Origin of the sequence: Vibrio nitrifigilis, assembly GCF_015686695.1 — a bacterium.
Taxonomy (GTDB): domain Bacteria; phylum Pseudomonadota; class Gammaproteobacteria; order Enterobacterales; family Vibrionaceae; genus Vibrio; species Vibrio nitrifigilis.
Genome location: NZ_JADPMR010000001.1, coordinates 2,364,532 through 2,422,202 on the forward strand (window position 1 = coordinate 2,364,532; position 57,671 = coordinate 2,422,202).

The following is a 57,671-nucleotide window of genomic DNA, read 5'->3' on the forward strand; positions in this document are numbered from 1 at the left end:
TTGTTACGCCAAAAGATGTTTTTTATATTGGGCAATTCCGATTCTAATAACAGATCATCTTTGTCCATGGTGCTTAAGGCGTTTTTTAACGCATACGGCAACTGAACTTGCCCTTCCGGTGTGATTTCAATATTGGCCCCATAGCTTTTCATCTCCACCGACATCTTATCGCCAATGGTAATGGAGATAGCGAGCAGCGCTGAAATCAGACCGGCGGCTAAAAAAATGGTCGTGGTTGCCAATACTTTACGACCACTATCATGCCGCCAAGACTGACGGAGCATTGTCCATAACATTATTCATTCCCTCCTAACGCAGAACTATTTTCTACGTATTGCCAAGGGTTATCGCGGAACGCTTCGTAAGAAGCCTCTTCAGTAAAGAAGTAGGTTTTACCGCCAAAGGCATAACTGTATGGCGCATCTAAATTGGTTAACGATTTCCCATTAACGGGATCTTTCACGGTGATTTTTACCACGTCGCTGAAATACTGCAGCCCAGATTCAAGCTGTTTCTTACTGATCACAATTTCGTTATTTTTCAGTGCCCATTGCTTAATTGGAATCGGGTTACAACCGCCGGGATTGCCAATAGATGGAATGAAGATATGCACGCCACAGGCCAAACAAATCACTTGGTCGCCATCTTGAATGTAACCGGCATCGCCACACAGCATGCAAGCATCAAAGACCACACCAAATTTCATTTCACCGGGATAGCGGTCAATAATAAAGAAGCGCACTACCTTGCCATCACTTGCAATCCATTGATAACGATGCAGTTTTCCATCTTTGATTTCATCAGTGATAGGCACATGTACCGCACCATCATCCGCTAATTGAATGCTCTTAGCGGGCGAACGAGTCGGTGGCTGAGAGGCAACCGCATCCCAATACAACAAGCTGGCAAACACTAAGACCAAACTGACCATAAAGCTACGTAATCTGCGTTGCTTAATATTTAATAACGCTTGCGTTTTACGCCGTTCAATCGGCTGAGACTGTGCCTTCACTGACGCTTTTAGCGGTTTAATCTCTTTAATGAACATCATCACTAACGGAATCAAACACATTAGCAACACGCCATAAGCATATAACCAATAAAAGTTAGTGACTTTCGATACGTAACTGAGCAATCCTTGATATAAATCGAGAATTTGTAGTTTCATTGCGGCGAGGAGCACCTCACCGGATAACGGTAAAATAGCCAGTAGGATTAAGACGAAAAAGAACAAACGCTTGGTGGTACGGCTGTGTAACTCAAACACTTTTGAGCAGAACAGATGGACAGCCCCAACCAAGATAAATCCACCGATCAAAGCAGAGATATTTAAAATCAGTTCCGTATTAATCACACTGGTTGCGCTTATCATGTCTAACTTCGCCACTTTTGCCCACATAAATGCAGCCAAAACCACCAACGCGCCTTGCCATAATAATAACCATTGGCGTGGCGTCGTCACGAACAGACCGTAAATCAAGAGCAGGACACACACCGCAATATAGATAATACCAATGGTTAAAATATACACTTGGCTATAAGGAAGAAAGGCGTATGTGAGGCTACCAATGATGGTGGGGAGTAAAAACCACCAAAAACGTTGTTTATAGAAAGGCTGTGTTGCGCCGGACCAAAGCACACCGAAAAGGACCGCTGGCAACAAGAAGTAAGACAGGACTTGGGAAAGATAAAAGCTCATATTGCCCACATTCTAATTGTTATGATGAGGCGGCTTGGCCAAGCCGCCTCTATTGGGTTACGTATTCAACGCACCCTAATTTCATCCATAGCGCTGGCTTATTTCAGACCAACGTATTTGAACTTGTAAGTCACATCAAAAGGTTTGTACCAACGGCCAACACCTGTTGCTTTGTCAGTATGACGTAGCAGGCCGCCTTTAGAAGGTGGATCGATGTGGAAAGAAAGTTCGTAGTTACCCACACCTAGCATTTTAACGTTTGAACCGTAGTGAGGACCATCAGACGCGATCATCGGCATGAAAGTGCCTTGTTGAGTTTTGCCTGTGTCTAGGTTTTTCATTTTGTAGCTAATGGTTAGGTAAGGGATCCATTCACCAGCAGCAAAACCGTTTTTGTTGCCTTTTAGCGCGTGGATGTCGGCTTCTAGGTGAACGTCTGCTTTAGACGCAGCCATCATCATACCTTGAGGTTCCATTGTTACCGGCTCTAGGTAAACCGCTGCCAATTCCATACCGTTCATTTCAACGGTGTCACCTGCTGGATGTTCACCAGCCACTGCTGTCGTACCAAACATCATGGCTGCGATCGCTGCAGGGATGAGTAGTTTGTTAGTCATTATCGTTATTTCCTTGAATAGTAAGCCAAATGAAAATTAATGTATTACGCTGATTGCTGTACCGACGTTGCATGTTTTCCCTGACGTCGAATCACCATTAAGGCGAATAATGCTGCGATGATCAGCACCACTTGCGGAATTAATGTTTCGACGTAAGGGTAAATCCCCAACAATCCGATTTGCGGTACAGAATCCATCAGTGTTGGGTTAAAGAGTTTGGCTTCAATCAGTTCTAATACCCCTTTGCCAGCAAAGACAAAGGCCATCAGATACATGAATCCACCGGTAAACATAAAGAAAGGTTTGAGTGGTAATTTCACCACGCTGTAACGCATCACAAAGAAGATGATGGTCAGAATAACTATCCCTACAGCTAGGCCGCCAAAGATGCCACTTAACGAACTCGCAGAACCATCGGCACCCAATGCGTAGTAGAATAAAACCGTCTCAGCCCCCTCACGGTATACCGCCAAGAAACTCGCAAACCATAGCCCTGCAATAGAACCAGCTGTCAATGAACGAGACAGTTTGCTCTCAAGATATTTTTTCCACTGCGTGGCTTCAACTTTGGAAAGCAGCCAATAGCTCATCATAAAGAGCACCACCACTGCCACCAGCATGGTGATACCTTCAAGCATTTCTCGACTTGCCCCCGCATTGGTGAACAACCATTGGAATAAGGCAGCAGTAATCACACTGCAAATTAAGCCCACAATGACGGAGTTTTTAATGATGTGCAGCTTATCGCTATGGTCATTTTTAACCAGATACGCAGTAATCGCAGCAACGATAAGGAGTGCTTCAAGCCCTTCACGCAAAATGATGGTTAAACTTGCAATGAAGATCGCCCAGAAACCTTGGCTACCTTCGCCTAGCATATCAGCACCTTTATCTAGTGCTTTGCTTAGAGCTTGTTGTTGACCTTGGATATCACCCAGAGATGATCCCGCTTTCATCATACTGACGATACGGGTGAAGTAACCTTCTAGCTCAGATTTAAATGCGGTATCTCGCGCACCAATGGCATTTTCCATCCCCGTGGCTTCAAAGCGATCGAAGTAAGCATCCTGCACCGCCATCATCGCGTCAGTCACCTTGCCATCTTGGTAAGTGTTAATCGCCTGTGTAATCGCCGCATCAATACCCGTAATCACTGCTTGCCAATCTTGTTTTGGCACACTGTCACTGGCTTGCTCTGCTTGTTTTTGCGAATCACGTGTTGCTGGCAATCCTGGTAGATCGTCTTTTAAATCTTGAGTTAAGTTAGCCACGTCGTAACCAAACGCCACTAAATTTTGCATGTTAAATGGCTGTTTAGTCAGCTCAATCATATGCTTGAATCGTTCGTTATAGTCTGCCGCTTTACTGCCTGAGCGGTTCAAACGAATCGCCGTTTCTAAATCGGAATTCTTGTAAGCATCAAATTGCGCTTGGCGAACCAGCTCAGCAGCTTTATCACGTTTTGCTTGTTGCTCTTGTTCTGTGCCTTGGGTTGAGGTGCGATAACTCGCTAACCCCTGGTTGACCATGCGTTCAATAGTAAGAACTTGTTCACGCCAATAAGGCAAAATGCTTGCTTGATGAACATCTTGAGTTTCAGCCACTAATTGAGTGCCGGACTCTAAAATATCGGGAACGGAAGCGACTTGCGTTTTTAACCAGTCAATTTCTCGAGTCACTTGTTGTTTAGGTGCATGCGCAGCAATTAATTTGCGGATTTCACCAAATTTAGCTTCGAGTTGATAAGCGTATTTCTGTGAATAGTTAATCCGGATTGGGCCTTCCATGCCTTCAAAAATTTCGAAATAAGCCATCTGCACGGTGGTTTTGGCTTTATCGGCATCACCAGCTTGGTAAAGCTGTAGGGTTTTATCAAGACGAGTATTAATTTCATCGGCAGCCGCTTGATAATCGATCACAGCTGCGGACGCAGAAAACGTGATTATTAATGTCGTCAAAAGAGTAAAAAGCCGAGCCAGCTTTAACATGATGCGAAGTCCTTAGATACCATAAACATGCAAATGCTATCGCAAATTATTATCATTCACAATCGAAAAGATTTGTTACAAATCAAAAAAATGAGTAATTCATTTCAATTCACCCCATCACTTTGTTAATTGATAAATATATAAATTTATTGTTATTTAATGGTTTTTTTAAGATTAACGTCACAATTTATCGGATGATTTTACCAAACGTTATTTGTATAAATTTGTGATGGGTAAACGGATATTTTGCCTAAAAAGAACGCCCCATCACATCTCACAATGTGTATGGGGCGTGCGCTTAACAATTCGTGTAATCAGCGATGTTATCGCATCACTACTTTTGTTCACCAAATTTTAGGTTAGTTGGTTTTACTGCATATGGGCCATCACCAATTAATGCAAGAGCGATCAAACCAACGATCCAGAATGCAGGATATTCCCAACCGCCATTCGCATCAGTAAAGAAGAAACCAGCTGGGCCGTGAACCGTTACAATCGCGCCTAATAGAACCGGAATCATTACCACTGCACTAATGCGAGTGTAGAAACCAGTGATCAATGCGATAGCACCTAGTAGTTCCCAAAGCATAGTCACGTAGGCTAACCAGCCTGGAAGTGACAAAGATTGGAAAAATTGTGCAGTACCAGCAGGTGTGAAGACAAAATATTTCAAGCCAAGATGTGCCAAAAATAAAATGCCAAGAGTGATGCGTAAAAGTAGTGCGGCATAAGGTGTTGTTTTGTTGTCAGTCATGATTCGTATCTCCCGTAAGTTGATGGAAAATACTTTACCTTACTTCCCGTTTAATGATTATCCGGATAAATCGGGTAACATTACTTCTGAAATGGAAGAAATAGTACCCGTAATAAATGCAATGGATTTATAAAACCAATCATTCTTGCCATAACAATAAGCTATGTTATTGAATTTTTGATTATTTATCACTTAAAGATCACGGTTGAATTAGACGGATTATTGCCTCTTGCAACCATGTCCCATTCAATCGAACAATCTCCCTTCATATGAATTTAGTTTTATATTTGAACCGAAATAACACAATGAATAAAGTGGACGACCCAACTTCAGTCATTCACGGCCTTAAACACTTGGGTTAGCCAATCGATGAATTCACTCAATCGCCTTGGCTGCTGATGTCTTGATTCATACAAGACCGACATCGACATCGATTCACAACGATACTCAGGAAGCACCTCAATCAGATCGCCATTACGTAACTGTTGTTCAACACCACATTTAGGTAACTGAATAATCCCTAACCCATTAAGGCAAGCAGCAAGATAAGCATCCGTAGTGCGAACCGAGATTAAGCTGGGTACATCAACGTAATGACTTTCTTGATGGGCATAATATTCAAACCCATTGGGTTGTTGATAACTGTCTGCCGCATAATCAACCACATAGTGACTGGCAAGATCATCAAGTGTGCGGGGAACACCAAATTGTTGCGCGTAAGTCGGACTAATACAGTTGATCATTTCCATCTTACCTAACGCTCTTGCAACTAAATTACTGTCCTGCAATTTTCCCCCACGAATCACGCAATCAACTCGCTCCTTAATGGGATCAATTCGATAATCTGCCCCAAGAATCTCAATATGAGTATTGGGATAACGTGCAAACCAATCTGGTAAATTGGGCGCAATTAAAGTAGAAAAAAACCGGCTTGGCATGTCGACTCGTATGGTGCCAGAAAGAGTAAAACTTTCACTCTGAAATTGGTCTTCTAATCCTTCCAATTCATCAAGTAATCGCTGACTCTGAATGAGATAGCGTTCTCCTGATTCAGTTAAAGTGACTTGACGAGTACTACGATACAGGAGTCGCGTATGAAGATGTTCCTCTAAGCGACTGATCGATGATGAAATAGCAGACTTTGGCACATTCATCTGTTCTGCTGCACGAGTGAAACTTCCGGTATTTGCCACGGCAATAAACCGTTTCATCGTTTCGATCTTATCCATGATGTCACTCATATTGTTCATTTAATACGAACAGTCTTATCTGATTAGTCTTATTTTTCAAGTTAAGTACTTTGGTTAAAGTCACTCGTGTACCCGAGCTAAAGAGTCTCTAATTAAAAGGAAAGTACGATGAATAAGATTGCACTTATTACTGGCGGTAGCCGCGGATTAGGCAAAAGCACGGCGCTTCATTTAGCAAAGCATCATATAGGGATCATTGTGACTTATCATAGTGACAAGCAAGCAGCCCAAGAAGTAATCACAGAAATTGAGCAGTTAGGAGGCAAAGCCTTCGCCCTGCAGTGTGATATTCGAGACGTGGCTAAATTTGCCGAGTTCTCTCGCCAGTTGAAACTCATTTTAGGTGAACACTTCGAACGTCAATCATTTGATTATCTTGTTAATAATGCCGGAACTGGCCTACATCAAATGATGGAAACAACCACGGTTTCTGACCTAGATGATATGCTCAATATTCATGTCAAAGGCCCCTTTTTCTTTACCCAAACGTTATTGCCATTGATTAACAACGGTGGCCATATCGTTAACATCTCATCTGGTCTTGCCCGCTTTACCTTCCCAGGTTCCGGGGCCTACGCAATGGCAAAAGGCGCGGTTGAAGTCATGACTCGCTACATGGCAAAAGAGTTTGCTAACCAAGGCATAAGAGTCAATACGCTCGCTCCCGGAGCGATTGCGACAGATTTTCGCGGGGGAGCAATAAGAGACAGTCAACAAGCCCAAGCGATGGTTGCCTCAGTCACCGCTTTAGGCCGTGTTGGCGAAGCGGACGATATAGGTAAAGCGATATCGGCTTTACTCAGTGATGGATTGGACTGGGTTACGGGTCAACGAATAGAAGTGTCTGGTGGCATGATGCTATAGCATCAAAATCCTGGGGATGACCTCATTGCGTTTAAGGTGAGATACATTCTCACTTTAAACAAAACTATCGATGCTAACTGACTTCGTGCTTACCATTACCTCAATGAGCAGGTAACGACTTACGGCAACAATGTGATTAGATTCATGTTAGCTGAGTGGCGCTTCATGAAGCGGCAATCTATATTTTTATGAAGATAATTGACCAAATATACGATTAAGCCGACAGTATGCAAAACCCATTATTTGCTAAAAAAGCGTCATCTCAACCGAAAGATCCGGTGAAAGATGAGAAGGTAGAAGAAACACTTCCGCCATGGAAAGTAGCGCTCATTGATGATGAAGATGATGTTATTTCTGTTTCCGAGATGGTGCTAAAACGCGTCCTCGTTGATAGCCGCCCATTAGTTTTTCTCAAAGCGCATAATGCTGAAGAGGCAAAAATGCTATTTGAGGAACATTCAGATATCGCGCTTGCCTTAGTTGATGTGGTCATGGAAGATGACCATGCAGGCCTTGATTTAGTTAAGTGGATTCGTGAAAGCAATAAAAATACTACGACTCGTTTAGTTCTACGTACCGGACAGCCGGGCGAAGCCCCCGAAGAAGATGTCATTCGTGACTACGATATTAACGACTACAAAAATAAAACCGAACTCAATTCAACTCGTTTAAAAACAACGATTTACTCTGCAATTCGTTCCTATCGCGATATTCGAGAAGTAGAACAAGGAAGCAAAGGACTTGAAGATGTTGTCAGTGCCACCACTCGGGTTTTGCAAGCATCCAATAGCGAAGCTTATTGCATTCAAGCTCGCCAAGAAGTGCAAGATCTCATCGGACAGAACAGTGTTTGCTTTTATCTTCAATACCAATCGATCAATGCGTTAGGTAACCGAGAAAAAATCCAACTTTCTTTGGTGGATAACGAATATCAAATCAATACGGATATCGATACCAATATTTTTTCTAACGCGATCATACAGCCAGTTAATCATTCGTTATTAACCAAAGAGAACGTATGTGAGGCCACCCAATTCTGTAGTTTTACTCGCCTTTCAGACCATAGTGAGAGTGCCGTTTTGGTCACGTTTAATACGCCAATATCACAACTCGTTCAACGTCTGTTAAACGTAATGTTAACTAAGATATCTATTATTTTTGAAAACCTAACTCGCCGTGAAGATATTGAACGCACTCAACAAGAATTGATGTACATTTTGGGTGATGCGATTGAGATGCGCAGCAAAGAAACTGGCGCTCACGTCCGACGCGTTTCATTAATCTGCGAACTGTTGGCTCAGCGTTTAGGTCTAGATGAGTCATTTATTCAACTTATTAAGCACGCAACACCGATGCATGATATAGGGAAAATAGCGATTCCTGAGCGCATTTTGCATAAACCCGGTAAGTTGGATGAACAAGAATGGGAAATCATGAAAACCCATGCTCAAGTTGGTTTCGACTTATTGTGTAACTCAAGACGTGCGCTGCCACAAATTGGCGCTCGAATCGCGCTATATCACCATGAAAAATGGGACGGTTCAGGCTACCCTTCTGGCTTAAAAGGAGAAAATATTCCAATAGAAGGCCGCTTAATGGCCATTGCGGATGTGATTGATGCCCTAGCGGCCAAACGTTCCTACAAAGAGCCATGGCCAGCAGACAAAATTCTTGCGTTGTTAAAAGAAGAACGCGGCCGCCATTTCGATCCAGATATTTGTGATTTAGCGATAGAGGACTTCGATAAGATCATGGCGCTACGGGATATTTATCCCGATTAACACCCGAGTGTTGGGATGCCGTCAACGAGGCTATACGAATCAGGAATAGCCTCATTAATTTCAATCAGCGGTTAAAGCCTTTCTTTAACGTCAAAAACGATAATAAATTCTACCCCTTTTCCCTCTTCACTACGGCACTCAATCGAGCCATTCAATGCATTAGTGACAATGTTATAAGTGACATTTAGGCCAAGCCCAGTACCACCTTCTCCTCGACTAGTGGTAAAGAAAGGATCGAATATTTTTGGTAGATTCTCCGCGCTAATTCCTTTGCCATCGTCTTGGTAATTCAACATAAATGAAGTATGACTATGTTCACTGACGGTGATATGAATATTGCCTGATTTTCTAATACTAAAGCCATGATTAATCGAATTAACAATTAAGTTGGTTAGCACCTGCGAAATGAGACCGGGGTTAGTGACAACATCATAATCATCACGACACTCAATAGTAATCTCGGTATTAGCTTTACGTACCACGGATCCCAAACTAAAAGCGACTTCCTCGACATACTCTTTCAAATTAATGGCACGATCTTCTTCACTCGTCTGATCGACCGCTATTTGTTTAAAGTTACGTACAAGATGGGCTGTCCGATCTAAGTTTTTATTAACAATAGTCGCCAGTTCATTGGCGCTCTTGAGGTATTCTTCAAATAAGGCTTCGTCTAGTTCACCATTTTGATAGCGTTTTCTCACTGCCGCAGTTTCTTCAAGAAATTGGGAAATGCCCATTAAACCGACCCCCACAGGCGTATTGATTTCATGGGCAACTCCGGCAACTAAAGAGCCCAAACTGGCCATTTTTTCCGATTCAACCAGCTTAGCTTGCGTCTCTTTTAAGTTTTCAACAATTAATTCAAGGTTGCGGTTAGTTTCGTCCAGCTCAGAGTTACGTTCGTAAAGTTGAAACTCCAGCTCTTTTTTCTCAGAAATATCTCGAATTACCGCATAAATAGCGTCGACATCATGTAATTTAACCTGAGTAATGATCACCTCAGTCCAAAAGTCCGTACCATCAACTTTACTGTGCACCCACTCAAAGCGAACACTGCGCCCTTTTTCCAACGCATCGTAGATAATCTCTCGTGCTGCCTGTTGCGAAGACCGTCCATCGGCTTGAAACTCTGGCGAAATATCTTTGGGGTGAATACCTATCACCTGATCTTTACTTTCAAAACCAAACATGCGGAGAAATGCTTTATTACAATCAACATATTGCTTGCCATCAAAAATACTCAAACCATCCATGGATTCATCAAACAGAGTTTTAAATACTTCTCTCTGTTCTGCTAACTTTATTTCAAGATCTTTCTTCTCTGTTATATCTCGCCAGTTGGCATGAACCACCACTTCATCATTAAGTATCATTTTGGTAATGATAACTTCACACCAAAATGGATCACCATTGAATTTTTTGTGGTTCCATTCAAAACGTACACTGCCTTCTTCGAAACATTTATTGATGTATTCCATTCCTTTTTCTTGAGAAGAGCGTCCATCAAATTGATATTCAGGCGAGAAATCAAATGGTGTGCGGCCAATAAACTGATCTCTTCTTTCCACGCCGACCAAATCTAACATGGACTGATTACAGTCCACGAAAACACCATCTTTAAAAATCGCCAGACCATCTTTGGAATCACGAAAAACTGTTTCAAAACCATTAATTTGCAGATTCATTTCTTTCATTTCCAATAGAATCCCCTCAGTAAGCAATCACTACTTTTCTATCACTGAAACTAGCAAAGAACAGGGATAATGCCACTTCGAATAAATATATTCGTAAACTTAACCACTGAGTGATATTGAAACGGAATCAGAAATGAATGTTTTTGACGGTGATTACACCAAGTTAGCGACATCTACGATTGAATCATCATAAGATACAGGAGTTAATGGTTTTAGCACGGTAGGAATGAGATTAACTGAGACAAGCAGTTATAGTGGTGGTGGCGGCGGCAACCTTAGTATTCGTTTATTAGGGGTATTATTTTTATGTCTATTTAGACACAAGCGCCGTAAAACAGCTTGATATAGCCAATGAACAGCCCCCAATTGGAGGCTGTTACTTTAATTGATGGTAACTACCAGCGGAATATCTGGATAGATTTATTCAAGGTTTCTGCAATCTTAGTTAAACCTTGCGCTTTTTCATGGTTATTTTCCGTAATGTCTACCGTAGAACGTGCCAATTCATTGATCTCTTCTACGCTTGCGCTAATTTCTGAGGAGACATGACTTTGCTCTTCTACAGCGGCTGCAATTTGCGTATTCATCTCTTGGATCAATCCGACGGATTGTTGAATTTCGTGCAGCGCTTGATTGGCTAATTCTGACTTATCCGACGTTAATTTCGCATCGCTCATATTGTCGCGCATCATTTCAACCGATTGAGTTGCTTCACTTTGCAAACGAACGATTGTCTCATTAATGATGGTGGTACTCTCTTTCGTTTTGTTGGCTAAGTGGCGAACTTCATCAGCAACCACAGCAAAGCCACGTCCATGCTCGCCTGCGCGCGCAGCTTCAATAGCAGCATTTAATGCGAGTAAGTTGGTTTGTTCAGAAAGTCCATCAATCACATCGAGAATTTGTCCGATGCTCTGGGTCTCTTTCTCAAGCTGGATATTCACATTAACCACAGCTTCAATACGATCCACTAACGTCATGATGCTACGGTTCATCTCTTGAACCACTATGATACCTTGGTCTGAATGCTCGTTGGCACCTTTCGCTGCATCTGATGCTTTCAGTGCATTTCGCGCGACTTCATCAATGGACGCCGACATTTCGTTCAATGCTGTTGCAGCTTGTTCAAGCTGTACCATTTGCGATTCTGAGCTTGATTTCACTTTCGATGAAATATCAGTCATTTCGCCAGAGGCGACTTTCAGCGCTTTTGAAGAGCTCGTGATCTGCATGATGGTCTCTTTCATGTTGGACATCATGCGTAACATCGCGCCCAAAATACCGGTTTCGTTACCCGTGCCAGTGCCAGCCTGAGTCAGATCGCCTTCAGCAACATGTTTAACCATTCCTTCGATTTCAGTCGGCTCACCGCCAATTGGTCGATACATTAGGCGTGTAATTGAAATATAAGTGAGGATGAGTGCAATGATTAACGCAACAGCACCCCACAGAATACTCAGGTTCAAGTTAGAGCGGGATGCAGCAACGATATTATCTTGGCTTTCCCAACTCCATACTGTCCAGCCCAACTCATCGGAAATCGAACTTTCGACAAAGTACTGCTTGCCATTACTTTTATATTTATGGCCAACACCTTCTTTACCTTTATATTTTTCATATGAAGGCATTAAATCAAATATATTTTTACCTACATCATCGGAGTCATGAGCTGACAAAATGTAGCCATCGGCACGGTTTAAGTATATTTGACCTTTCTCAGATAAGGTGCGAATAAACGATGATGTATCCCCAAGATCGATATTCAAACCAATAACACCCACCACACGGCCATTACGTTTAACCGGCTCAACTTGAGAAATAATCATTCTTCCTCTTGCTTCATACGGCTTAGTGGTAACGTGTTCTTCACCTTGCATCGCTCTTAAAAACCAATCACGGCGTAATTCTTTCGCATTAAAATCAGCTATTTTGCCTTCTTTACGATAACTTACCCCATCAGCTTGGGCGTAGAATGCCTCGGTGATTTGGTAATGATTTTCCATAAATTTGAGCTTTTCAGCTAACTGCTTAAGATTAATATTACCGCTATCATCAATATCAATAGAGTCAGATGCCATAATCAGCACATCAAAATTACGTAACAACCGCTGCTCCGCTGCGGATGCGATCAATTTGGCTTCTATTGAGAGTTTATCTTGGTAGTTCTTCTCTGAAGAACTACTAAAAGCGAAATATCCATTCCCCACTATGAACAAAATAACGAGAAAAAATAGACCACCTATTGATAATAGGATTTTATTTTTGGCACTCATGATTTTCCTTGAACGTGCTGACAATTAAGAGTGTTGCTACAATGGCTCTTCGCCCCAAGTTAACAACCTATATACATTTTCGTTACAAATTTAATAAAATTTACGCAAATGCTATTGTTATTCTTCTTAATTTATGCAACCAACAAATAACATTCAAGAAATTATTTATAAAAATCACATTATTTTAATAAAAATTTTTGACATAGTTTCCGGTAATGTAAAACCATCTTTGGTTACAACATATTCGACTAATAAATAAAAAATAACATTAACCAAACAATTAATAACAAAATAAATAAGAAACAATATATTATATTGACATGTATGTTATAAATGCATTCTTACTAGTGATTAATTCCTAATAATTGTGCGTAAGGCAAAAATAAATATAATCCCTAGCTTAAATATGGCTATTAGCTATTGTTAGACGAATTTCAGATTGCTTGCGCATTAAATACTTTTTATCGCTACTGAGTAAAAATTTGGTGATAACATCTTATTAACTTAATATTAGGCTAAATTAAGCTCATCTTGATAGGATATGTGATGGATAAAATGCCGCGGTATTTCAGCCACAAAGAAAAGGTTCCAGAACCACTATCCGATGTGTATTCACATTTCTATTTTGCAACTAACGATTCTGAACAGCCGGTTATAAACACTTTTGTGCCTCATTTTAAGGTAATGCTGATATTCAGTTTAGGCACACCAATATCGATTCATTTACAAGGCCAACCACCACTGGTCATTGAACACTATTTCATGTTGGGCCCAGTTAAAAAAACGTTTGAATATTGTATGCCACCAAAATCGAGCATCACGGTTATCAATTTCAATCACGATGGTTTTCATCGGTTATTTGGAACAGGCAGTGTCGATACAGATTTATTAGCCGTTGATAACAACTGCTTTTTAACCATGTGGCAAACACTTCAAACCCTACCCACTCTAGCCGATAGCACCCAATATCTACTGTCGGTCGGAGAGAAATACCTTTCTCACCAGAACGCATTAAACCTTGAAATAAACCCGACTCAAAAAGCCACAGACGTCATTAAACAGTTAGCGCAGCAACAGGGAAAAAATAGGCGGACGTTACAGATGCAATACAAAAAACGCTTAGGGTTTTCCGCTCAAGAGTTTGACCGCTATCAACGCTTTGTTAAAACTATTGAACTCATACAGCAGCATACTAGCGCTAACAACATTCCGGATTGGGCGGATGTGGTGTTTGAATGTGGCTATTATGACCAAAGCCACTTAATTCGTGATTTTCAGCACTTTCTGTCGATGACCCCTTCACAATACTTAGCAATACAGCAACAAATCTGTTTGGCTCAAAAGTAATTTCGTTTTCGTCCAATTCACCCAGCTATCGTCCCTGTAAAGTGGCATCATTCAAAACGCTGAGGAATTAGACCATGAAACACTTAATTATTTACGCTCACCCAAGTCAGCAAAGTTTAAATCATTCTATTAAACAATCATTGGTAAATGAATTATCGGTAAACCATGAAGTTAAAGTGCGAGATTTATATCAATTGGAGTTTAATCCGGTTTTAAGCGAGCAAGATCTTCAAGGTCAACGTAATGGCCAAGTGGATCCGCTGATTCAAACAGAGCAGCAGTGGATTACGTGGGCTGAGTGCATTACGTTTATCTACCCTACTTGGTGGGCTGGCATGCCCGCGATATTAAAAGGCTATATTGATCGCGTTTTTAGTTATGGTTTTGCTTATCGATATGTTCAAGGTGAACAACAAGGACTGTTAACGAATAAACAGGTGGTCATTATCAACACTCAAGGTAAATCTATGGCGGAATATGAAGAGTCTGGCATGGCGCAAGCTATCTCAATGACGATTGACCGTGGGATCATGGAGTACTGTGGATTAACGTTAAGTGATCACATTTATCTTGATCGTGCAGATCGTGCTGACGCAGAGCAACTACTACATTGGAATCTGGAAATATCAGAGCGATTTGGACTTAAATAGGCTATCTCCCTATTAATTCATACCACTACATCTTTAGTAGCACTTGTCGCTCATCCTGCACAGTCATATACTCTTCGCTCAAAATTGAGATGAAGAAGAACAATGACCACAGAATCCACCGTCGTTATCGGCCTGTACAATCCTAAAAATCCTACCAATGTTGGCGCAGTGATGCGTGCTGCCGGGTGTTACGAAGCAAATCAAGTTCGTTACAACGGCACTCGTTACAATCGAGCAATGAAGTTTCAAACCGACACCAAGAAAGCTCGTCAGCATATTGAATTAGTAGAGATGGAAGATTTAACAGCTGGATTAGCTGACGATGTGGCAATTGTCTGTGTTGAGCTTGCTGTAGGAGCAACCGCTCTGCCTAACTTTATTCATCCCCAAAAAGCTGTCTACCTTTTTGGCCCAGAAGATGGCTCCTTACCACAAGATGTGGTCGATAAAGCGAGTCACGTGGTTTATGTTCCGACTGTAGGGTGTATGAATTTAGCCGCAACAGTGAATGTTTTACTCTACGACCGATTAGCAAAAACACCACGTGATATTGATGATCATCAGCAAGTTGTGGCCAGTCGAGATAATAAAAATCGGCTTAAAGTAAAAACGGCTTAATCATCCGTTTTCTTTTGTCGGTTCCGTTTTTACGTATCATCTTACGCTACTATTGTGGTAGAAAAAAATCACAATAAGGACTTACGATGAAACGACTGATTTTGGTTACCTCACCACCAGCAAGTGGCAAAACGTATATTTCAAAACAATTGGCAAAAGCACTTAAACACGTCGTGTATTTAGATAAAGATACCCTGATCGTGCTTTCACACCAGATTTTTAAGGTAGCCAACCAAGAGGTGAATCGCAGCTCTGATTTTTTTGAAGAGCACATCCGTAATTATGAATACGACGCTACCCTCGCCCTTGCGATGGAAGCACTTGAATATGACGATATTGTCCTGATCAATGCCCCATTTACCCGCGAAATTCGTGACCAGAAATATATGGATGAACTGGAAACGCAAGTTGCGGAGAAAGGGGCTCGCTTAACGGTTGTTTGGGTTGAAACAGCAGTTGATGTCGTTAAACAACGTATGATTGAGCGTAATTCTCCACGGGATACCTGGAAGCTACAAAACTGGGATGAGTATATTCGAGATGTTAATTTCTCCATTCCTGACTATCTTGACGACCCCAATATCGTTGATGACTTGCTGGTATTTAAAAACTCCAGTGATGCAGAGTACCAGCAATCCATGCAGGAAATATTAGCGGTTTTAGAAACGAAGTAATCGAGTAAAAACTGAGAGCAAACCATATATTCCTAAATAACCTCAAGATGCAGAATTTCGCGCGAAGACATTCTCGCTGAAACAACATCTTTAGATGACTCGGGTATAAGTTGCTCTCGGCTTAATGTTAAGTTGAGTCAGTTTACTCAGTTAATTGCGTTATCACATCGGCAGCGGTATTACTAATGCCTTTCGGCATTGATTTCTCATGACGACTCAATCCCTTGCTAGTCACATAAGCTTGATGATGGATTTTATCGACTGCTAGCGTATTCGGGTGCAATCCAGGATGGAGCGTTTTTTCTAGTGCATAAGTATCGGTATTAAATACCTGCACAGTGCCACTACTTCTATTGGCAACTAACAAACGATTCGCGGTCGGATCAACATTCACATCTACAGGAAATTTATCTGTTTTGATCAAAGCTAAACGTTTATCCGATTTCAGATCAAACACACCGATGGTGTTATCTTTACTGTTAGCCACATACAACTGTTCTAGTTGACGATTGATCGCGATTGCCAACGGATTTTGCCCCGCACCAATGGTTTTCACGATACGATCCGTTTGGGTATCAATCACTGCAATTTTGTTGTCGCTATGTACAGTGACGTAGAGCAACCCGGTATCATGATCTAATGCCATTCCGGTTGGCACAGCACCAACACCTCGTATCGTTTTTTCAAGCTTGAATGTTGTGGCGTTCACTTTCCAAACGACTCCTTGCTTTGCCGCTCCAGTCACATAAATAGCATTGTTTGCTTCATCGAAAAATACCGCATGCACCATTGGTGGCCACTGATCACGAGGCGTACCTTTCGGTGCGCGGTGGCTTAACGTCAAATTGGCTAACACCTTACCTGTAGTGAGGTCAATTTTGGTCACAGACCCATTAAAGGTATTACCAGTGAACAACAAGTTATTCTGCTGATCTATCGCTAACCCAAGCGGTTTATCTTGCATAGAAATCACTGATTCAGGCTTTAAAGACCGACCAGAAAACACATGTATTTCACCTTTATCACCACCTGCAGCCGCCACATAAACACTATTGTCTTGGGTGCCATAAACGGTTTGATACACATTTTTACCCGCAGCCACTGGCGATTGACCATCAACCAAAGGCGTAGCATTAGCCGTTACCGAGACAGCTAAAAGCCCCATAACAGCAAGAGAAATCAATGAGCGCGCAGGATTTGTTTTTAACATGATAATTGTCCATTCATAGATGAAATTACGCTACAACATAACACAACAACAAATACGAATCATTATCATTATATTAATTTGACGTTAATTTTCAGGCTTGACCCTCCCCTTAGGGAAAGGTTTATGTTTTTGTTTAATCACTAGATAGGATAAAAATATGGACCGCCGACACTTTCTCAAAGGTGCAGCTGTATTTGGAGCAATCAATGCACTGCCTTTCTCAATACGTTACGCTGTTGCCTCTTCCTCTCAGCGCATTGAAATGCCCGTTCCAGGCATCTTGGAACCCGATGCCCAAGGCATCATCAAACTGACTGTACAGCAAGGAATTTCTCACTGGGATCACACTCGTAAAGGGCACACCTACGGATACAATGGCGCATTACTTGGCCCCACTTTAAAAGTAAAACGTGGCCAAACCGCGACCATTAAAGTAACGAATAAACTACCGGTGGCAACCACCACTCACTGGCATGGTCTGTTAGTCCCAGGGGCAAGCGATGGCGGACCACAACAGACGATTCAACCCGGTGATACATGGCAAACTCAATTCACCGTAGATCAACCCGCCGCGACTTGTTGGTACCACCCGCATACTCACGTCGTCACAGGACAACAGGTCGCAATGGGGCTCGGCGGGCTGTTTATTGTAGACGAACCTTCATCCTCTGCTCTTGCTCTTCCCAATCAATGGGGATTGGATGATATTCCGGTCGTCCTACAAGATAAAAGCCTCTCGGATAGCGGCGAAGTCGATTATAACTTGGATTTGATGCACGCTGCGGTAGGTTGGTTTGGTAACACTATGCTAACTAATGGTGTCGTCAATCCCTATAAAAAAGTCGCCAAAGGCTGGATTCGTCTGCGACTGTTAAATGGGTGTAATGCCCGCGTACTCAATATCACGACCTCAGATCAGCGGCCTTTGTATGTTGTGGGGAGTGATGGTGGACTGCTCGCTGAACCTCATGCAGTGAAACATTTACCCATAATGATGGGTGAGCGTTTTGAGGTGTTAATTGATGCTCGTGATGGGAAACCTTTTGATCTAATGAGCTTACCAACCGACCAGATTGCTATGACACTGCCTCCCTTTGATAAGCCACTATCCATACTTTCCCTCTCCCCAGAATTAGCTCCAACTAAAGGAAAACTCGTCGAAAAATTAGTGGTAATACCGAGTATTCCGGAGCTGGATAACATTCCAACCAGAGGGTTTGCCCTCACCCACCACGGGAAAGTTCACATGGCAGGTATGCAAGCGCTTTACGCAAAATATGGTAAAAAAGCCATGGGGTCAATGAGTGGCCATGTGAGCCATATGTCTTCAATGATGGGCAATATGCCAACCCCTACTCATGAAGAAGTATTCACGAGCAATTCCATTAACGGCATCCCATTCCCTATGGGAAAACCGGCGTTTAATGTCAAACAAGGTCAATATGAAATTTGGGAAGTCGGTGGCATGATGTTGCACCCATTCCATGTTCATGGCACACAATTTAGAATTTTATCGGAAAATGGCCGCCCACCAGAACCACACCGCCAAGGTTGGAAAGATACCGTTTTGGTCAACAGTTCAAGCAGTAAGGTATTGGTGAAATTCGATCACATTGCCGATAAGCAACACGCTTATATGGCCCATTGCCACCTTCTTGAACATGAAGATACCGGTATGATGACGTCATTCACCGTGAGTTAAAACTAAGGGCATATCAGGAGCGAAATTTCTCCACCAAAAAATCAATAAATGCCCGAGAAGAACGCGCTAAATGTTTAGATGGTGGATAGAGAGCATATAAGCCCAGTGCTGGGATTTCATACTCACTGAGTACAGAAATCAAATCGCCGTTGGCAATATCATCTTGTGCAACAAACGAGGGCAACTTAGTTATCCCAAGCCCTTGTTTGGCAGCGAGCTGGCAGGCCGATGCATTGGAAAAGCGTAGCCTCCCTGCCACTGGCCAGTATTCCACTTTTCCCTCAGCATTACGAAAGGTCCAGTGATTAGGATCGCGAAAGTTTGAATCGATCACGAGCTGATGGTCATTAAGTTCATGCCAGTGGGTTGGTGTGCCGAACTCCGCCAAATAAGCAGGGCTTGCTACCGTCCAAACATGAATGTCACACAGTTTGCGTGCAATAAGGCTACTGTCGTTTAAGTGACCGATTCTAAGCGCGAGATCGTACCCTTCATCGACAATATTCACTGCCCTATCTTCATATTTAACATCTAACTGAATTCGTGGAAATTGCTTTGCAAACTCCATAAGAACCGGAGTTAATAATGTTTCGCCAAATGTGACCGGTACTGAGATGCGTACTCGTCCCGCGGGATCATGGGCGGCATTGCGAATGGAGTCATCTAACGCATCAAAGTCATCTAAAATCGCTTTAATGCCTTCATAATAACCTCGGCCTACATCCGTTGCGACTAATGAGCGGGTACTCCGTTTTAACAGTTGCACACCTAACACTTGCTCAAGGCGAGAAATCAGTTTTGATGCCTGACCACTACTGGTTCCCATACGCTCTGCGGCTTTGGTAAAGCTACCTAACTCCATTACGGCGACAAACATACGGTCGCAATCAATCCGTTCCATTTCTCTACCCATTTAGTTTAATAAAAGCACGAACTACGATAATGCCATACTTTGCTAACCCTTTCATAAATCTCATTGTTTTTCGTCAATACTCATCGACATCACGGTGACTTTGCAGCAAGTGATACCGCATTAGTTATTGATTAATATTTCGCCACACTTTTTACACTAACAAAGCTATCAATATCTTCTAAACTCAATAAAACCCAAACCTGTATCATCATGGAGGAACGCCAATGATAGCAGTCCAACGCGACTACACATTGCAAGATGCAAAGCATTTTCATGCTCATATAGAAGTCAAAGTGTGTGGAACCATAGAAGTTGATATTAGCGAAACAGACGACCACTTTACGGCTGATCTTGATCATGTGGAATTTAAGCAGATGGGAGATAAAACTAAGGTGATTGTTATCACTGAAGAAGATCACAAAAAATGGCAGCTTATATTAGACCGTCGAGATGCTGCTCAATTGCATAATGACGTAGACAATGCCGTCGAGGAGTTCGAAATTCTGATGAACGACTTGTCTTGACTCAATATTAAGCTGTGAGAGTCACTCTCACAGCATTTACTTTCCGTCAGTACCGCCCAAGATCACTGTTACCGCTTAAGACAGTGTTTTATATTAAAACTCCCCATAAGACTTGCAAAAAATTAGCAGGATAATCTAAAAAAGCTATTGGAGTGAAGCCGCATAAGGCATCACACATAATTTGCCCATCAAACATTATCACTTTTTGTATATAGAGCATTCATTCGTGCTGATTTTTCTTAATTTCCTTACTCGTATTATGGATTCACAGAGTTACTGAAGCAGAACAGAAAGTTCAATTTAATCAGTAACGTGTATTCATATCTCAAAGAGAAGGTATCTCAATGTCTACCAAACAATGGACAACTAAGAGAGCAGAAAAGCTAGCGCGTGTTGAAGCGGTAGCGTCTTTGGCTGATGGGAAAGTACTGCCAACCGAAAAAATGGTTGACGCACTGGAACTGCTGATTAAGCCGAACGACCGAGTTGTTCTCGAAGGCAATAACCAAAAACAAGCAGACTTCCTTGCTCGCGTTCTAGAGCAGGTAAATCCGGATAAAATTAACAACCTTCATATGATCATGCCAAGTGTGAGCTTGCCATCACATATGAATATTTTCGAAAAAGGCATCGCCAGTAAATTAGACTTTGCGTTCGCAGGCCCACAAAGTGTTCGCGTAGCACAGATGCTTGAAGATGGTATTTTAGAAATCGGCGCGATTCACACTTATATTGAGCTTTATGCTCGTCTCTACGCTGACTTAATTCCTAATGTCGCTTTAGTATGTGGCTACAAAGCGGACCGCAAAGGTAACCTCTACACTGGTGCCTCTACTGAAGATACTCCTGGGTTGGTTGAAGCGCCTGCGTTTAAAGATGGCTTAATCATTGCGCAAGTTAATGAAATCGTGGACAACACTGACGACTTAGACCGCGTGGATATTCCCGGTGACTGGGTCGATTTCATTGTTCAAGCAGACCAGCCTTTCTACATCGAGCCGTTATTTACTCGCGACCCTCGCTTGATTAAAGATACTCACATCTTAATGGCAATGATGGCCATTAAAGGCATCTACGCTAAACACGGTGTGCAAACCTTAAACCACGGTATCGGTTTCAACACTGCGGCGATTGAATTACTCCTACCCACTTACGGTGAACAACTTGGCCTGAAAGGCAAAATCTGTAAGCACTGGACACTGAATCCACACCCAACACTTATCCCTGCCATTGAATCTGGCTGGGTAGAAACCGTGCACTCCTTCGGTGGTGAATTGGGTATGGAAGAATACGCTCGAGCTCGCTCTGATGTGTTCTTTACTGGCCCGGATGGTTCAATGCGTTCAAACCGCACTATGTGTCAATTAGCAGGTCAATATGCTGCTGACATGTTCATCGGTTCAACACTACAAATGGACCCAGAGGGCAACTCGTCAACCGTTACTCATGGTCGTCTAGCTGGTTTTGGCGGCGCGCCAAATATGGGCCATGACCCACGTGGTCGTCGTCATGCGACTGACGCATGGCTCAACATGATCACCGATGAAGAGAAACAAAAAGACGTGGTAAAAGGTCGTAAACTCGTGGTTCAAGCGGTTGAGACTTTCCAAGACGGTTCAAAATCGACATTCGTTGATCGCCTTGACGCCGTTGATGTAGCCAAAAAAGCGGGCATGCCTGTTGCTCCAATTATGATCTATGGCGACGACGTTACCCACCTATTAACAGAAGAAGGCATCGCTTATCTCTACATGGCAAAAGACCTTGATGAGCGCAAAGAGATGATTGCAGCGGTTGCAGGTGTCTCTGAATTTGGCCAGCGTGTCACTGCCGAGCGAGTCAAAGAGCTACGTGCAGCCGGTAAAGTCGCGACGCCAGAAGATCTTGGCATCAAACGCAGTGATGCTAATCGTTCACTACTTGCAGCGAAAAGTGTTGCCGACTTAGTGAAATGGTCGGACGGCCTATACCAACCACCAGCAAAATACCGTAGCTGGTGATCACGATGCAAAGTAGTCAGAGAAGTATCCCATTAAACCCAGTGTGCGATCTCATTGGTGAGCTGGCAAAGCAAGCACTCATTGCTGAAGTCACGCTGACACCAAAGCCAGGATTGGTCGATGCCGGAAATACTGGCTCTCATACCGACCTGACATTAGACCTGATGGTGCGCTCTGCAATGTGTTTGGCTCCCTATTTTTCACAAATGGCGCAAGCCGCTAACCAACAACCAGTATCGGTTTGGTTACGTGAAAAAATTGGTGCATTAGGTCGTGAAGCCGAAGTGGCAATGATGACAGAAACCGGCGGTATCAACACTCACCGCGGCGCAATTTGGGCTTTGGGTCTACTCAGTACCTCAGCGCAAGTATCGTCATCTCATCCACTGACTGCTGAAGGTCTATGTGAGATTGCTGGCGACATTGCCCGTCTAGAGGATCGGCATGTGCCGAATACATTCAGTAAGGGCAAATGTGCCATCAATCACTATCAGGTGAATGGGGCGAAACAACAAGCTCAGTTAGGCTTTCCTGCCATTACTGATCATGCTCTGCCTACTTTGCGTCTCAGTCGTTTACTTGGCCATTCAGAAACAGAGGCGCGCCTTAATGCCTTGTTGGCGCTTACCGCCCATTTGACTGACACCTGTGTGTTGAGCCGGGCGGGATTAGAAGGACAACAGCTTCTACAAAGCCGCAGTAATGACATTTTGGCCCTAGGTGGTGTGAGCACTGATAAAGGCTTTGCCATGTTAGAGCAGCTAGACCAAGAGATGATGGCACTGAATGCCTCACCAGGCGGCGCCGCAGATTTACTGGCTGCCACTCTGTTTGTCGACTGGGTTGAACACTCAGAACTATCCAAATAATCGGGAGGTTCCACTCATGGAACAACTACATTTTTCCTATCAGGGACAACAATCTATTAGCAAGATGGTCCGTGTAGGTAACGTCGGTTCAGGTGATTTAGAGATTTTGCTTGAACCAACAGACAACACTCAAATTGATATCGACCTCATTACTTCAGTCGATAACCGTCAACCACTTTGGCAAGCGATTTTTGAGCGTCAATTTGATGCACAAACCGCAAGCATGAAAGTGACCATTAATGATTTTGGCGCCACGCCTGGGGTAATTGGTCTACGTCTTATCCAAGCACTAGAACAAATTACCACAGAAGCATCGCCCGTCGTTGCGACACCACTTGGCACTATTTCATTTATCGAAATGGGGGCACGTGAACGAGCTAAGTTCATCCTAGATAACGGCACATTCCGTGAAGTGATGGGTAACGAATATCACTCATTCTCCCCTTGGTTAGTACCACAAGGTGTGGTGCCACAAACCGATGACGGATGTGTGGTCGCAAAAGGCACGATCGATGGTAAATCCAGTGTGGTTATTGGTATCGATGGTACATTCCAAGGCGGTGCGATTGGTGAAATTTCCGGTGCCAAAATGGCCGCAGCTCTTGAATTGGCACTTGAAGATGCAAAAGCCGGTAATCCAACTCAAGTCGTTCTGCTATTTGAAACCGGTGGTGTTCGACTACAAGAAGCCAACCTTGGCCTTGCAGCGATTGCTGATATCCACGCAGGCATCATTGCCCTGCGCCAATACGTACCAGTGACATGTGTTATTGCCGGTACTGTGGGCTGTTTTGGTGGTATGTCGATCGCAGCAGGTCTATGCAGCAAATTAATCGTAACTAAAGAAGCGCGTTTAGGTCTTAACGGTCCTCAGGTTATTGAACAAGAAGCAGGCATCGAAGAATACGATTCTCGTAATCGTCCATTCATCTGGTCATTTACTGGTGGCGAGGCACGATTTTCCACTGAGTTTGCTGATGTATTTGCAGAAGATGACGCAGAGCAAATCCTCAGTGAAGTAACCCGTATTATCAACCAGCCGCTGCCTACTGTCGCTCGCTGTGAACAAGTTGAACACTTCCTTTCTGTGTTCGCTGAAATGAACAAAGAGGAACAAGCCACTCCAGAACTTGTTCGTCATTACTTTGCCAAAGGAGAATCCAATGAGTAATCGTGGTTTAACTTGGCTTAATGCCTTAACTGCAAACGGCACCGCTGCCGACGGTTTTATCCCATCAGTCAAAGTGGTTGATGACACGATTGGTAACCAAAAAGCACGTTTTATTGCTGTCGTTACTGACGAAAACAACGCATTTCCACGCGCACGTAAAGGCGAAGTGGGCCTGTTGGAAGGCTGGAATTTGGCGAAAGCCATCAGTGAAGTGATAGCTCAAGACAAAGACAGCGATACAAAAACGGCCATTATTGCCGTCATTGATGTTCCTTCGCAAGCTTACGGCCGCCGTGAAGAAGCTTACGGCATCCACCAAGCCCTAGCAGCTGCTGCGAACGCTTACGGAACAGCACGTAATGCAGGTCACCCTGTTGTTGGCCTTATTGTGGGTAAAGCAATGTCGGGTGGTTTCCTCGCCCATGGCTATCAAGCTAACCGTCTCATCGCACTTGATGATGAAGGCTGTATGGTACACGCAATGGGTAAAGCATCAGCTGCGCGTATCACGTTACGCTCGGTTGCAGAACTAGAAAAATTGGTAGCGACTATCCCGCCAATGGCTTACGACATTCAGAACTACAGCACTTTGGGCATGTTATGGAAATACACACCTGTAACTAACGCTGAAGCGCCAGCACCTCAAGATATCGATGTCATTTCTAGCATTCTAGCCGAAGCACTGGATGACATAGCCAAAGACACCAAACGTGATCTTTCTGGTCGCCTTAATAACGGCAATCGCAGTGCATCACTAGAAGTTCGCCAACAAATGGCGAAAGTCTGGTAGTCGTCTAAACCGCAGCATAGTTCATCGTACACCTCAGAGCTATGCTGCCCTTTAAGGTAAAATAATTATGTTTCATGCTGTACTTAATGCCATTGCCCCTATATTCGTTGTTTTAGGTTTGGGTTATTTTTGTGGCTACCGCAAAATTGCGGACAATAAAAATGTCTCTGTTTTAAACGTGTTTGTCATGCGCTTTGCACTGCCAACTGCTCTATTTACCGCAACTTGGCACACTCCTGTCGCTGGTTTTATCGCGAAACTGCCATTGATTGCCATTTTAGTGTTAGCGATGTGGATTCTATGGGGATTCACTTACTACATTGCGCGTAAAGTATTTGATAAAGAGCCCGCTCAAGCGGCTATTTATGCTCTGACTATTTCCTTACCTAACTATGCCGCTCTGGGCGTGCCAATTTTAAGCGAAACCATCACAGGCGCGAGCGGCAGTGATATTGCTCTGAACGTAGCAATCTCTATCGCGTGTGGTTCTATCTTCTTATCACCACTGACGTTGATGGTATTAGAAAAAGAAACCAAAGCAGAATACAAAGAGGCATCAATGGGCTCATTGGTTGTTCCTTTGCTTATCAAAGCGCTAAAAAACCCTATCGTGCTATGGCCGATTCTAGGTACTATTTTCTCTTGCTTTGGTACGACAATGCCTGACTTACTGACTCACGCCTTAAAACCTCTAGCTGCAGCTGCAGGCGGTGGTGCTCTATTCCTTACTGGCTTGATCGTTTCTGCCCGCAAACTGAATATAACCGGCGCGGTTATCTTCGGCTTCATTTTGAAAAACTTAGTTCAACCGATTATTGCTTATGTGATTGCAGTGGCCTTTGGCCTACCTGCGACCCTACTGGCTGTCTCAGTGTTCTTAATTGCTTTGGCAACAGGTTTCTTCGGTGTGATGTTTGGTAACGGCTTTGGTGTACAAGATGAAGATTCAGAAGGTACTCTACTGCTATCAACCATTCTATTCGCGATTACTATGCCAATTTTTATGTACTTCTTACTGTAAGAGGTGATTATGCAACTCGTCTTTCAACCACATGATTTACTATGGGTTAGCAAACTCGATGATGACAATGAACAGCCAGACTGGTTTGATCATCATGATCTACTTCACCGCCCTGTAGTCGTAAGACGAGAACCGACTCCTGCCGATCGCATTGCGATCGGCATTCGTGGTTTTAGCCGCTCGCAGCGACATGCGAGTTACGTTACTCCGGACTCAGTCTCTCGTGTTGTGACTCCAGAACAAATTGCATCACAGCAGAAATGGCATGCGAGGCAAACACAGCACCCATTGCCACATTGGGATACATTAACTCAAGTCGCGAATATCATGAGTCATGTTCACCTAACGTGGGGAATTACTGGCAGTTTAGCTTTTGAATTAGCCACTGATATTGAAACCGCTCACCTCAACAGTGATATTGACCTGCGTATTCTCAGTCATGAGCCTCTAGACAAATCATATTGTCGCGATGTCGCTATGCAGTTAAGCAAATTAGAGCAACGTCCGGATATTCAAATAGAGACCCCATATGGCGCATTTGCGATGAACGAGTGGCTGAACGCTGATGGCAGTATCATGATGAAAGGCCAACACGGTCCCTATTTAACTCTCACTCCCTGGCAACCTCAAGATTAAGGAGCTTATCGTGGCAATACTCTTCACTTTCCCTGGCCAAGGCACGCAAAAGGCAGGCATGCTAACGGATCTGCAACAATTTCCCATCGGACAACAACTGCTCAATCGCGCCAGCCATCATTTAGGACAAGATGTCTTAGAACTCGATAACGAAACAGCATTGTTGAATAACCGTAACACGCAAGTGGCGCTCACCATATGCAGTTATGCCTATGCTCAAATTTTGCGTGATCTGGGCATGAAACCTGAGTATGTACTTGGTCTATCAATTGGTGCTTTTCCTGCGGCCATCAGCGCGGGCATCATTAGCTATGAACAAGGTTTAGATTTAGTCACTCGCCGTGGTGAGTTGATGGCTAATGCTTATCCTGAGGGCTATGCCATGGCAGCGGTCATTGGCTTACCACTGCCGACTCTAAAACAACTCTTAGCTGATGCGACAGAGCAAGGTCATGTGGTTTATATCGCCAATATCAATACCGAATCGCAAGTGGTAATTTCAGGACGAGTGGATTCATTACAAGCCGTTTGTGACCTTGCTCTAACCAAACAAGCGACCAGTGCGCGCTTATTGAAAGTCAATGTGCCATCACACTGTGCGTTATTAGCTAATCAAGCAGAACAATTTTCACATGCCTTTGAATCGCTCGAGTTTAAGCGACCTAACATCACCTATGTGAGTGCGAATGCCGCCCGCGTATTGGTGCCAGTTGAGCGTATTCGCGATGATTTGACCCACAATATGGCGCGTCAGGTTCACTGGTGGGAAACCATCGCGATGCTCAAAGAACGTGGCGTAACATTAGCGATTGAAATGAAACCTGGCAGTGTTCTAACAGGGTTGTGTAAAGCCAGCATGCCCGATACTATTTCGGTCGCTGCTGAGTCAGAAAATCTGGCTAATCTTGCAGCACTCGCGCGTAAATATGGCTAAATTTACGCTAACAACAACGTTCAGCCAGTGAGCAAGCATGAATAGACGTATTCCAACTACCATTAAACGTTTGGAAATTTTCATCAGTTACATGGAACAGAACAATATGGGTCAAGTGGCAGAAGCCATGGACATCAATACGCTATCTGTGTATCGATCTATTCATGCTCTGGAAGAAGATCTCGGTTGTGTATTGTTTGAAAAACGTGGCCGCAGTTTGGTGCCATTAGAATCGGCGAACATTTTATATCAGCAGTGCGTGTCAGCATTAAGTGATCTATCGCGAGCCATAGATAACACGCAAATATCTGCGGGCATTACACCCAAAAAAATTCGCGTAGGTTCGGTTAACTCTCTCACAGTTGATCTCGTCCCTCACCTATTAACGGCCTATAAAGAGCGCCGCCCAGATGTGCAGTTAGAGTTTCATTCCGGTTCAAATAGTGAATTAGTGGAAAAACTCAAGCGATCTGAACTTGATGTCTTGATGGTGTATGGGGATCATCATTTAGAAAATAGCCCTCATCATACCGCGATGAAACTGTTTGATGACATGTTGAGTTTCACCATTGCGCATTGTGGCGAGCAACCGGGTAAGTCTGAGGTACCAATTAAAGCGGATTACTTAAAAAAGCAATCGTATATGACTCTGACTAAAGGATTTGGGCTACGCGAAGCGTTTGATAAAGTCATCGCAAAACTCGATAGTAAGGTCGATATTCACTCTGAGTTCTCTAGCATCTTTGGTCTAAGTTTTGCTCTTAAGTCAGGCGCTTACGCCGCTTTGCTTCCATCTCGACTTGCAGAGGTGTCCCATCAAATCGGCCTTGAGTTTTACCCTCTATCCCCAGAGTTAACGGAATCTCATGGCATTTATTTACTGATGAACCGAGCGAGTGAACATAACCCTGCAATTCGCGCGTTAATTGCTGAATGCCGAATGTACAGTTTGCGCTGGCAGAAGTCTTCATAAGTAATAAAACAGCGTTCTTTACTCATAGATAGTGATCTATCGTCCATCCTGTAACATTGGTCTTTTTTCGCACAAAAAATAACCAACGGGGATTCAGCTATTTACTCTTTTGTCATTTTTTAGCGTGAGCTAGTTATCGAATAATTATTGGCCAGTTGCCTACACTTTATCGTGTAACTAACGCACGTCTAAGTCTTGGAGGATGACGACTATGATGTCCACCCGCAAAGAATACGTTTTACAGGATAAAAACCACTTCCACGCTCACATCGAAGTGACTCGGTGCGGAACAATAGCGATTGATATTCCAGAAACCCAAGAACATTTCGAGACTGAGTTAGACTGTATTGAGTGGCAATCCAAAAATGGGGCTTCCTGTTTGATTTGTGTCAGTGAAACTCAAGCCAAAAAGAAACCAGTTACCACCTCGCTCGTGCTCCACAAAAAGGATGCGCGAGATTTAGATAAACTCATCGCTGAGGCTGAAGAAGATTACGAGCTGTTGATGAACGATCTGCTGTAATGATTCCCCCCTTAACAAGAACATACGACTGTAATAGTTTGACTGTGATTCAGGGCACTGACTCACAGTCTTTTTTTTGGCCACTTTTTCTATACCCAAATGACCTCAAGATGCAGGATTCAGAGCTTCATCAACGAGCCTAGGTCAAGCTCAATCACGGCAGGAATGGTCATTCCCTTTTAACGTGATTGGGCGCAGAAATAGGTTTGTTGATGAGTTCCCGAAGGGCGAGTTTTATTCGCTCCTAGGCTGTGTTACTGATTTTCTACGTAGAATGACTATGTCTTCAAATCAGTGCCTTGCCTAAGAGCGAATACATTCTCGCTGAAACAGCATCTTGAGGTTACTTGGGTATATAACTCATGAATACTTTTCATCTGATCCGCTGAGTAAATAACCACAAGACCACTCATGACTCTTCGCGTATGATTACCCTTTTTAGGTAGATAGTTCTGGAAATTTTGTCTTGAATTCGGTATATCCGTACTACCTGTGTAAAACTCAATCAGTTTAATATCGAAAGCCGTAGTCGATAATACATTGTTTAACATGCCTTTATGGTTGTTATGGAACGAATACTTATGGTTATTTTGATAGCTAAACATAATAGCTAGGAAGCGCATATGCTGCGACGAATACAAGAAACACTTTCCATATATAAAGATCTCCCTAGAGACATTTACTTTATCGCCCTATCCCGTTTTATTCTCGGTCTTGGTAATTTCATCATTCCTTTTTTGGTTTTACTGCTTACTCAAAAGCTTGGGTATTCAGAAGCCATTGCCAGCACTTTTGTGATGATTGTGATGACTGCATTTATGATAGGTGGCGTCTTCGGCGGGAAGCTTGCTGATGCCTTTGGTCATAAAAATATTATGGTGCTGGGTGAATTGATTGGTGGCACTATTCTGTTTGTTTGTGGTTTTTTCCCCGAACATCATTACCTTGCTCCAGCCCTTATTTTAATCGCTTATCTTTTTGGTGGCGCCTCAGTACCCGCAGGGAATGCACTCGCTGCGAATCTCTCAAATACCAGCAATCGTTCAGCCGTTATGTCTCTCAGTTATTTGGCTTATAACGTGGGCTCTGCTGTGGGCTCTTTGGTTGCAGGTTACCTATTCTGGTATAGCAGCTCTTTGATTTATTGGGGTAACGGACTGGCGAGTGTGATTGGTATTTTATTGGTTGCTTGGTTCGTCAAAGAACCTAAATACACGAAACCTATGCCAACACCAGAGCGCGAGGACCTTGAATTAGAATTCGATCCTGAGCAAGATGCCGAAGGCAGTGTATGGCAAGTGTTGAAAGAACGTCCTCACCTGTGGGTGTTTGGCATAGCCTGCACGTTACTCTATATCGCTATTACCCAAATGACCGTACTCGCACCACTCTATATGGCGCACCTATTTGGCAAAGAAGGAGCCGTTGTCTTTGGTCAACTCATGACCATTGCCTGCGTTGCGGTGGTTGTGCTCACCCCTATTTTGGTGAAAGTTACGCATGGACAAAGCGAGTTGAAAAGCCTATCGATTTGCGGGGGGTTACTGGCTGGCGGATATTTAGTGGTCATGAATTTTGATTATGTGCCAGTCTTCTTCTTTGCATGGTTAATTTTAGCGGCCGCTGAAGTGCTATTAGTGACTAACGAAAATGTCTATATCGCTAACCAGTCTCCACGTAGCCACCGAGGAAGGATCAGTGGCGTGATTAATACTATCAAGAATATTGGTATGCTACCTGCGTATGTCGTGATGGGCATTATGGTGCAAGGTATCGGCTATTCCATGACATGGAGCTGTATTATCGCGATAGCTGTTTTATCAAGCCTCATGTTGCTCTTTATGAGCAAACGCCAACACTCAAGCGTAGCAGCCGTTCAGGCTCATTAATGGCGCATAGCCAAATGGCCCCAATTTAAAAAAGCCCCAATAGTTCACCAACTATTGGGGCTTTTTTTGCCTGCTTATTTCACGTGCTGATTATACTAAGCAAGGACACTTTCTTGTCCGGCAAAAACCGGATCACAATGATCAGCGCCACGTGCTTTTAGCAGCTTGTAGTTATCACTGTAATCGACAGGAATAGCCACAACCGCTGGGCCTTGTACATCCATGGCCGCTTTTAACGTAGTCGCTAATTGATGTTGCTCAGTGACAGCATAAGCATGAGCACCAAAAGATTCCGCGTAAGCGTTAAAATCAATCGGACCAAATTTCACACCAGAATGACGGCCGTATTTATTCACTTCTTGGATTTCTACCATGTTGTATGCGTTATCCACCCACACAATGTGTACAATATTACAGCCTAAACGCACCGCAGTTTCTAGCTCCATACTTGATTGCATGAAACCGCCGTCACCAGAAACAGAAATCACCTTCGCACTTGGGTTTAATAAGCTAGCACTGATGGCCCATGGTAATGCCACCCCCATGGTTTGTTGCCCATTAGAAATCATCATTTGGCGCGCACGAAAACATCCCATATAACGAGCAAGCCAAATGTGGAAACTCCCCATATCCAAACATAATGTCATATCTGGGGTAATTAATGACTGCATCACTTTGATAATACTTAATGGATGAAAACCACGAGCGCTCCAAACGGATGGATACCCTTTTATCAACTGACGACGATGAGCGACTTCTTCTAAAATAGACAGGCTCAGTGGTGATAAACGGGAATAGGAAGACATTCGGTTCGTCATTTGTTCCACTGATGTCGCGATATTACCAACCAATTCTATTTCTGGTTGATAATGCTGTTGATACTCCGCAGGTTCAATATCTAAATGAATGATCGGGCAATCTTTGGTGTTCCACAGGTCTGGATCATATTCAATCGCGTTAAACCCAATAGTGACGATCAAATCCGCTTGTTTTAACAACACATCACCAGGTTGATTGTTAAACAAGCCGACTCGGCCCGCAAATCGATTGTAGTGATTAATATTTAATGTACCAGCAGCTTGATACGTGCCAACAACGGGTAATTGAGTTTTCTGCAAAAAGCGGGTGATGGCTAACGCGTTTTCTTCCTTACTGGCATGCAATCCCGCAAGGACCACCACATTGTCTGCCGCTTCAATGCGTTTTACTGCTTCATCGATTGCAGTAATATCAGCCGTCCCCATCGGTACATATCGATTAGGTATGATGACATCGTTTTCTGTTTGATCACTTAATACATCTTGCGGCAAACTCACAAAACTCGCACCAGGACGTCCAGTTTCCGCCGCGCGTACTGCATTCGCGATCATTTCTGCCGCTGCATCAACATGCTGAATTTCTGCACAATATTTGGTAATAGGCCTAAATATACCTACAGTATCAAGGCTTTGGTGAGTTTTACGTTGCTGGTCAGTACGTTTAACCGCACCGCCTAATGCCAACATAGGATCACCTTCCGAGTTGGCGGTCGCGACACCAGTCACCAAATTACCGCACCCCGGACCAGAAGTGACCATAGTGACCCCGGCTTTACCCGTTAGACGCCCAATAGCGCCAGCCATAAATGCCGCATTGGCTTCATGACGAACAGGAATTAAATTAATATTGGTATCGTTAATCGCATCAAATAGACGATCAATTTTTGCACCTGGAATACCGAATATATATTTAGTACCCAATTGTTCTAATTGTTGAGCAATTAAATCAGCACCAGTTCGAATTGAAGATTCTTTTTTCATCTTTTTATCCTTAACATAAATCAAAGCTATTATTTTTCTGTTTTTTCTATAGCTTGACGAATATCGTGATGTGATAAATCAGCATCTAAAAATTGTTCAGTTGTAGGAATATCAATATTTAATTTCGATACCACCCCAATTTGCAAAAAACCTGACGTTATACGGTAATCCTGAATATGGCCGCCACCTTTACGATCATTAGTAATAAAATGCTCATGATAACCAGGTACATTAATACCAGTGGTATATTGAGGGCTTCTAAAACCTGCGATAGCGCCTTTATGTTTACGAAAATTAAACGTTGGCTGCTCTTTTACCACTTCTAACATTGGTCGATAGGGCGCTTCTTGACGTGGTACGGTTCGAGTCCTAACATAGTCAAATGTCCCGTCAACTCTTACCGCACAGAATAAGTTATCGGATGGCACCATTTGATCGATTAGCTTATGCAATTGTTCTCGAGTCAATGATTCGGTAATGGGTAATTCAATATTCGGTTTAAAATGAGTCATCACTGCAAATGGTGTTTTTTGTGTCATTTGAGCTTTATGTGCTGACCCATCCTGTTTTAATTGGAATACTTTATTATCGAACGCAATTAATTCACCATCTAAGTGATCAAATGTTCCTAAACCAAAATCACCGTGTTCTAATAATTCTTCAACTGTGGTTGAACCATCATAGACACCAGCAATTAACGCGCTCATTAATGAAGTCTGATAGATCTCCCCACGACCGGTTAATTTGTGATATTCAGCGAATTCTTTTGCCACATCGAATGAACAAGTACAAAGAGAGTTGTAGATTTCACACATGATATACACCGTTACTGTATTGAACTTATGCAATAAGCATGGAATCTGTAACACGTAAAATCTAATATAAAATTCATTTATTTCGATATGAAAAAAATATGGAACTACGCTACTTAAAATATTTCGTTACCGTGGCACAAACGCATCACTTTACTCGAGCTGCGGAGCAACTAGGCATTGCTCAACCCCCACTTAGCCAACAGATAAAAAAGTTGGAGCAGGAAATTGGGGCGCCTCTGTTCGACCGTTCCTCGCGGAAAGTAGAGTTGACCAAGGTGGGTGAAACTTTTTACGTCGATGCATTGAACATTCTTAATAATGTTGAACAAGCCAAGGCAAAAGCAAAGCAAATGGCGCGCGGTGAGAATACGGAAGTGCGGATTGGATTTGCCACATCGACAGCAATCTGTAACCAAGTGTTATCGGTAATGCGACAATTAAGAGAGTACTTTCCAGAAGTGAATTTTGTCGGAGTAGAGCTTCCGATGCATAAACTCGTTGAACAGCTAAAAGAAAAACAGCTTGATATCGCCTTTAAACGTCTACCTTGTTACGCCTGTGAACAATTGGAAAAACGAGTGCTGTTCGAAGAACCGTTCATTGCCGTGATCCCTTCAACGAATCCTCTCGCTCAACGAAAACATATCAGCTTAGACGAGCTCAGCACCGAACGACTACTGCTCTTTCCCCGTGAAACAGGCCCAGCTCTTTATGATGAAATGACGTCACTATTTACCCATCGTGGCATTGCCATCAATAGCCAATATGCCGCACCACAGTTACGCTCTGCGGTTGCAATGTCACAAGCTGGGTTTGGTATAGCCATTGTTCCTCGCTCCCTCGCAGAGCACTTGGATGATTCCGCCCGTTGTACAGAAATTGATGATATGCCATTGGTGAGTCAGGTGGTAATGGCTTGGGAACCCAGCAACTTCAATCACCAAGTGCGAAAGATAATTCAACGCATTTCAAAATATCAGGATGGCCATATCTAAACATCGCTACCTAAGTAACCTGTTCAGTGCTCAAACTTGCTGATTAAACGGAATTTTTGTAGTGTTTTGCGTCAGACTTACTGTTTTATGACCTATTAATACTTTTTGTGGCCCATCAACAGCTAGGATTATACCCACTGTTTACGGAAAACAGTCTCTCCCTTTAGCCAACATTTTTAATCATTTTTCAGGAAGGCGCGATGAATAACGTTAAGCTAAAACGATTAACGACGCTTTTACTGTCAACGACAGTATTAGTCAGCCCCATTAGTTATGCTGATAAAGGCCAAACGGCATCATCCTCACCATCGTTTGCTGCAGATTTTCATCCTGGTTTAAATTTTGGCGGTTTTGGTGGAGGAAAATGTCAGGCAACAAAAACCCCGGTGATCTTTATTCACGGCGCGGCAACAACGTCGAGTAATTGGCTCGTCAAACCGACAGGTCCCAACCTGGCACCAAACGCAGCATCGGTTTACCAAACATTTAAAGACAATGGCTATAACGATTGTGAACTGTTTGCCGTCACCTACACCTCTCACGAAGAACAGGTAAACCCAGAAAAAAACCAACAACAGGTTGAAAAATACAACCTTCTATACGATTTCATCCGCCGAGTTCGTCAATATAGCAATAAAAGCCAAGTCGATATTGTCGCCTATTCACAAGGCGTCTCGTTAGCGCTCGCGACTTTTGAATATAAAAGTGCGTGGGGATATGTGCGCCGCTTTGTCAATATTGCCGGACCAATGCGTGGTTTACCAGCCTGCAAGGGAGTCGGTCCAGCTGATGATAAATTTCCTATTTGTCATGCGCAAAGTTTAGAGAACGCCTTTGTGTTTGGCCTGTTCCCAAGTGAAGACAGTTGGAATGGCTATAACGAATGGACATCCGATTCAGGACAAAAAAGCTTACGGGCAATGCCAAAACATGAACCGCAAGTACAATTTTATACCATAGATGCAGGAAATCAGGACGCAACACTTTGTCCATCAGTCGATAAACACGACTGTGCATTGAATGCGACGTTTACCAATAGTAAAAATGTACTCGCACAACTTAATATCGGTGAGGGTTCTAAAGCGACTCAATCAGCCATCACGCAGAATAAAGAAGGCAGCCAATCGCTCGGCGGGGATAAAGATGGCGTCGGCCATTATCGTGTCATGACCAACGCCGGATCGATTGTATTGAATATGTTGACCTCAGAGTGTCAGGGTGCCGACTGCGCTAAGGGCTATCACGGTTCAGTTATCGATCAAACCAAAATATCAACGCCTTAAAAGGCGTAGGTGATACTGATCGTACTATACAGCTCATCGTGGTCATCATCTGAGGCCACGTCTGTATTGTAGATATACTCACTATCAAAGACTAAAGCCACGTTATCGACCAGTTTATTAGTCAAATTCGCGCCTAGTGTATAGGTCGTATTCGATTCACCATAATCGACATCAGCACTACCGCCAACTGATAGCGCGTCAGTTAACTGCGATTTACCGTTAATGAAGGCGTTGACGATCACATCTTCTTCCACTTGATTTGGGTAGTCATCATCAAAATCCTGACGTTTGGTGTACCGATAACCCGGACCGCCACCGATATTAAGTTCCGTTTTCTTGGTCGCGATTAACGCTTTTTGGATACCGACGGTCACATCATAGACATGCCGATAGGTTTCGTATTGGTCATGTTTATATTCATTGTCGATATAGGCGTCATACCCTTCCCCACCTTTTAAGGCGTAAGAAAACTTGTAATTTAAAGTGTATTTATTCACACCATCATCGTCGTCTTTCGCGTTGGTGTAATAAGTACTGCCATTAAATTCGTGGGTAAAAGGTTTCTCGTTGTATTTTAAGCCAATACCAGAGTTTAGGGATGTGGAAGATGAGGATGTTTTTGAATAGATAAAGCCTAACTTCGCGTTGCCACTGAGTTTATCCTTATCATCATCTTGCGTTGATTTATCTGCTGCTACTGCCTGAGAAGCAATAAGCAGCAACCCGAGTACCGGGATCACTCCATGCGTTTTCATTAATAACCTCTATATTTCAAACCCATATAACACCCTATTCCATTGGCCTCATATGCATGTCAACATGCCGTTAACAGCAAGTCATGTCAATATTATCAATAGGACTCAAGCTATTGAGGACCTTAAACAGATAAGAATGATCAATAATTAATTCATCAACTATAGGCTTACGACATACACAGAATTAAATTGGTCTTAGGCCGAGCAAATTTGTACAATACGGCCCCCATCTAGTTTGAGATCAGCATGACGTACTTAAGTTTTATCAAGCACAACAGCATCATTATTTCTACCATTGTTATCTGCGTCCTACTTGTGCTTTATATTCTTAAAGGGCTTATAGTTAAGCGTAACTCCTTATTTAAAAAAATCAGTAAATTCATACTGATATTAGTCTGCATTATGGCAATCAGTATCGCTATTGACGCGTGGCATGATAAAACCATTCCTCTTGATCACCATAACGCTATCCATATGGAGAATATTGATGGGCAGGAAGTCAATATTGCAGCCCTAAGTCAAAAAAGGCCGGTCATCCTGTATTTTTGGGGAAGTTGGTGTAATAGCTGTCGATTATTAACACCGAGTGTGGAATGGCTGAGTTACTATTATCCTACAGTTGGGGTTGCGAAAATGTCTGGAGATAATGAAGCCATGCGCCGTTATCTCGACGATCATTATTTCCATTTTTGGATTGTTAATGATACGAATAATCATCTAAGCCAACGGTGGCATGTTAAAGACGCCCCTACCACTTTGATTATCTACCGTAATAAAGTCCGTTTTGTATCAAAAGGGATTTTGACCCCAATCGGTCTATGGGCGAGAGTTTGGCTGGCCAAACAGCAAAAATAACAGGGTGAAAATATAGTAGAGAATCGTTGTAGAAAGGATGCTACAAACTGCCACGCAATGCTGCAGACATCACCATTCTATGGCTCATAAGGTAAGACTCTCCTTTGGGCGCTGCGATTTGGGCTAAATCAAAACTTATTGCACATTGCTTCATATCCACATTTTGATAGTAGTAAAGCGGCAGTTCATCAATTAAGCAATATTGGCAGCCACTGCTAAGAAGCGCATCAACCAGTCCCTCTTTCTCAGCTTGTAGCATCAATTGCAGAGACTGAAATACGATAACGGTTTGAATACCTATAGTGACCTGTCTCCCTGCAATAAATTCTTGCAGTTCGCGTAACTGTTGCAGAGGGGAAAACATAGCAGTACCGATAAAAGCATAATCAAGTTCTGTCGGTAAGAGTTGTTGATGCTCACCAGTAGTAATACTATTTTGCTGTGGAATGATGACGGGCTTAACAGCACTACTATTCACAATCAATTCTTGACCTTTTTTCAAGCCCGTCGCAAATCGATTACGCCATTGCGTTGCACTAAATTCAGCAATCGAAATGTTGCTTGGCCGGCGAATATCTTGTTCACAATGAAACACTTGGCCATCAGCTTCAAATGCTGCACCTTTGAGCCCGCCTTCTATTGCCATTCTGCACATTGCCAAGCAAACACTGGTATCCCAATGCTGTAGCGTCGTTCCGCAAAATAATACAATGGTGCACGCTCTTTGTTCGGCTGTAAAATTAGCCACAGTGACCATCACCAGATCTTGCCACGAGCTTCCCTGAGTCAGCTCTCCTTCAAAACAACAACGCACTACCGAATCTAACTTTTGGGAAGCCGTGTGTTTGGCAAAACTGGCCCAAGGTAAGACCTGGTGACTGGGTCTAACGCATTGCTGCGTCGTATTTTGCTGACTATGTAATAGCGTCATTCACTATGCTCCGGTAATCCGTCCCGATATGAAGTTCAATAATAAGGAGAACCTCTCCATACTAGTGAACAAGAGCAAGGATTCAAACTCCATAGCGTGTTAACAATAAACACGATTTGGAAATAATTATAATATTTAACAAATTTTAAACAACAAAGTGTGTCTAATATTAAATCCTGATCATATCTATGGGCATTATTTAAATTATCAGTAACCATAGTTAAAATAAGAAATCTATTATGAAATACAATTGATATCGGGTTAATTAGTGCAACAAATTATTACGTACAATATACCCAAATCACCTCAAACGCGGGATTCAGAGGGAATTTAGAGATGCACTAATCCTTGTCGGCTTTATCTGCCGTGTAAGAAAAAGCTTGGCAACCTCGCTGCAAAAATTCAATGCAAACTCTCAATTTAGCTGATTCTGTCATTCGGGTTGGATAGATAGCCCATATGTCGGCAGTCTGAAAATAATCGGGTAATATTTGTACCAATTTGCCTTGCGCCAGATCCTCAGCAATGTCCCAATAGGAACGTAAAATGATCCCTTGGTCATGCAAAGCCCATTGGCGCACAATGCCCCCATCGTTGGATGACAAGGCACTATTAATCCGTACCGCGATTTTTTCACCATTTAAGGTTTCCAGATTCCAAATCCCATTCATGGTATTTTTTTCTTTCAATACCAAACATGAATGTTGATCTAAATCGTCCAGTGTTTCAGGCTCGCCGTGTTCAGCCAAATATTTCGGGCTAGCGCATAACATACGCAAATTTTTCGCCAGACATTTACCGATGTGATGCTCCGGTAAATGGCCCCCAACCCGAATTTCCAAATCGTAGCCAGATTTCACCAAATCCACCGGTTTGTCCCCCACATCTAGGCGAATATCAAGCTGAGGATAGGCTTTGGCTAGTTTAGAAAGTATTGGAGCAACTTTTGCCCGGCCAAACCCAAAGCTAGTACAAATAGCGAGCTCACCACGCGGAACATATTTCGACTGGGACAAGTCATCAACCAACTCTTCCATATTGTCTAGTATACGAATCGCTCGATTAAATACACGTTGACCATCTTCGGTGAGCACAACTCGCCGAGTCGTTCTATGTAACAGCCGAGTATTGAGCGTTTTTTCGAGAATTTGAATCCGTTTACTCACATAAGCAGGAGAGACACCCAGCTCATCCGCCGCCATAGCAAAACTTTCTTGGCGAACGACAGTGATTAACACATTAAGATCTTGAGGGAGCGGAAAGTTATCCCGCACAGAAATTTGCGATTTCATCAATATACAGTGTACGTATACACCCTTTCCTAAACGATAAACATGAATAGCGATATAGTATCTGATTCACGCTGAAAGGGTTAAATTACTTTGGTTATACCTACAATTGTGCAAGTGTTTCAGTTAATTCAAACTTATCCACCAGCTCAACATTCACTGTTTCGCCATTAGCGATCTTTTTCGCAATATACAAAGCCGTCGTAAACGAATAGGGTTGCTCTAGCACCAACTGCTCGTTATTTTGGTTAAGCACACTTTCAATGATAGGCGAAGGGAACGCCCATAAATGCAGCAAATAGGCACCGAGTTGCTCCGAATTGGTATTAAATAGGTGCTCTTCTAAATGGCGAAAGTCATGTTTTTCACCACCAGAGGTTAAATACTTTTTCATTAGTTCTGGCAAAATTAAGGTGCGAACAAATTCACCTATTTGATGTAAAACACCGATGAGAAACCCTGTATTGCTCTCTCCTTGCGGGGCGAGTTTTGCCGTAAGGTTCGCAACAATTAAACTGTGTTGGCGTAAGTTTTCTAACGCTTTACTGGGTTTATGTTTATCCCCCACATAAAGTTCCAGCATGGCAACAATATTTACCACTATTTGGGTTCCGAGACGATTCAGCGCACCTTCAACACTGTTTATTTCGCTCTTGCCACGAAAAATGGCATTGTTGGCGATCTGAATTAATTTGGCACATATCGCGGGGTCGTTTTGAATAACATCAGCGAGATCTTGGATTGAAGACTGCTCATCTTCGAGCATCACTTTTACTTTTTGGTACAAGTCTAGTGTTACCGGAAGTGAGGTTATTGTCCCAATAGCATTTTGAATCAGACGATCCGGAAAACGTTCTAACATGTTAGAAATACGTTGAATTTCCGCTTTCAGCATCGATGTATCGCAAGGCTTCATAAAAGCTTGATGGGCATAAAACCCGCCTCTTACTGTCATTTGTGGGTCAGCGTACCCAGAAAGTGAGGCACGTATTATCCAAGGGTATTTTTGACTGACCTCTTCCAACAACTGCGAACCATCCATTTGCGGCATCATCATGTCCGAAATAATCAAATCACACTCTTCATAGGCCAGCTTTTCTAATGCTTCTTTACCGCTATTTGCCGTTATTACTGAGCAGTCCGCGCTAAATAATGCTCGACGTAACCCATTTAAAACGAGTTGATCATCATCCACTAATAAGATTTTCATCCACTTTATCCATCGTCTGGTGACCATCGTTAATTATAAGAGGCAGTTTTATCGTGAAGGTGGTTTTTACTCCCACTTGAGATTCTACGTTTATTATTCCGTTATGTTTATCAACAATTGTCGAGTAAACATGACTTAATCCCTGCCCAGAACCTTGACCCACCTCTCTTGTGGTAAAAAAGGGATCAAATATTCTATCAATAATGTCCTCGGGTATTCCTACCCCATTATCCGTAATGGTAATAACAGCATGATGCTTTGAACGCCAGGTCTTGAGTGTGATAACCCCTTGAAAATCTGTACGATTCGTTTTTTGATCCTCAATCGCATGAATCGCATTCGACAGCAAATTCAACACCACTTGGTTGAATAAATCTCGGTAACATGGAACCGAGCTTAACTCATCACTCAATTCCGTATTCACAACAGCTTTACCATTCCATTGAGAGCTTGCCACCGTAATCGTTGCACGAATTGCTTCGGTTAAATCAATATATTGCAGCCGTTCTTCACTGGGATTAGTGAACGATTTCATCGCCTTGACGATACTGTTGACTTGCTTCATCCCATCCAGTGACTGCTCAACCGCTTGAGGTACTTCTTCGATAATAAACTTCAATTCTGGATCATTAAGGAGTGAAATCACTCTGTTTTGATAAGTGTGTGGATCTTGAATGTCACGTTCACTCGGTTGTAATAATCGATGCGTGTGTAACAGCCGTTCAAATCCTTCTTTCAAAAAGGTGATGTTATTTGTCACGTATTGGGCTGGAGAATTTATCTCATGAGCAACACCCGCCGATAGCTGGCCAATAGATTCCATCTTGTGCGTGCGCCGTAATTGTTGCTCTAACGACAACTGTTCAGTGATATCACGAATCAAAAGCGTGAATAACGCGTTATTCCCCTCTTGAACACTCATTCGCGACAAAGTAAATTCGCATGGGAATTGGGTTCCTTGATAAGTCATCGCCATGGTACGAATATGGCTTAAGTCGCTTAAACCACTGTAAGTTGGGCTAACCATATTGTTGATATCAAAGCTTGGTAAGATGGCTCTTAACCGCAATTTACTGATGGGGACATTCGTCAATCCAAGCAATGTTTGCCCTACTGGATTAATACTCAGCACATCGCCTTGACTATTAATAATCAGCAATCCATCCATAAAACTATCGATGATGTCCTTTTCTCTCGACACCAACCGCTCTGTTACTTCTGAATCCTGCTGAATTTGCGATAACGTGGTCAGACTAAATAAAATCATCAGGATGAAAAAGGCCATCACCAATGCGGTCATGGCGATCGCATCATTGTGAAAATGGATCACATTACCTTTAACAAGATCGCCTGAAACATGGAATTGCAAAGAAAACAGCGCGGTATAAGGCAAAATGAAAATAGCCCCACCAAGAATACCGCCAATAACCACTCGCGACCTTAACGTCTGATGAGCCCGATTAGAAATTAACGACAACGAAATGGCTGTCAGCAGAAAGGTGCCACCTAGAGAGGTCAATAAACCACGTATGTCAATGTCACCTTCACCGGGCAATTCCAGCGCTTGTCTCGCTGCCAAAAGCATAGCGACCATACCGGACGTAAAGATAAACGCAGCAAATATGGTATCTGACAAAGTTCGTTGCTCTTGCTGCAATAAGCCAAAGGTAAGCCAAGAACTAATGATCGGCATAATAATCGAAGCAAAGAGTAAAATGGGGTGAAACTGAACATTAATAGGTACATCGATCGCAAGTAAACAAATATATTGTGTTACCCAAATTCCGGTGCCTAATAACACACTACTGATAAGACGCCATTTCGGTAAGGTATTCATATGTTTGGTTATCCAAGCACCTTGTAAAATGCTTAAACCACCAAAAGCGGCAAGAACAGATAACAGTAATGAAATTAATACCAAATATTGATTAAAGTGCCATTCCAAAGGGACGATCTGTGCACTATTCAAAGCCTGTTCATGCCATAATTCCACACCATGCTCCTCATCGCTAAAAGCGGGTTACGCCCTAAGACTAAGCGTTGATAAAAAACACAATAATAAGTCAGACAAGTGTAGTACAAGATCGCGAAGATCAACTCGGCCTACCGACGATCTTTTCCCACCGCCCTTACAGACAAAAACTCGCTTAAATGTAGCGCATATGTTATAAATCCGCACAATTAGAAACATTGAGATTGTAAGTTGTTAACAAGCAAGCAAATTCACAAGCATCAAAATAGATGGGTATGGCTACCAATTTGCGCCATTCTCCTTTTATATATAGCGCCTGTGGTCTCAATGGTTACCACCCTCTCTAGCGCGCATCAATGTGCTGAATACCAACAGCAAAAGGCAATACACCTCACGGTATCTAAGACCTCGATGACAATGCAGACCGACCATCATCAAGGTTGGTGTCATTACTGCGATTTACAAAGCACATTACACGCCGCTTTTTTCCACTACCCCACTATAAAATACTCCGCGCCGATAGTGCGGGTTAGCTCACTGGCAACAGTACATTCTCTCCCCGCCCAAGCCCCCCAATATCGCTATCGTTCTAGAGCCCCCCCCCCCCCCGCCACACAATTTTGTATAACTAGGCCTTTAGCCTAGTCAGCATTAACTGGCACAGGTATCTCAATGGAATTTGAGACAGACCAACTCACCTAGCCACTTGGCTAGCATTCAATCAAATTGGCTTAACGACACTTTGATCAAAAGTGCCGTGATTTCGCCTATGCATAAATAATGAATCGCTCAAAATGAACCAGCACTCTGATTTGATAGCGTTTATACGCCGCCTACATTTTTATATTGGCTTTTTTATTGGCCCATTTATTTTTATCGCCGCCTTAACGGGCACCTTGTATGTACTAACACCACAATTGGAAGGTTGGGTGTATCATCATGAATTAACCGCCCCAGCTCAAGGCAAGGTTCAACCACTTAGCACACAAGTCAATGCAGCACTGCAGTCGCTTGATAAACCATTAACTATTAAGTCTGTTCGTCCGGCGCCTCAGCCCGGAGATACCACACGAGTACTCTTTCGTGACCCTACGTTAACAAAATATCGAGCCCGTACCGTGTTTGTTGATCCCGTATCGCTTGAAATACGTGGAACGTTAGCCAGTTATGGTACAAGTGGTGTATTGCCGCTGCGAATTGCCATTGATTTTATGCACAAAGATTTATTGCTTGGTGATGTCGGAAGGTATTACAGTGAATTAGCAGCCTCTTGGATGTGGATAGCCGCATTGGGTGGCATTATCTTGTGGTGGCGACAGAAGGCCCCCAAACGTCGCACTAAGTTCAACACCTATGCCCGTCATCGTCATAATCACAGCCGAATCGGTATATGGATAAGCCTTGGACTCCTGTTCTTTTCTGCAACGGGATTAACTTGGTCTAAATGGGCCGGCGCTAATATCGCCCAATGGCGTCACACCATCGGTTGGGTAACTCCTACTCCTAGCCGTCACATCCCACAGGCTAAAGCCGTACCAGTGACGATTCAAACGGAAAAGTTTGATGAAATACAGGCAACAGCGCGACATTTTGGTATTGATGCCAATAAAATTGAGATCGTTCCAGCCTACCAAAAGAACCAAGCATGGATGGTAAAAGAGATTGATCGTCGTTGGCCAACACAAGTCGATTCAGTCGCAATTAATCCACAAAATTTGTCAGTGATCAGCCATGCCGAGTTTGAGAAATTCCCTCTAGTCGCCAAGCTAATTCGCTGGGGTATCGATGCCCATATGGGCGTTCTTTTTGGCCTGATAAATCAGATCATTTTGGCTCTGTTTGGCATTTCTCTTTGCTGTATTATCGTTTTCGGCTACGCCATGTGGTGGAAAAAACGACCACAAGCCGGCAATGGTTTTACACCATTACGTCAAGCTTGGGCTCCACTTTCAATACCAATAAAGTGTCTGATTGCGTTAACAACTTTGGTATTAAGTTTGGCACTTCCAGTGCTTGGAATCAGCGTGATTTTATTTTGTGTTTTTGATGTTATTCGGTGGCAGTTAACGTCTGTTAGGGCTGAGCTAGTTTAATATCATGAGCTGTGACAAAAAAAAGGCACATTAAGTGCCTTTTCTTATGTTAAGAATAAGTGATAAATATCGCATTTGTGGTGTGTGTCAATGTAAACAGCATTAATAAATTCGTAACCACTTGTTACTGGTTTTGATGGTGGTATATTGACTTGAAGTTCCTGCAGCAAATTTTGACGTAGAACAAAAAGCAGCAGTGAATTTACCCACATGAAACACAGACTCGATGCTCTTACTTCCTCCGAAACAACATCCGGCGGTTTTCATAGTTGAACATCATTATATTTAGCGATTGATTATTGCATCGCTTTTTGACGTGTGTCTTACGGGTAAGTTTGGACAAAAAAAGTAGCGGACAGGTTTAATTCGAACATTAGCAAGTGAAGAGATGTAATCCCCAATGAAAAATGTAACTGGTCATAATGGATTGAACCAGCAAGATTCTGACGCAAAGGAAGACGAGCTGGCAGACGTAGTTCTTATCGGTGGCGGCATAATGAGCGCAACCTTAGGAACTTTGTTAAAACAATTAGAACCTAATTGGAAAATTGAATTATTCGAACGACTAGGCGATGTTGCTCTCGAAAGTTCAAACGGCTGGAATAACGCTGGTACTGGTCATTCTGCGTTGGCTGAGGCTAACTACACCCCTGAACAGAAAGATGGTCAGATCAATATTGATAAAGCCATCGCTATTTATGAACAATTCCAAATATCTCGTCAATTTTGGGCCTATTTAACCGAGCAAGGTTGGCTGAATAATCCATCTGAATTTATCACCAGTGTCCCACACATGAGCTTCGTTTGGGGCGACGATAATGTGAACTTTTTACGCAAGCGTTATCAAGCACTTCACCGTAGCCCACTTTTTGATGGTATGGCTTACTCTGAAGATCCAGAACAAATTGCTTCATGGATTCCAGAAGTGATGGCTGGGCGCGATCCAAAGCAAACCATCGCTGCGACTCGTATGCGCATCGGCACTGATGTAAACTTCGGTGAACTCACTCGCCAAATGATCACCCAACTAAAAGATAGTGCTGGCTTTAACTTACATCTCAATCACGAAGTTCGCGATATTGAACGTTTAGCAGATGGCTCATGGTCGATAGCCGTTGCGGATGGTAACCAACATAACCAAGTTCGCATAGTTAAAGCCAAACATGTCTTCATTGGTGCCGGCGGCGCTTCATTACGCCTACTACAAAAATCTGGCATTCCTGAAGCGAAAAATTACGCAGGATTTCCAGTTGGCGGACAATTTTTAGTCACAACGAATCCTGACGTTGTGCAAGCACACAGCGCGAAAGTCTACGGCAAAGCTTCTGTTGGCGCACCACCAATGTCCGTACCACATATTGATACTCGAGTTATTGATGGCAAGCGTATGTTGTTGTTTGGGCCCTTCGCGAGCTTTTCCAGCAAGTTCCTTAAAAATGGTTCTCTGACCGACCTGTTCAAATCATTAACGCCATACAACATGGTTCCCATGGCTCAAGTTGGCGTACATAATTTCAACTTAGTCAAATACTTAGTTGGGCAACTACGTCAAAGCGATGCTGATCGTCACCAAGCACTGTGTGACTTTTTCCCACAAGCTAAAGCCAATGATTGGACACTATGCCAAGCAGGTCAACGCGTACAAATCATTAAAAAAGAGCCTGGGAAAGGTGGCCAACTACGTTTAGGTACCGAGTTAGTAAGTTCTAGCGATGGTAGTTTAACCGCGTTGCTCGGCGCATCACCTGGCGCATCGACTTCTGCTGCGATTATGCTTAATTTGCTTCAGCAATGTTTTGGTGAACAGATGGCAAGTGATTCATGGCAAAGCAAGATCCAAGAAATGATTCCATCATTTGGTCGTTCCTTGCATGATGATCCAGAACTCAACCAACAAGTTCTACGCCAAACCAGTGAGGTACTTGGATTAGAGCACCATCTTGGCGAGAAATAGTAATAGAGCATTTCTGAGATGTGTCTTCTCTTGTTCCCTTCGCAGGTTCTAGCCTGATCAGGTTCAACGGATCCCGAACTAACGGTCTCAGCCATATGGCACTCCGACAAGTGAATTTTATTATATGCAAGCGAATTAAATACACAAAGGCCTTCTCTCATTGAACAACAAAAATGAGAGAAGGCCTTCAATTTAACATTTTATTTAAATAAACTTAAGAACGCAGTAACCACTGATAGCCAACATAAGCCGCTGAGATACTGAATAGAACATTCAACAACACATTGAAACCTAGTTTAATGAATGCACCCTGCTCAATCATCAAGACGTTATCCATAGAGAACGTTGAAAATGTAGTTAACGCTCCTAAGAAACCCAGACCAACTACCTGACGCCATGGGTATGGAGCTAACCATTCGTTCTGAAAAACATGCCATTAAGATTCCCATAATAAAAGAACCAATAATGTTGACCGATAGAGTGCCGTAAGGAAATGCTCGTCCAACATGGTAACGGTCCACTCAGAAATTAAATAACGAGAACAAGCACCAAATGCTCCGCCTATAGCAATAAACAGCAAAATAGATATTTGAGTCATATCGAAATCCACATAGTAATATTTGCTTACTATTGTAAACAAAAAATCGCCAATGCTAAGAAATAAGTACAAAAATCATCACTTTCATTTACCACTAATCCTACCGAAAGAATAGATAATTAAAAAAGTTACAGTAGTCACTTATATCCGAATAAAAGTAGAATTGCTATAACGGGTAGATAAGACAGTAAAGTTCAGCATGATCAGATTTGTCTTTCAAAACCAAATCAAAAGAACGAAAACTATAACAAAATAATCTCTGTCTCACAGTGGCTCAAGTTACATACTAAGGGGTAATAATATCTATCGAGCCAAACGATAAAAGAAGCCCAGTATTCTTATAGAACCGTAATTTAATGGCCTAAGGATCCACTTAGTTGAAAATCCTACTCTCTATATTTGACTGGGGCAAAAAGCCAGAAACAAAAAAGCCTCAGCTTTTACTGCTGAGGCTTAAAACTATTACAGGGAGGAGATACAGAAACTCACCTATCTTGGCACTCCAGCTCCCGACACAGGCTTTTTAAGCTCAAAATAAAAAGCCCTAGCTTTACTCCTAAGGCTTAAAATTACTCGGCCGGCATTCCGGAGATTCGACTGGACGGCAGTCCAGCAGCCAAGATACGCAACTCCATTAGTCAGATAACGAGTAGCTCTATCACTTATACCAATCGCACTAATTTTATGATCTAATATCAGCTTCGATAGGAGCTGATATGAACCCCCCTGACTTCCCAAAACTTATTCGTGAAACATCCGATGCGAGGATGCGTACGAGACTTCTTGCTATATCTCATTTCGTGGATGGAAAAAGCCGCACTGAGATCGCCAAATATTTAAAAGTCAGCCGTACCAGTGTCAATAACTGGGTTGCGACTTATTTAAAGAATGGTGTTGAAGGTTTAGTAGAAAAGCAGCATACAGGCCGTCCTCCACGACTGACTGAAGATCAGCTATCTCTGTTAAAGCTGTACATCACTTCCAATGCGATTAAACCTGAAGGTGGAAGACTACAAGGGACTGATATTATTGAATTCATCCATGAGGAATTTGGCCTATCTTACAGCTTATCAGGCATCTATAAGATATTGAGAAAGCTTAATTTAGTTTGGATAACCACTCGTTCAAAGCACCCAAAGCAATCTGTAGAAGCGCAAGAAGCTTTTAAAAAAATTCCCAATAGAAACGATCCTTAAGATCCCTGGGCATGTTGCTTTAAAAGATGTTCAAATCTGGTTTCAAGATGAAGCCAGATTTGGCCAGCGCAACACAACAACCCGAATCTGGGCAAAAAAAGGGACTCGTCCTAGGGCGGTACAACAACAGCAATTTGAGTATGCGTACTTATTTGGAGCGGTGTGCGTTAATACCGGAGAAACTGAAGCTATTGTTGTTCCTATGAGCAACATGGAAGCAATGAAGGAACAACTCAGACTCATTTCTCAATCAACCCCCACAGGCAAACATGCTGTCGTCATCATGGATCAAGCCAGTTGGCATCAAAGCTATCTAGCGGATTCATTCAAGAACTTGACTGTCATTCATCTACCTCCTTATTCACCCGAACTCAACTCAATAGAGCAGGTATGGAGTTGGTTGCGTCAGAAAGAAATAGCCAATAGGTGTTTTGAATGTTACGACGATATTGTCGACAAGCTGTGTAGTGCTTGGAATTGTTTTTGTGCAGACAAAAGCAGAGTCATTTCGCTCTGCTTTAGAGATTGGACCATATTGACCAGTTAATTAGTGTGATTGGTATTAGGAGCAATTCACCATGATTCAGATGTAAAAAAAGCCTTAGCATTGCTGCTAAGGCTTCAATTATGGCAGGGGTGGAGAGATTCGAACTCCCAACACGCGGATTTGGAATCCGCTGCTCTGCCAATTGGAGCTACACCCCTAAAACATTAAATTTTTTATATGAAAAAACCCCAGTCTAAGACTAAGGCTTTTAAATAAGTGGCGGAACGGACGGGATTCGAACCCGCGACCCCCGGCGTGACAGGCCGGTATTCTAACCAGCTGAACTACCGCTCCGCGAAACTGGTTTTTACCGTAAAGTGTCTAACACTCTACCGTTTAATTTAAAGCCTGGCGATGACCTACTCTCACATGGGGAAGCCCCACACTACCATCGGCGCGATTTCGTTTCACTTCTGAGTTCGGCATGGGATCAGGTGGGTCCAAAATGCTATGGTCGCCAAGCAAATTCTTTGTTGTTACCGCTACGCAGCAACAATTAATTCAGAAAGCTGTCGTTCTCACACAATCAAGTGTGTCTCTATATCGAGTCCGATACAAAACCTTTTTGGTGTTGTATGGTTAAGTCTCACGGGCCATTAGTACAGGTTAGCTCAACGCCTCACAACGCTTACACACCCTGCCTATCAACGTTCTAGTCTCGAACAACCCTTTAGGACGCTTATAGCGCCAGGGAAGACTCATCTCAGGGCTCGCTTCCCGCTTAGATGCTTTCAGCGGTTATCGATTCCGAACTTAGCTACCGGGCAATGCGTCTGGCGACACAACCCGAACACCAGAGGTTCGTCCACTCCGGTCCTCTCGTACTAGGAGCAGCCCCCTTCAATCTTCCAACGCCCACGGCAGATAGGGACCGAACTGTCTCACGACGTTCTAAACCCAGCTCGCGTACCACTTTAAATGGCGAACAGCCATACCCTTGGGACCGACTTCAGCCCCAGGATGTGATGAGCCGACATCGAGGTGCCAAACACCGCCGTCGATATGAACTCTTGGGCGGTATCAGCCTGTTATCCCCGGAGTACCTTTTATCCGTTGAGCGATGGCCCTTCCATTCAGAACCACCGGATCACTATGACCTGCTTTCGCACCTGCTCGAATTGTCATTCTCGCAGTCAAGCGGGCTTATGCCATTGCACTAACCTCACGATGTCCAACCGTGATTAGCCCACCTTCGTGCTCCTCCGTTACTCTTTGGGAGGAGACCGCCCCAGTCAAACTACCCACCAGGCACTGTCCTCATCCCCGATAAGGGGACCAAGTTAGAACATCAAACATACAAGGGTGGTATTTCAAGGTCGGCTCCACAATCACTAGCGTGACTGCTTCATAGCCTCCCACCTATCCTACACATGTAGGCTCAATGTTCAGTGCCAAGCTGTAGTAAAGGTTCACGGGGTCTTTCCGTCTAGCCGCGGGTACACTGCATCTTCACAGCGATTTCAATTTCACTGAGTCTCGGGTGGAGACAGCGTGGCCATCATTACGCCATTCGTGCAGGTCGGAACTTACCCGACAAGGAATTTCGCTACCTTAGGACCGTTATAGTTACGGCCGCCGTTTACCGGGGCTTCGATCAACCGCTTCGAGTTACCTCTAACAGCATCAATTAACCTTCCGGCACCGGGCAGGCGTCACACCGTATACGTCATCTTACGATTTTGCACAGTGCTGTGTTTTTAATAAACAGTTGCAGCCACCTGGTATCTGCGACTCTCAATAGCTCCAAGAGTAAATCTCTTCACCGTCAAGAGCGTACCTTCTCCCGAAGTTACGGTACCATTTTGCCTAGTTCCTTCACCCGAGTTCTCTCAAGCGCCTTGGTATTCTCTACCCGACCACCTGTGTCGGTTTGGGGTACGATTCCTTACAATCTGAAGCTTAGAGGCTTTTCCTGGAAGCATGGCATCAATGACTTCATCACCTTAGTGACTCGACATCGTGTCTCGGCCTTAGAGGAAACCGGATTTACCTAATTTCCAAGCCTACGCACTTGAACCTGGACGACCGTCGCCAGGCCCACCTAGCCTTCTCCGTCCCCCCATCGCAATTGTAAGAAGTACGGGAATATTAACCCGTTTCCCATCGACTACGCTTTTCAGCCTCGCCTTAGGGGTCGACTTACCCTGCCCCGATTAACGTTGGACAGGAACCCTTGGTCTTCCGGCGTGGAGGTTTTTCACCCCCATTATCGTTACTCATGTCAGCATTCGCACTTCTGATACCTCCAGCAGACTTTACAATCCACCTTCAACGGCTTACAGAACGCTCCCCTACCCAATACCTTAAAAGGCATTGCCGCAGCTTCGGTTTACAACTTAGCCCCGTTACATCTTCCGCGCAGGCCGACTCGACTAGTGAGCTATTACGCTTTCTTTAAATGATGGCTGCTTCTAAGCCAACATCCTAGCTGTCTAAGCCTTCCCACATCGTTTCCCACTTAGCTGTAATTTGGGACCTTAGCTGGCGGTCTGGGTTGTTTCCCTCTCCACGACGGACGTTAGCACCCGCCGTGTGTCTCCCGGATAGTACTTACTGGTATTCGGAGTTTGCAAAGGGTTGGTAAGTCGGGATGACCCCCTAGCCTTAACAGTGCTCTACCCCCAGTAGTATTCGTCCGAGGCGCTACCTAAATAGCTTTCGGGGAGAACCAGCTATCTCCGAGTTTGATTGGCCTTTCACCCCTAGCCACAGGTCATCCGCTAATTTTTCAACATTAGTCGGTTCGGTCCTCCAGTTGATGTTACTCAACCTTCAACCTGCCCATGGCTAGATCACTCGGTTTCGGGTCTATATCCAGAGACTGGGCGCCCAGTTAAGACTCGCTTTCGCTACGGCTCCCCTAAACGGTTAACCTTGCCACTGAATATAAGTCGCTGACCCATTATACAAAAGGTACGCAGTCACCCCATAAAGAGGCTCCTACTGCTTGTACGTACACGGTTTCAGGTTCTATTTCACTCCCCTCACAGGGGTTCTTTTCGCCTTTCCCTCACGGTACTGGTTCACTATCGGTCAGTCAGGAGTATTTAGCCTTGGAGGATGGTCCCCCCATATTCAGACAGGATATCACGTGTCCCGCCTTACTCGATTTCACCACAAATACGTTAACGGTTACGGGGCTATCACCCGGTATCGCGTGCCTTTCCAGACACTTCACCTGACGCATAAATGGCTTAAGGGCTAATCCGGTTTCGCTCGCCGCTACTACCAGAATCTCGGTTGATTTCTTTTCCTCGGGGTACTTAGATGTTTCAGTTCTCCCGGTTCGCCTCTTTAACCTATGTATTCAGTTAAAGATAACTGCTTATGCAGTTGGGTTTCCCCATTCGGACATCGTAGACTCAAGTGGCTCTTACTGCCTCATCTACGCTTATCGCAAGTTAGTACGTCCTTCATCGCCTCTGACTGCCAAGGCATCCACCGTGTACGCTTAGTCACTTAACCATACAACCCAAAAAAGTTTTGGGTTGATGAACAAGTCACCAAGGTTGTCTGCATTTTTATACATGTTGCAGACTCGATATTGCCGGACTCAATTTTGAATACTTACTACTTAAAGTAAGCTTCCCAAGAACACTTGAATGTGTGTTGGTTATCTATCAATGATAGATAATTGAGAACTTTCACAAACATTCTAAAAGAATGTTTTGTCAGCTTTCCAAATTATTAAAGAGCAAAGATTCACTTTCTATAAAGAAAGAAACCATTTTTAAGAACACTTAAGTAAATGCGCTTAAAGATGGTGGAGCTATGCGGGATCGAACCGCAGACCTCCTGCGTGCAAGGCAGGCGCTCTCCCAGCTGAGCTATAGCCCCATCGTATCCAACAAGAAAAGTGGTGGGCGATACCGGGTTCGAACCAGTGACCCCCTGCTTGTAAGGCAGGTGCTCTCCCAACTGAGCTAATCGCCCACATTATTTGATTTCCTGTGGAAGGAAATGGTGGGTCGTACAGGATTCGAACCTGTGACCAATTGATTAAAAGTCAACTGCTCTACCAACTGAGCTAACGACCCATGGTATCCCGTAGGGGAGTCGAACCCCTGTTACCGCCGTGAAAGGGCGGTGTCCTAGGCCTCTAGACGAACGGGACACTAAGATACTCTTTGCTTTCTAAACCGTATCAATCTGTGTGAACACTCATCGCAATAATCTTATCGTTAAGGAGGTGATCCAGCGCCAGGTTCCCCTAGCGCTACCTTGTTACGACTTCACCCCAGTCATGAACCACAAAGTGGCAAGCGTCCCCCCGAAGGTTAAACTACCTGCTTCTTTTGCAGCCCACTCCCATGGTGTGACGGGCGGTGTGTACAAGGCCCGGGAACGTATTCACCGTAGCATTCTGATCTACGATTACTAGCGATTCCGACTTCATGGAGTCGAGTTGCAGACTCCAATCCGGACTACGACGCACTTTTTGGGATTCGCTCACTTTCGCAAGTTGGCCGCCCTCTGTATGCGCCATTGTAGCACGTGTGTAGCCCTACTCGTAAGGGCCATGATGACTTGACGTCGTCCCCACCTTCCTCCGGTTTATCACCGGCAGTCTCCCTGGAGTTCCCGACATGACTCGCTGGCAAACAAGGATAAGGGTTGCGCTCGTTGCGGGACTTAACCCAACATTTCACAACACGAGCTGACGACAGCCATGCAGCACCTGTCTCAGAGTTCCCGAAGGCACCAATCCATCTCTGGAAAGTTCTCTGGATGTCAAGAGTAGGTAAGGTTCTTCGCGTTGCATCGAATTAAACCACATGCTCCACCGCTTGTGCGGGCCCCCGTCAATTCATTTGAGTTTTAATCTTGCGACCGTACTCCCCAGGCGGTCTACTTAACGCGTTAGCTCCGAAAGCCACGGCTCAAGGCCACAACCTCCAAGTAGACATCGTTTACGGCGTGGACTACCAGGGTATCTAATCCTGTTTGCTCCCCACGCTTTCGCATCTGAGTGTCAGTATCTGTCCAGGGGGCCGCCTTCGCCACTGGTATTCCTTCAGATCTCTACGCATTTCACCGCTACACCTGAAATTCTACCCCCCTCTACAGTACTCTAGCCTGCCAGTTTCAAATGCTATTCCGAGGTTAAGCCCCGGGCTTTCACATCTGACTTAACAGACCACCTGCATGCGCTTTACGCCCAGTAATTCCGATTAACGCTCGCACCCTCCGTATTACCGCGGCTGCTGGCACGGAGTTAGCCGGTGCTTCTTCTGCAGCTAACGTCAAATGATGAGACTATTAATCTCAACACCTTCCTCACTGCTGAAAGTACTTTACAACCCGAAGGCCTTCTTCATACACGCGGCATGGCTGCATCAGGCTTGCGCCCATTGTGCAATATTCCCCACTGCTGCCTCCCGTAGGAGTCTGGACCGTGTCTCAGTTCCAGTGTGGCTGATCATCCTCTCAGACCAGCTAGAGATCGTCGCCTTGGTGAGCTCTTACCTCACCAACTAGCTAATCTCACCTGGGCATATCCTGACGCGAGAGGCCCGAAGGTCCCCCTCTTTGAGCCGAAGCTATTATGCGGTATTAGCCATCGTTTCCAATGGTTATCCCCCACATCAGGGCAATTTCCCAGGCATTACTCACCCGTCCGCCGCTCGACGCCGTTAACGTCCCCCGAAGGTTCAGTTAACTCGTTTCCGCTCGACTTGCATGTGTTAGGCCTGCCGCCAGCGTTCAATCTGAGCCATGATCAAACTCTTCAATTAAAGTTTTTTGTGGCTCAATGAATACTGAATAAATTGACTGTGCCAAGACCGAAGTCTTGATTGGTCACTCAGTTCATTGAAACCAATTGGAAACCGAAGTTTCTCATTTGATTATCATCAACGAGTGCCCACACAGATTGATAGGTTTAAATTGTTAAAGAGCTCGCTTTCAGATTTCATCTCAAAGCGGACGGACATTCTAGCGACTTAAGTTTCAGTGTCAACCACTTTTTTCAAAAGTTTTTTCATCAAATTTGATGAACTTGAATGCCCTACTGATAAACGAAGACTTTGTTGCATCCCCGTGTCAGTGAGGGCGCATTATAGGTAAGCGAAGAAAAATGGCAATAGTTTTTTTGCCATTTTTTCTATGTTTCTTACTGTTCGGATAAAAAAGAGACAAAAAGGGTCAAATTAGATGGTTTTGTTTACATTTCTTTAAATCTATTAGCAAATAATTTCACTTTATCCCAATTGGTATACTCTATTTCTTTCGTTGTATCCGTTTCCCCTTTAGTTAAAGTCATTATCAATCGAATCATCATCTTATCGAACCAACCATAACGCGGGTAATATAGGGCACCAGCAAAAACACCGATTAATTCTGGCTGCCAAGGGGATTTTTTCAAAAACGTTTTTATATAAACACTACCTTCAGGCGTATCTTTCCCTTCCGCCTCTTTTCTAGCAGTTAGATTCACACAAAAGAATGCCGAGTTAGCCTCTTCTAATTGCGATTGATAGCGCTCAATAAATTGGTAAAGCTTTTTGTTTAAGTGCCCATATCGGATCGAAGCACCGATCAGTACTTTGTCATAAATAGAAAAGTCTAATGTTTCTACTTTATGTAAGTCGATAATTTCATACTCATGTTCAGAAACCTGTTCAGCAATAGTATTAATGATCTTTTTTGTCTGGCCTTCTCGGCTTGAGTATAAATATAGTATTTTCAAAATAACCTCTAACTACGCCAAAACGTGGGGGTAAATAATATCAAGAGAGTAAATACTTCTAACCGTCCAAATAGCATACAAAGAATCAAAATCCATTTTGCAGTATCGTTCACATTCGCAAAATGAACCGACACCTCACCTAAACCAGGACCTAAGTTGTTCAATGTGGCTGCAACTGCAGAAAAAGCGCTTAATTCCTCCATGCCCGTTGCTATCAGAGCAAGCATACATATGACAAACACTAAGGTATATGTCGCAAAAAAACCCCATACCGCATCGACGACTCTTTGTGATAATGCCACTCCCCCTAGTTTTATCGGGTAAATAGCTCGTGGGTGCACTAATCGTTTCAGTTCCCTAGACCCTTGTAACGTAAGCAGCAGTATACGAATAACCTTCATACCACCACCGGTAGATCCTGCACATCCGCCAATAAAAGAAGAAAAAAGTAATAATACAGGTAAGAAAAGTGGCCAATCTGAAAAACCTGAAGTAGTAAATCCTGCGGTAGTTGAAATAGAAACTGTTTGAAACAGAGCCTGATTCAAAGCATCCAATAAAGACGAATAAGTATTGTGATTAAACAACACTAAAAAGCAAACTAGGAATAAAACGAGCTGTATGAAGAGAAAAGCGCGAAATTCTCTATCTTTCCAATAATAGCGGAGGTTAACGCCTCCAGTAGCGAACGCTGCATAGTGTAAGGTAAAGTTACAGGCAGATATCAATAAAAAAACAACTGTAATCATATTAATAGTGTGACTGTTGAAATACCCCATACTGGCATCATGTGTAGAAAACCCTCCAATGGCTATCGTAGAAAAACTGTGACAAATTGCATCAAAGAATGTCATTCCAGCTAACCAATAGGCCGCCGCGCAAGCGATCGTTAAACTTAAATAGATATACCAAAGAGCTTTAGCCGTTTCTGCTATCCGAGGAGTCACTTTAGTATCTTTAACTGGACCAGGAATCTCTGCTCGATACAGCTGCATTCCACCAATACCAAGAACTGGCAGTATTGCCACTGCTAATACAATGATCCCCATACCACCAAACCATTGAAGAAACTGACGATAAAATAAAATAGCTTTGGGTAAAGCATCGAGTCCAACGATAACAGTCGCGCCCGTGGTGGTTAACGCAGAAAAGGATTCAAAAAATGCGTTAGTAATAGAAATTCGTGGGTTGTCTGAAAGCCAAAATGGCATCGCTCCTGCACTACCAATAACAACCCAAAATAACACTACGATAAGGAATCCATCACGAGATTTAAGTTCATATTTATGACGGCGGTTAGGAAACCAAGCGAAGGTTCCCAACATAA

45 protein-coding genes, 6 tRNA genes, 3 rRNA genes, 1 pseudogene and 1 riboswitch (2 of these 56 only partly in view) are annotated in these 57,671 nt (G+C 43.5%); of the genes and pseudogenes, 26 read left to right on the plus strand and 29 right to left on the minus strand.

Features of this window, described 5'->3' with window-relative positions; translation table 11 throughout:
* From I1A42_RS10430 to I1A42_RS10450, 5 genes are all read right to left on the minus strand, one after another.
* Positions 1-296: the beginning of an ABC transporter permease gene (locus I1A42_RS10430; RefSeq protein ID WP_196123441.1), read on the minus strand. 985 nt of this gene lie to the left of the window's left edge; only the first 296 of its 1,281 coding nucleotides appear in the window; the start codon lies at positions 294-296; its stop codon lies off the left edge, out of view.
* The gene (locus tag I1A42_RS10435; protein ID WP_196123442.1) at positions 296-1,699 is read right to left on the minus strand and encodes a Fe-S-containing protein; all 1,404 of its coding nucleotides are present in this window, start codon (positions 1,697-1,699) and stop codon (positions 296-298) included. The genes I1A42_RS10430 and I1A42_RS10435 overlap by 1 nt, the downstream gene beginning before the upstream one ends.
* Positions 1,700-1,797: 98 nt before the next feature.
* On the minus strand, positions 1,798-2,316 hold the full coding sequence (locus I1A42_RS10440) for an iron transporter (RefSeq protein WP_161156835.1): 519 nt from the start codon (positions 2,314-2,316) through the stop codon (positions 1,798-1,800).
* 44 nt (positions 2,317-2,360) lie between these two features.
* Positions 2,361-4,304, minus strand: coding sequence for an FTR1 family iron permease (locus I1A42_RS10445; RefSeq protein ID WP_196123443.1), 1,944 nt, complete (start codon positions 4,302-4,304; stop codon positions 2,361-2,363).
* 334 nt (positions 4,305-4,638) lie between these two features.
* Entirely contained in the window at positions 4,639-5,058 is a 420-nt protein-coding gene (locus tag I1A42_RS10450; RefSeq protein WP_161156831.1) for a DoxX family protein, read from the minus strand.
* Here I1A42_RS10450 and I1A42_RS10455 point away from each other — a divergent pair.
* Positions 5,045-5,191 (plus strand): hypothetical protein, encoded by a 147-nt coding sequence (locus I1A42_RS10455; RefSeq protein ID WP_196123444.1) that lies wholly within the window; start codon positions 5,045-5,047, stop codon positions 5,189-5,191. The two genes, I1A42_RS10450 and I1A42_RS10455, sit on opposite strands and share 14 nt — an antisense overlap.
* A gap of 196 nt (positions 5,192-5,387) precedes the next feature.
* Here the strand turns inward: I1A42_RS10455 and I1A42_RS10460 are convergent, their stop codons facing one another.
* Positions 5,388-6,287, minus strand: coding sequence for a LysR family transcriptional regulator (locus tag I1A42_RS10460; protein WP_196123445.1), 900 nt, complete (start codon positions 6,285-6,287; stop codon positions 5,388-5,390).
* Positions 6,288-6,416: 129 nt separating this feature from the next.
* On the opposite strand from I1A42_RS10460, the gene I1A42_RS10465 reads away from it, so the two are divergent.
* Together I1A42_RS10465 and I1A42_RS10470 are read left to right on the plus strand one after the other, a co-directional pair.
* The gene (locus I1A42_RS10465) at positions 6,417-7,172 is read left to right on the plus strand and encodes an SDR family NAD(P)-dependent oxidoreductase (RefSeq protein WP_196123446.1); all 756 of its coding nucleotides are present in this window, start codon (positions 6,417-6,419) and stop codon (positions 7,170-7,172) included.
* A 227-nt stretch (positions 7,173-7,399) separates the two neighbouring features.
* The gene (locus tag I1A42_RS10470; protein ID WP_196123447.1) at positions 7,400-8,953 is read left to right on the plus strand and encodes an HD domain-containing phosphohydrolase; all 1,554 of its coding nucleotides are present in this window, start codon (positions 7,400-7,402) and stop codon (positions 8,951-8,953) included.
* A 71-nt stretch (positions 8,954-9,024) separates the two neighbouring features.
* Here the strand turns inward: I1A42_RS10470 and I1A42_RS10475 are convergent, their stop codons facing one another.
* Both I1A42_RS10475 and I1A42_RS10480 read right to left on the minus strand, forming a co-directional pair.
* Positions 9,025-10,647: a PAS domain-containing sensor histidine kinase gene (locus I1A42_RS10475; RefSeq protein ID WP_196123448.1), complete on the minus strand. Its 1,623-nt coding sequence runs from the start codon at positions 10,645-10,647 to the stop codon at positions 9,025-9,027.
* 395 nt (positions 10,648-11,042) lie between these two features.
* Complete coding sequence (locus I1A42_RS10480; RefSeq protein WP_196123449.1) at positions 11,043-12,920, minus strand: methyl-accepting chemotaxis protein; 1,878 nt, start codon at positions 12,918-12,920, stop codon at positions 11,043-11,045.
* Positions 12,921-13,466: 546 nt separating this feature from the next.
* On the opposite strand from I1A42_RS10480, the gene I1A42_RS10485 reads away from it, so the two are divergent.
* The 4 genes from I1A42_RS10485 (at position 13,467) to I1A42_RS10500 (ending at position 16,209) form a co-directional block, all read left to right on the plus strand.
* The gene (locus I1A42_RS10485; RefSeq protein WP_196123450.1) at positions 13,467-14,267 is read left to right on the plus strand and encodes an AraC family transcriptional regulator; all 801 of its coding nucleotides are present in this window, start codon (positions 13,467-13,469) and stop codon (positions 14,265-14,267) included.
* A gap of 74 nt (positions 14,268-14,341) precedes the next feature.
* Positions 14,342-14,917, plus strand: a complete 576-nt coding sequence (locus I1A42_RS10490) for an NAD(P)H-dependent oxidoreductase (protein ID WP_196123451.1) — start codon at positions 14,342-14,344, stop codon at positions 14,915-14,917.
* 102 nt (positions 14,918-15,019) lie between these two features.
* Positions 15,020-15,535, plus strand: coding sequence for an RNA methyltransferase (locus tag I1A42_RS10495; RefSeq protein WP_196123452.1), 516 nt, complete (start codon positions 15,020-15,022; stop codon positions 15,533-15,535).
* 86 nt (positions 15,536-15,621) lie between these two features.
* Positions 15,622-16,209 carry an AAA family ATPase gene (locus tag I1A42_RS10500; protein WP_161157994.1) on the plus strand — a complete coding sequence of 196 codons (588 nt, stop codon included), beginning with the start codon at positions 15,622-15,624 and terminating at the stop codon, positions 16,207-16,209.
* Between the two features lie 142 nt (positions 16,210-16,351).
* Here the strand turns inward: I1A42_RS10500 and I1A42_RS10505 are convergent, their stop codons facing one another.
* Positions 16,352-17,419, minus strand: a complete 1,068-nt coding sequence (locus I1A42_RS10505) for a YncE family protein (protein ID WP_196123453.1) — start codon at positions 17,417-17,419, stop codon at positions 16,352-16,354.
* 157 nt (positions 17,420-17,576) lie between these two features.
* Here I1A42_RS10505 and cueO point away from each other — a divergent pair, with 157 nt between their 5' ends.
* Positions 17,577-19,121: a multicopper oxidase CueO gene (cueO, locus tag I1A42_RS10510; protein ID WP_196123454.1), complete on the plus strand. Its 1,545-nt coding sequence runs from the start codon at positions 17,577-17,579 to the stop codon at positions 19,119-19,121.
* 13 nt (positions 19,122-19,134) lie between these two features.
* Here cueO and I1A42_RS10515 read toward each other — a convergent pair whose 3' ends face one another.
* Entirely contained in the window at positions 19,135-20,022 is an 888-nt protein-coding gene (locus I1A42_RS10515; protein ID WP_196123455.1) for a LysR family transcriptional regulator, read from the minus strand.
* Between the two features lie 236 nt (positions 20,023-20,258).
* Between I1A42_RS10515 and I1A42_RS10520 the strand changes: the two genes are divergently transcribed.
* The 11 genes from I1A42_RS10520 to I1A42_RS10570 all read left to right on the plus strand — a co-directional run bounded on the left by I1A42_RS10520 (position 20,259) and on the right by I1A42_RS10570 (position 31,364).
* Complete coding sequence (locus I1A42_RS10520) at positions 20,259-20,558, plus strand: hypothetical protein (protein ID WP_161157988.1); 300 nt, start codon at positions 20,259-20,261, stop codon at positions 20,556-20,558.
* Between the two features lie 344 nt (positions 20,559-20,902).
* Complete coding sequence (gene mdcA, locus I1A42_RS10525; RefSeq protein ID WP_161157987.1) at positions 20,903-22,558, plus strand: malonate decarboxylase subunit alpha; 1,656 nt, start codon at positions 20,903-20,905, stop codon at positions 22,556-22,558.
* 5 nt (positions 22,559-22,563) lie between these two features.
* Entirely contained in the window at positions 22,564-23,427 is an 864-nt protein-coding gene (locus I1A42_RS10530; protein ID WP_196123456.1) for a triphosphoribosyl-dephospho-CoA synthase, read from the plus strand.
* A 16-nt stretch (positions 23,428-23,443) separates the two neighbouring features.
* Entirely contained in the window at positions 23,444-24,598 is a 1,155-nt protein-coding gene (locus I1A42_RS10535) for a biotin-independent malonate decarboxylase subunit beta (protein ID WP_196123457.1), read from the plus strand.
* Positions 24,591-25,388: a biotin-independent malonate decarboxylase subunit gamma gene (gene mdcE, locus I1A42_RS10540; protein WP_196123458.1), complete on the plus strand. Its 798-nt coding sequence runs from the start codon at positions 24,591-24,593 to the stop codon at positions 25,386-25,388. The genes I1A42_RS10535 and mdcE overlap by 8 nt, the downstream gene beginning before the upstream one ends.
* 67 nt (positions 25,389-25,455) lie before the next feature.
* Positions 25,456-26,409, plus strand: a complete 954-nt coding sequence (locus I1A42_RS10545) for an AEC family transporter (RefSeq protein WP_196123459.1) — start codon at positions 25,456-25,458, stop codon at positions 26,407-26,409.
* A gap of 9 nt (positions 26,410-26,418) precedes the next feature.
* Entirely contained in the window at positions 26,419-27,045 is a 627-nt protein-coding gene (locus I1A42_RS10550; RefSeq protein ID WP_196123460.1) for a malonate decarboxylase holo-ACP synthase, read from the plus strand.
* Positions 27,046-27,055: 10 nt separating this feature from the next.
* On the plus strand, positions 27,056-27,979 hold the full coding sequence (locus I1A42_RS10555; RefSeq protein ID WP_196123461.1) for an ACP S-malonyltransferase: 924 nt from the start codon (positions 27,056-27,058) through the stop codon (positions 27,977-27,979).
* A gap of 37 nt (positions 27,980-28,016) precedes the next feature.
* Complete coding sequence (locus I1A42_RS10560; protein WP_161157979.1) at positions 28,017-28,952, plus strand: LysR family transcriptional regulator; 936 nt, start codon at positions 28,017-28,019, stop codon at positions 28,950-28,952.
* 211 nt (positions 28,953-29,163) lie between these two features.
* On the plus strand, positions 29,164-29,475 hold the full coding sequence (locus I1A42_RS10565) for a hypothetical protein (protein ID WP_196123462.1): 312 nt from the start codon (positions 29,164-29,166) through the stop codon (positions 29,473-29,475).
* A gap of 623 nt (positions 29,476-30,098) precedes the next feature.
* Positions 30,099-31,364 carry an MFS transporter gene (locus tag I1A42_RS10570; protein ID WP_161157976.1) on the plus strand — a complete coding sequence of 422 codons (1,266 nt, stop codon included), beginning with the start codon at positions 30,099-30,101 and terminating at the stop codon, positions 31,362-31,364.
* 95 nt (positions 31,365-31,459) lie between these two features.
* Here I1A42_RS10570 and alsS read toward each other — a convergent pair whose 3' ends face one another.
* Positions 31,460-33,163, minus strand: coding sequence for an acetolactate synthase AlsS (gene alsS, locus I1A42_RS10575; protein WP_196123463.1), 1,704 nt, complete (start codon positions 33,161-33,163; stop codon positions 31,460-31,462).
* A gap of 29 nt (positions 33,164-33,192) precedes the next feature.
* Entirely contained in the window at positions 33,193-33,978 is a 786-nt protein-coding gene (gene budA, locus I1A42_RS10580) for an acetolactate decarboxylase (RefSeq protein ID WP_196123464.1), read from the minus strand.
* Positions 33,979-34,076: 98 nt separating this feature from the next.
* Here budA and I1A42_RS10585 point away from each other — a divergent pair, with 98 nt between their 5' ends.
* Together I1A42_RS10585 and I1A42_RS10590 are read left to right on the plus strand one after the other, a co-directional pair.
* Positions 34,077-34,973: a LysR family transcriptional regulator gene (locus tag I1A42_RS10585; RefSeq protein WP_196123465.1), complete on the plus strand. Its 897-nt coding sequence runs from the start codon at positions 34,077-34,079 to the stop codon at positions 34,971-34,973.
* Between the two features lie 200 nt (positions 34,974-35,173).
* The gene (locus I1A42_RS10590) at positions 35,174-36,256 is read left to right on the plus strand and encodes an alpha/beta hydrolase family protein (RefSeq protein ID WP_196123466.1); all 1,083 of its coding nucleotides are present in this window, start codon (positions 35,174-35,176) and stop codon (positions 36,254-36,256) included.
* Here the strand turns inward: I1A42_RS10590 and I1A42_RS10595 are convergent.
* A complete protein-coding gene (locus I1A42_RS10595; protein WP_161157971.1) occupies positions 36,253-37,011 on the minus strand; it encodes a DUF481 domain-containing protein in 759 nt (252 codons plus the stop codon). The genes I1A42_RS10590 and I1A42_RS10595 overlap by 4 nt on opposite strands.
* 246 nt (positions 37,012-37,257) lie before the next feature.
* On the opposite strand from I1A42_RS10595, the gene I1A42_RS10600 reads away from it, so the two are divergent.
* Complete coding sequence (locus tag I1A42_RS10600; protein ID WP_161157970.1) at positions 37,258-37,866, plus strand: thioredoxin-like domain-containing protein; 609 nt, start codon at positions 37,258-37,260, stop codon at positions 37,864-37,866.
* Between the two features lie 40 nt (positions 37,867-37,906).
* On the opposite strand, the gene I1A42_RS10605 is transcribed toward I1A42_RS10600, so the two are convergent.
* The 4 genes from I1A42_RS10605 to I1A42_RS10620 all read right to left on the minus strand — a co-directional run bounded on the left by I1A42_RS10605 (position 37,907) and on the right by I1A42_RS10620 (position 43,289).
* Positions 37,907-38,797 (minus strand): aconitase family protein, encoded by an 891-nt coding sequence (locus tag I1A42_RS10605; RefSeq protein WP_196123467.1) that lies wholly within the window; start codon positions 38,795-38,797, stop codon positions 37,907-37,909.
* A 341-nt stretch (positions 38,798-39,138) separates the two neighbouring features.
* Positions 39,139-40,089 (minus strand): LysR substrate-binding domain-containing protein, encoded by a 951-nt coding sequence (locus tag I1A42_RS10610; protein WP_161157968.1) that lies wholly within the window; start codon positions 40,087-40,089, stop codon positions 39,139-39,141.
* 100 nt (positions 40,090-40,189) lie between these two features.
* Positions 40,190-41,296, minus strand: coding sequence for an HDOD domain-containing protein (locus tag I1A42_RS10615; RefSeq protein WP_196123468.1), 1,107 nt, complete (start codon positions 41,294-41,296; stop codon positions 40,190-40,192).
* A complete protein-coding gene (locus tag I1A42_RS10620; protein ID WP_196123469.1) occupies positions 41,274-43,289 on the minus strand; it encodes an ATP-binding protein in 2,016 nt (671 codons plus the stop codon). The genes I1A42_RS10615 and I1A42_RS10620 overlap by 23 nt, the downstream gene beginning before the upstream one ends.
* 210 nt (positions 43,290-43,499) lie before the next feature.
* Here I1A42_RS10620 and I1A42_RS25320 point away from each other — a divergent pair, with 210 nt between their 5' ends.
* The 3 genes from I1A42_RS25320 (at position 43,500) to mqo (ending at position 47,315) form a co-directional block, all read left to right on the plus strand.
* Entirely contained in the window at positions 43,500-43,913 is a 414-nt protein-coding gene (locus I1A42_RS25320; protein WP_196123470.1) for a DUF2946 domain-containing protein, read from the plus strand.
* Between the two features lie 149 nt (positions 43,914-44,062).
* On the plus strand, positions 44,063-45,361 hold the full coding sequence (locus I1A42_RS10630; protein ID WP_196123471.1) for a PepSY-associated TM helix domain-containing protein: 1,299 nt from the start codon (positions 44,063-44,065) through the stop codon (positions 45,359-45,361).
* 400 nt (positions 45,362-45,761) lie between these two features.
* On the plus strand, positions 45,762-47,315 hold the full coding sequence (gene mqo, locus I1A42_RS10635) for a malate dehydrogenase (quinone) (RefSeq protein WP_196123472.1): 1,554 nt from the start codon (positions 45,762-45,764) through the stop codon (positions 47,313-47,315).
* Between the two features lie 17 nt (positions 47,316-47,332).
* Positions 47,333-47,431, minus strand: a riboswitch (TPP riboswitch).
* A 98-nt stretch (positions 47,432-47,529) separates the two neighbouring features.
* Here mqo and crcB read toward each other — a convergent pair.
* Positions 47,530-47,913, minus strand: a pseudogene (crcB, locus tag I1A42_RS10640) (fluoride efflux transporter CrcB).
* 716 nt (positions 47,914-48,629) lie between these two features.
* On the opposite strand from crcB, the gene I1A42_RS10645 reads away from it, so the two are divergent.
* Positions 48,630-49,656, plus strand: a protein-coding gene (locus I1A42_RS10645) for an IS630 family transposase (RefSeq protein ID WP_196123473.1) whose coding sequence is annotated in 2 segments (ribosomal slippage) — positions 48,630-49,079 and positions 49,081-49,656 — 1,026 coding nt in all. Because the reading frame shifts where the segments join, the coding sequence is not laid out codon by codon here.
* Between the two features lie 81 nt (positions 49,657-49,737).
* On the opposite strand, the gene I1A42_RS10650 is transcribed toward I1A42_RS10645, so the two are convergent.
* From I1A42_RS10650 to I1A42_RS10700, 11 genes are all read right to left on the minus strand, one after another.
* Positions 49,738-49,814: transfer RNA gene (locus I1A42_RS10650), tRNA-Trp, on the minus strand.
* 59 nt (positions 49,815-49,873) lie between these two features.
* Positions 49,874-49,950, minus strand: a tRNA-Asp gene (locus tag I1A42_RS10655).
* 52 nt (positions 49,951-50,002) lie between these two features.
* A 5S ribosomal RNA gene (gene rrf / locus I1A42_RS10660) occupies positions 50,003-50,118 on the minus strand.
* 113 nt (positions 50,119-50,231) lie between these two features.
* Positions 50,232-53,121, minus strand: a 23S ribosomal RNA gene (locus I1A42_RS10665).
* A 296-nt stretch (positions 53,122-53,417) separates the two neighbouring features.
* Positions 53,418-53,493 (minus strand) — tRNA-Ala (locus I1A42_RS10670).
* A 20-nt stretch (positions 53,494-53,513) separates the two neighbouring features.
* Positions 53,514-53,589 (minus strand) — tRNA-Val (locus tag I1A42_RS10675).
* Between the two features lie 28 nt (positions 53,590-53,617).
* A tRNA-Lys gene (locus tag I1A42_RS10680) sits at positions 53,618-53,693 on the minus strand.
* Position 53,694: 1 nt separating this feature from the next.
* Positions 53,695-53,770: transfer RNA gene (locus I1A42_RS10685), tRNA-Glu, on the minus strand.
* A gap of 68 nt (positions 53,771-53,838) precedes the next feature.
* Positions 53,839-55,391 (minus strand): 16S ribosomal RNA (locus I1A42_RS10690).
* Together the 16S, 23S and 5S rRNA genes with 6 tRNA genes alongside form the textbook arrangement of a ribosomal RNA operon.
* A gap of 428 nt (positions 55,392-55,819) precedes the next feature.
* The gene (hemG, locus tag I1A42_RS10695; protein ID WP_196123824.1) at positions 55,820-56,347 is read right to left on the minus strand and encodes a menaquinone-dependent protoporphyrinogen IX dehydrogenase; all 528 of its coding nucleotides are present in this window, start codon (positions 56,345-56,347) and stop codon (positions 55,820-55,822) included.
* A 5-nt stretch (positions 56,348-56,352) separates the two neighbouring features.
* Positions 56,353-57,671 carry the 3' portion of a TrkH family potassium uptake protein gene (locus I1A42_RS10700; protein WP_161155716.1) on the minus strand. 139 nt of this gene lie beyond the right edge of the window, so 1,319 of the gene's 1,458 nt are visible here — the last part of the coding sequence; the start codon falls outside the window, past its right edge; its stop codon occupies positions 56,353-56,355.

Bases quoted from the DNA above. Each gene is read 5' to 3' on its own strand.
- I1A42_RS10600 (WP_161157970.1), top strand. From the start codon at position 37,258: ATGACGTACTTAAGTTTTATCAAGCACAACAGCATCATTATTTCTACC.
- I1A42_RS10440 (WP_161156835.1), bottom strand. From the start codon at position 2,316: ATGACTAACAAACTACTCATCCCTGCAGCGATCGCAGCCATGATGTTT.
- I1A42_RS10550 (WP_196123460.1), top strand. From the start codon at position 26,419: ATGCAACTCGTCTTTCAACCACATGATTTACTATGGGTTAGCAAACTC.
- I1A42_RS10470 (WP_196123447.1), top strand. From the start codon at position 7,400: ATGCAAAACCCATTATTTGCTAAAAAAGCGTCATCTCAACCGAAAGAT.
- cueO (WP_196123454.1), top strand. From the start codon at position 17,577: ATGGACCGCCGACACTTTCTCAAAGGTGCAGCTGTATTTGGAGCAATC.
- I1A42_RS10585 (WP_196123465.1), top strand. From the start codon at position 34,077: ATGGAACTACGCTACTTAAAATATTTCGTTACCGTGGCACAAACGCAT.
- I1A42_RS10560 (WP_161157979.1), top strand. From the start codon at position 28,017: ATGAATAGACGTATTCCAACTACCATTAAACGTTTGGAAATTTTCATC.
- I1A42_RS10450 (WP_161156831.1), bottom strand. From the start codon at position 5,058: ATGACTGACAACAAAACAACACCTTATGCCGCACTACTTTTACGCATC.
- I1A42_RS10480 (WP_196123449.1), bottom strand. From the start codon at position 12,920: ATGAGTGCCAAAAATAAAATCCTATTATCAATAGGTGGTCTATTTTTT.
- I1A42_RS10610 (WP_161157968.1), bottom strand. From the start codon at position 40,089: ATGAAATCGCAAATTTCTGTGCGGGATAACTTTCCGCTCCCTCAAGAT.
- I1A42_RS10535 (WP_196123457.1), top strand. From the start codon at position 23,444: ATGGAACAACTACATTTTTCCTATCAGGGACAACAATCTATTAGCAAG.
- I1A42_RS10500 (WP_161157994.1), top strand. From the start codon at position 15,622: ATGAAACGACTGATTTTGGTTACCTCACCACCAGCAAGTGGCAAAACG.
- I1A42_RS10490 (WP_196123451.1), top strand. From the start codon at position 14,342: ATGAAACACTTAATTATTTACGCTCACCCAAGTCAGCAAAGTTTAAAT.
- mdcE (WP_196123458.1), top strand. From the start codon at position 24,591: ATGAGTAATCGTGGTTTAACTTGGCTTAATGCCTTAACTGCAAACGGC.
- I1A42_RS10460 (WP_196123445.1), bottom strand. From the start codon at position 6,287: ATGGATAAGATCGAAACGATGAAACGGTTTATTGCCGTGGCAAATACC.
- I1A42_RS10445 (WP_196123443.1), bottom strand. From the start codon at position 4,304: ATGTTAAAGCTGGCTCGGCTTTTTACTCTTTTGACGACATTAATAATC.
- I1A42_RS10505 (WP_196123453.1), bottom strand. From the start codon at position 17,419: ATGTTAAAAACAAATCCTGCGCGCTCATTGATTTCTCTTGCTGTTATG.
- I1A42_RS10570 (WP_161157976.1), top strand. From the start codon at position 30,099: ATGCTGCGACGAATACAAGAAACACTTTCCATATATAAAGATCTCCCT.
- I1A42_RS10475 (WP_196123448.1), bottom strand. From the start codon at position 10,647: ATGAAAGAAATGAATCTGCAAATTAATGGTTTTGAAACAGTTTTTCGT.
- I1A42_RS10530 (WP_196123456.1), top strand. From the start codon at position 22,564: ATGCAAAGTAGTCAGAGAAGTATCCCATTAAACCCAGTGTGCGATCTC.
- I1A42_RS10515 (WP_196123455.1), bottom strand. From the start codon at position 20,022: ATGGAACGGATTGATTGCGACCGTATGTTTGTCGCCGTAATGGAGTTA.
- I1A42_RS10495 (WP_196123452.1), top strand. From the start codon at position 15,020: ATGACCACAGAATCCACCGTCGTTATCGGCCTGTACAATCCTAAAAAT.
- I1A42_RS10520 (WP_161157988.1), top strand. From the start codon at position 20,259: ATGATAGCAGTCCAACGCGACTACACATTGCAAGATGCAAAGCATTTT.
- I1A42_RS10590 (WP_196123466.1), top strand. From the start codon at position 35,174: ATGAATAACGTTAAGCTAAAACGATTAACGACGCTTTTACTGTCAACG.
- I1A42_RS10485 (WP_196123450.1), top strand. From the start codon at position 13,467: ATGGATAAAATGCCGCGGTATTTCAGCCACAAAGAAAAGGTTCCAGAA.
- I1A42_RS10595 (WP_161157971.1), bottom strand. From the start codon at position 37,011: ATGAAAACGCATGGAGTGATCCCGGTACTCGGGTTGCTGCTTATTGCT.
- budA (WP_196123464.1), bottom strand. From the start codon at position 33,978: ATGTGTGAAATCTACAACTCTCTTTGTACTTGTTCATTCGATGTGGCA.
- I1A42_RS10545 (WP_196123459.1), top strand. From the start codon at position 25,456: ATGTTTCATGCTGTACTTAATGCCATTGCCCCTATATTCGTTGTTTTA.
- mqo (WP_196123472.1), top strand. From the start codon at position 45,762: ATGAAAAATGTAACTGGTCATAATGGATTGAACCAGCAAGATTCTGAC.
- mdcA (WP_161157987.1), top strand. From the start codon at position 20,903: ATGTCTACCAAACAATGGACAACTAAGAGAGCAGAAAAGCTAGCGCGT.
- I1A42_RS10465 (WP_196123446.1), top strand. From the start codon at position 6,417: ATGAATAAGATTGCACTTATTACTGGCGGTAGCCGCGGATTAGGCAAA.
- I1A42_RS10605 (WP_196123467.1), bottom strand. From the start codon at position 38,797: ATGACGCTATTACATAGTCAGCAAAATACGACGCAGCAATGCGTTAGA.
- I1A42_RS10435 (WP_196123442.1), bottom strand. From the start codon at position 1,699: ATGAGCTTTTATCTTTCCCAAGTCCTGTCTTACTTCTTGTTGCCAGCG.
- I1A42_RS10630 (WP_196123471.1), top strand. From the start codon at position 44,063: ATGAACCAGCACTCTGATTTGATAGCGTTTATACGCCGCCTACATTTT.
- I1A42_RS10565 (WP_196123462.1), top strand. From the start codon at position 29,164: ATGATGTCCACCCGCAAAGAATACGTTTTACAGGATAAAAACCACTTC.
- alsS (WP_196123463.1), bottom strand. From the start codon at position 33,163: ATGAAAAAAGAATCTTCAATTCGAACTGGTGCTGATTTAATTGCTCAA.
- I1A42_RS10615 (WP_196123468.1), bottom strand. From the start codon at position 41,296: ATGAAAATCTTATTAGTGGATGATGATCAACTCGTTTTAAATGGGTTA.